Annotated in this window: 53 protein-coding genes and 1 tRNA gene; 34 read left to right on the top strand and 20 right to left on the bottom strand. The window is 36.3% G+C overall.

Annotated elements, in window-relative coordinates:
- The first annotated feature begins 69 nt into the window (after positions 1-69).
- The 4 genes from HND50_20710 to queC all read left to right on the top strand — a co-directional run bounded on the left by HND50_20710 (position 70) and on the right by queC (position 2,206).
- A complete protein-coding gene (locus HND50_20710; protein NOG47672.1) occupies positions 70-441 on the top strand; it encodes a 6-carboxytetrahydropterin synthase in 372 nt (123 codons plus the stop codon).
- Positions 437-1,093: a radical SAM protein gene (locus tag HND50_20705; GenBank protein NOG47671.1), complete on the top strand. Its 657-nt coding sequence runs from the start codon at positions 437-439 to the stop codon at positions 1,091-1,093. The genes HND50_20710 and HND50_20705 overlap by 5 nt, the downstream gene beginning before the upstream one ends.
- A gap of 68 nt (positions 1,094-1,161) precedes the next feature.
- Entirely contained in the window at positions 1,162-1,527 is a 366-nt protein-coding gene (gene queF / locus HND50_20700; GenBank protein ID NOG47670.1) for an NADPH-dependent 7-cyano-7-deazaguanine reductase QueF, read from the top strand.
- Positions 1,520-2,206 carry a 7-cyano-7-deazaguanine synthase QueC gene (gene queC / locus HND50_20695; GenBank protein NOG47669.1) on the top strand — a complete coding sequence of 229 codons (687 nt, stop codon included), beginning with the start codon at positions 1,520-1,522 and terminating at the stop codon, positions 2,204-2,206. The genes queF and queC overlap by 8 nt, the downstream gene beginning before the upstream one ends.
- Positions 2,207-2,273: 67 nt before the next feature.
- Here queC and HND50_20690 read toward each other — a convergent pair whose 3' ends face one another.
- Together HND50_20690 and HND50_20685 are read right to left on the bottom strand one after the other, a co-directional pair.
- Positions 2,274-2,990, bottom strand: coding sequence for a hypothetical protein (locus HND50_20690; GenBank protein NOG47668.1), 717 nt, complete (start codon positions 2,988-2,990; stop codon positions 2,274-2,276).
- 195 nt (positions 2,991-3,185) lie between these two features.
- On the bottom strand, positions 3,186-4,217 hold the full coding sequence (locus HND50_20685; protein ID NOG47667.1) for a DNA repair exonuclease: 1,032 nt from the start codon (positions 4,215-4,217) through the stop codon (positions 3,186-3,188).
- A 135-nt stretch (positions 4,218-4,352) separates the two neighbouring features.
- Between HND50_20685 and msrB the strand changes: the two genes are divergently transcribed.
- The 10 genes from msrB (at position 4,353) to phoU (ending at position 15,724) form a co-directional block, all read left to right on the top strand.
- The gene (gene msrB, locus HND50_20680) at positions 4,353-4,748 is read left to right on the top strand and encodes a peptide-methionine (R)-S-oxide reductase MsrB (GenBank protein ID NOG47666.1); all 396 of its coding nucleotides are present in this window, start codon (positions 4,353-4,355) and stop codon (positions 4,746-4,748) included.
- Positions 4,749-4,925: 177 nt separating this feature from the next.
- Positions 4,926-5,357, top strand: coding sequence for a response regulator (locus tag HND50_20675; GenBank protein ID NOG47665.1), 432 nt, complete (start codon positions 4,926-4,928; stop codon positions 5,355-5,357).
- A gap of 88 nt (positions 5,358-5,445) precedes the next feature.
- Complete coding sequence (locus HND50_20670) at positions 5,446-6,129, top strand: response regulator transcription factor (GenBank protein NOG47664.1); 684 nt, start codon at positions 5,446-5,448, stop codon at positions 6,127-6,129.
- 21 nt (positions 6,130-6,150) lie between these two features.
- Entirely contained in the window at positions 6,151-7,923 is a 1,773-nt protein-coding gene (locus HND50_20665) for a HAMP domain-containing protein (protein ID NOG47663.1), read from the top strand.
- A gap of 186 nt (positions 7,924-8,109) precedes the next feature.
- Positions 8,110-9,126 carry a hypothetical protein gene (locus HND50_20660; GenBank protein ID NOG47662.1) on the top strand — a complete coding sequence of 339 codons (1,017 nt, stop codon included), beginning with the start codon at positions 8,110-8,112 and terminating at the stop codon, positions 9,124-9,126.
- 77 nt (positions 9,127-9,203) lie between these two features.
- Positions 9,204-10,172 carry a phosphate ABC transporter substrate-binding protein gene (locus HND50_20655; GenBank protein ID NOG47661.1) on the top strand — a complete coding sequence of 323 codons (969 nt, stop codon included), beginning with the start codon at positions 9,204-9,206 and terminating at the stop codon, positions 10,170-10,172.
- A 120-nt stretch (positions 10,173-10,292) separates the two neighbouring features.
- On the top strand, positions 10,293-12,506 hold the full coding sequence (locus tag HND50_20650; protein ID NOG47660.1) for an ABC transporter permease subunit: 2,214 nt from the start codon (positions 10,293-10,295) through the stop codon (positions 12,504-12,506).
- A gap of 47 nt (positions 12,507-12,553) precedes the next feature.
- Positions 12,554-14,128, top strand: a complete 1,575-nt coding sequence (gene pstA / locus HND50_20645; GenBank protein ID NOG47659.1) for a phosphate ABC transporter permease PstA — start codon at positions 12,554-12,556, stop codon at positions 14,126-14,128.
- A 154-nt stretch (positions 14,129-14,282) separates the two neighbouring features.
- Entirely contained in the window at positions 14,283-15,062 is a 780-nt protein-coding gene (gene pstB, locus HND50_20640; GenBank protein NOG47658.1) for a phosphate ABC transporter ATP-binding protein, read from the top strand.
- Positions 15,062-15,724, top strand: coding sequence for a phosphate signaling complex protein PhoU (gene phoU / locus HND50_20635; GenBank protein ID NOG47657.1), 663 nt, complete (start codon positions 15,062-15,064; stop codon positions 15,722-15,724). The genes pstB and phoU overlap by 1 nt, the downstream gene beginning before the upstream one ends.
- A gap of 61 nt (positions 15,725-15,785) precedes the next feature.
- Here phoU and HND50_20630 read toward each other — a convergent pair whose 3' ends face one another.
- Positions 15,786-16,415, bottom strand: a complete 630-nt coding sequence (locus tag HND50_20630) for an SDR family oxidoreductase (protein ID NOG47656.1) — start codon at positions 16,413-16,415, stop codon at positions 15,786-15,788.
- Positions 16,416-16,435: 20 nt separating this feature from the next.
- A complete protein-coding gene (locus HND50_20625; GenBank protein ID NOG47655.1) occupies positions 16,436-17,152 on the bottom strand; it encodes a hypothetical protein in 717 nt (238 codons plus the stop codon).
- 81 nt (positions 17,153-17,233) lie between these two features.
- On the opposite strand from HND50_20625, the gene HND50_20620 reads away from it, so the two are divergent.
- The 3 genes from HND50_20620 to HND50_20610 all read left to right on the top strand — a co-directional run bounded on the left by HND50_20620 (position 17,234) and on the right by HND50_20610 (position 19,872).
- Positions 17,234-17,824 (top strand): TetR/AcrR family transcriptional regulator, encoded by a 591-nt coding sequence (locus tag HND50_20620; GenBank protein ID NOG47654.1) that lies wholly within the window; start codon positions 17,234-17,236, stop codon positions 17,822-17,824.
- Positions 17,825-18,012: 188 nt separating this feature from the next.
- Positions 18,013-18,858: a DUF3108 domain-containing protein gene (locus tag HND50_20615; protein ID NOG47653.1), complete on the top strand. Its 846-nt coding sequence runs from the start codon at positions 18,013-18,015 to the stop codon at positions 18,856-18,858.
- A 66-nt stretch (positions 18,859-18,924) separates the two neighbouring features.
- A complete protein-coding gene (locus HND50_20610; GenBank protein ID NOG47652.1) occupies positions 18,925-19,872 on the top strand; it encodes an alpha/beta fold hydrolase in 948 nt (315 codons plus the stop codon).
- Between the two features lie 13 nt (positions 19,873-19,885).
- On the opposite strand, the gene HND50_20605 is transcribed toward HND50_20610, so the two are convergent.
- Genes HND50_20605 through crtI form a run of 4 tightly spaced genes read right to left on the bottom strand, consistent with a single transcriptional unit; the run spans position 19,886 to position 23,553 of the window.
- On the bottom strand, positions 19,886-20,605 hold the full coding sequence (locus HND50_20605) for a lycopene cyclase domain-containing protein (protein NOG47651.1): 720 nt from the start codon (positions 20,603-20,605) through the stop codon (positions 19,886-19,888).
- Between the two features lies 1 nt (position 20,606).
- A complete protein-coding gene (locus HND50_20600) occupies positions 20,607-21,068 on the bottom strand; it encodes a beta-carotene hydroxylase (GenBank protein NOG47650.1) in 462 nt (153 codons plus the stop codon).
- Between the two features lie 11 nt (positions 21,069-21,079).
- Positions 21,080-22,030: a phytoene/squalene synthase family protein gene (locus HND50_20595; GenBank protein NOG47649.1), complete on the bottom strand. Its 951-nt coding sequence runs from the start codon at positions 22,028-22,030 to the stop codon at positions 21,080-21,082.
- Between the two features lie 11 nt (positions 22,031-22,041).
- A complete protein-coding gene (crtI, locus tag HND50_20590; protein NOG47648.1) occupies positions 22,042-23,553 on the bottom strand; it encodes a phytoene desaturase in 1,512 nt (503 codons plus the stop codon).
- Positions 23,554-23,797: 244 nt separating this feature from the next.
- Here crtI and HND50_20585 point away from each other — a divergent pair, with 244 nt between their 5' ends.
- Together HND50_20585 and HND50_20580 are read left to right on the top strand one after the other, a co-directional pair.
- Positions 23,798-24,655, top strand: a complete 858-nt coding sequence (locus HND50_20585) for a helix-turn-helix domain-containing protein (protein ID NOG47647.1) — start codon at positions 23,798-23,800, stop codon at positions 24,653-24,655.
- A 13-nt stretch (positions 24,656-24,668) separates the two neighbouring features.
- Positions 24,669-25,178: a hypothetical protein gene (locus tag HND50_20580; GenBank protein ID NOG47646.1), complete on the top strand. Its 510-nt coding sequence runs from the start codon at positions 24,669-24,671 to the stop codon at positions 25,176-25,178.
- Positions 25,179-25,183: 5 nt separating this feature from the next.
- Here the strand turns inward: HND50_20580 and HND50_20575 are convergent, their stop codons facing one another.
- The 4 genes from HND50_20575 to HND50_20560 are packed head-to-tail and all read right to left on the bottom strand — an operon-like array spanning position 25,184 to position 29,205.
- Positions 25,184-26,407 (bottom strand): hypothetical protein, encoded by a 1,224-nt coding sequence (locus HND50_20575; protein NOG47645.1) that lies wholly within the window; start codon positions 26,405-26,407, stop codon positions 25,184-25,186.
- Positions 26,408-26,414: 7 nt separating this feature from the next.
- Positions 26,415-27,839: a hypothetical protein gene (locus tag HND50_20570; protein NOG47644.1), complete on the bottom strand. Its 1,425-nt coding sequence runs from the start codon at positions 27,837-27,839 to the stop codon at positions 26,415-26,417.
- Between the two features lie 17 nt (positions 27,840-27,856).
- Positions 27,857-28,189 (bottom strand): hypothetical protein, encoded by a 333-nt coding sequence (locus tag HND50_20565; GenBank protein NOG47643.1) that lies wholly within the window; start codon positions 28,187-28,189, stop codon positions 27,857-27,859.
- Positions 28,186-29,205: a response regulator gene (locus tag HND50_20560; protein ID NOG47642.1), complete on the bottom strand. Its 1,020-nt coding sequence runs from the start codon at positions 29,203-29,205 to the stop codon at positions 28,186-28,188. Before HND50_20560 ends, HND50_20565 begins: the two co-directional genes overlap by 4 nt.
- Positions 29,206-29,359: 154 nt before the next feature.
- Here HND50_20560 and HND50_20555 point away from each other — a divergent pair, with 154 nt between their 5' ends.
- The gene (locus HND50_20555; protein ID NOG47641.1) at positions 29,360-30,307 is read left to right on the top strand and encodes a pyridoxal-phosphate dependent enzyme; all 948 of its coding nucleotides are present in this window, start codon (positions 29,360-29,362) and stop codon (positions 30,305-30,307) included.
- Between the two features lie 14 nt (positions 30,308-30,321).
- Here the strand turns inward: HND50_20555 and HND50_20550 are convergent, their stop codons facing one another.
- Complete coding sequence (locus tag HND50_20550) at positions 30,322-30,813, bottom strand: DUF2062 domain-containing protein (GenBank protein ID NOG47640.1); 492 nt, start codon at positions 30,811-30,813, stop codon at positions 30,322-30,324.
- A gap of 111 nt (positions 30,814-30,924) precedes the next feature.
- The gene (locus HND50_20545; GenBank protein ID NOG47639.1) at positions 30,925-32,313 is read right to left on the bottom strand and encodes an MBL fold metallo-hydrolase; all 1,389 of its coding nucleotides are present in this window, start codon (positions 32,311-32,313) and stop codon (positions 30,925-30,927) included.
- 130 nt (positions 32,314-32,443) lie between these two features.
- Between HND50_20545 and HND50_20540 the strand changes: the two genes are divergently transcribed.
- The 9 genes from HND50_20540 to HND50_20500 all read left to right on the top strand — a co-directional run bounded on the left by HND50_20540 (position 32,444) and on the right by HND50_20500 (position 44,126).
- On the top strand, positions 32,444-34,927 hold the full coding sequence (locus HND50_20540; GenBank protein ID NOG47638.1) for a GAF domain-containing protein: 2,484 nt from the start codon (positions 32,444-32,446) through the stop codon (positions 34,925-34,927).
- Positions 34,928-34,936: 9 nt separating this feature from the next.
- A complete protein-coding gene (locus HND50_20535) occupies positions 34,937-35,617 on the top strand; it encodes a response regulator transcription factor (protein NOG47637.1) in 681 nt (226 codons plus the stop codon).
- 116 nt (positions 35,618-35,733) lie between these two features.
- The gene (locus HND50_20530) at positions 35,734-36,330 is read left to right on the top strand and encodes a phosphatase PAP2 family protein (protein NOG47636.1); all 597 of its coding nucleotides are present in this window, start codon (positions 35,734-35,736) and stop codon (positions 36,328-36,330) included.
- A gap of 135 nt (positions 36,331-36,465) precedes the next feature.
- Entirely contained in the window at positions 36,466-37,011 is a 546-nt protein-coding gene (locus HND50_20525) for a DUF1697 domain-containing protein (protein ID NOG47635.1), read from the top strand.
- 146 nt (positions 37,012-37,157) lie between these two features.
- A complete protein-coding gene (locus tag HND50_20520) occupies positions 37,158-38,687 on the top strand; it encodes a phospholipase D family protein (GenBank protein NOG47634.1) in 1,530 nt (509 codons plus the stop codon).
- 131 nt (positions 38,688-38,818) lie between these two features.
- Positions 38,819-39,238: a hypothetical protein gene (locus HND50_20515; protein ID NOG47633.1), complete on the top strand. Its 420-nt coding sequence runs from the start codon at positions 38,819-38,821 to the stop codon at positions 39,236-39,238.
- 321 nt (positions 39,239-39,559) lie between these two features.
- The gene (locus HND50_20510) at positions 39,560-40,153 is read left to right on the top strand and encodes a hypothetical protein (protein ID NOG47632.1); all 594 of its coding nucleotides are present in this window, start codon (positions 39,560-39,562) and stop codon (positions 40,151-40,153) included.
- A 249-nt stretch (positions 40,154-40,402) separates the two neighbouring features.
- Positions 40,403-42,571 carry an AAA family ATPase gene (locus HND50_20505; protein ID NOG47631.1) on the top strand — a complete coding sequence of 723 codons (2,169 nt, stop codon included), beginning with the start codon at positions 40,403-40,405 and terminating at the stop codon, positions 42,569-42,571.
- Positions 42,572-42,656: 85 nt separating this feature from the next.
- Positions 42,657-44,126 (top strand): sodium/proline symporter, encoded by a 1,470-nt coding sequence (locus tag HND50_20500; GenBank protein NOG47630.1) that lies wholly within the window; start codon positions 42,657-42,659, stop codon positions 44,124-44,126.
- Between the two features lie 124 nt (positions 44,127-44,250).
- Here HND50_20500 and HND50_20495 read toward each other — a convergent pair whose 3' ends face one another.
- The 6 genes from HND50_20495 to HND50_20470 form a co-directional block, all read right to left on the bottom strand.
- Complete coding sequence (locus HND50_20495) at positions 44,251-44,841, bottom strand: hypothetical protein (GenBank protein NOG47629.1); 591 nt, start codon at positions 44,839-44,841, stop codon at positions 44,251-44,253.
- A gap of 20 nt (positions 44,842-44,861) precedes the next feature.
- Positions 44,862-46,217 (bottom strand): hypothetical protein, encoded by a 1,356-nt coding sequence (locus tag HND50_20490; protein NOG47628.1) that lies wholly within the window; start codon positions 46,215-46,217, stop codon positions 44,862-44,864.
- Positions 46,210-47,889 carry a HAMP domain-containing protein gene (locus HND50_20485; GenBank protein ID NOG47627.1) on the bottom strand — a complete coding sequence of 560 codons (1,680 nt, stop codon included), beginning with the start codon at positions 47,887-47,889 and terminating at the stop codon, positions 46,210-46,212. The genes HND50_20490 and HND50_20485 overlap by 8 nt, the downstream gene beginning before the upstream one ends.
- A gap of 93 nt (positions 47,890-47,982) precedes the next feature.
- Complete coding sequence (locus HND50_20480; protein NOG47626.1) at positions 47,983-48,675, bottom strand: hypothetical protein; 693 nt, start codon at positions 48,673-48,675, stop codon at positions 47,983-47,985.
- A 197-nt stretch (positions 48,676-48,872) separates the two neighbouring features.
- The gene (locus HND50_20475; GenBank protein NOG47625.1) at positions 48,873-49,289 is read right to left on the bottom strand and encodes a DUF2752 domain-containing protein; all 417 of its coding nucleotides are present in this window, start codon (positions 49,287-49,289) and stop codon (positions 48,873-48,875) included.
- The gene (locus HND50_20470; GenBank protein ID NOG47624.1) at positions 49,289-50,218 is read right to left on the bottom strand and encodes a hypothetical protein; all 930 of its coding nucleotides are present in this window, start codon (positions 50,216-50,218) and stop codon (positions 49,289-49,291) included. Before HND50_20470 ends, HND50_20475 begins: the two co-directional genes overlap by 1 nt.
- A 147-nt stretch (positions 50,219-50,365) precedes the next feature.
- On the opposite strand from HND50_20470, the gene HND50_20465 reads away from it, so the two are divergent.
- The 5 genes from HND50_20465 (at position 50,366) to HND50_20445 (ending at position 57,546) form a co-directional block, all read left to right on the top strand.
- On the top strand, positions 50,366-52,741 hold the full coding sequence (locus HND50_20465; protein NOG47623.1) for a carboxypeptidase-like regulatory domain-containing protein: 2,376 nt from the start codon (positions 50,366-50,368) through the stop codon (positions 52,739-52,741).
- Positions 52,742-52,817: 76 nt separating this feature from the next.
- Positions 52,818-53,948 carry a hypothetical protein gene (locus tag HND50_20460; protein NOG47622.1) on the top strand — a complete coding sequence of 377 codons (1,131 nt, stop codon included), beginning with the start codon at positions 52,818-52,820 and terminating at the stop codon, positions 53,946-53,948.
- 220 nt (positions 53,949-54,168) lie between these two features.
- Positions 54,169-56,151: a 30S ribosomal protein S1 gene (rpsA, locus tag HND50_20455; protein NOG47621.1), complete on the top strand. Its 1,983-nt coding sequence runs from the start codon at positions 54,169-54,171 to the stop codon at positions 56,149-56,151.
- A gap of 203 nt (positions 56,152-56,354) precedes the next feature.
- A complete protein-coding gene (locus tag HND50_20450; GenBank protein ID NOG47620.1) occupies positions 56,355-57,365 on the top strand; it encodes a rod shape-determining protein in 1,011 nt (336 codons plus the stop codon).
- 109 nt (positions 57,366-57,474) lie between these two features.
- Positions 57,475-57,546 (top strand) — tRNA-Asn (locus HND50_20445).
- Positions 57,547-57,671: the final 125 nt, after the last annotated feature.

Genomic DNA, 57,671 nt, shown 5'->3' with positions numbered 1-57,671 from the left:
TTTTCGCTATATTTCCCGCCTTAAAAATAAATCAACTTTACTATGAATTTTATTTTGGATTAAAAACAGATGTTTAGATTATCAAGCAAGAAAATGATTTCAGCAGCCCACATTTTGCGCGATTATGAAGGACCCTGTTCCAGGCTGCATGGCCATAACTGGAACGTTAAAATAGATGTGCTTTCCGATACTTTGGATAGTGTTGGCCTGGCAATAGATTTTAAAGATCTGGATGATATTTTATGGAAGGTGGCCGGTCCTTTTGATCATAATAATTTTAATGACTTCGCTCCATTTGATAAAATAAATCCAACGGCAGAAAATATTTCCCGTTATTTTTTTGAAGAAATAAAAAAGCTTCTTCCCGAAAATGTAACTTTGGAAAAAATTACTATCTGGGAAACGGAAGATTACCTGGTGGAATATTTTGAAAACAATTAGCAACAAAGAAGGAAAGCTTCGAATAAATGAAATTTTTTACAGCATCCAGGGTGAATCAACTTATGCCGGGCTTCCTTGTGTCTTTGTAAGGCTGACATATTGTAATTTACGCTGTACTTATTGTGATACAGAATATGCATTTCATGAAGGCGATTGGCGCGATTTTGATGACATAATCAAAGAAGTAAAAAAGTATAATTGTAAGCTGGTTGAGGTCACCGGTGGCGAACCTTTGCTTCAGGAAAATGTGTATGCTTTTATGAAACGCTTATGTGATGACGGTTTTGATGTTATGTTGGAAACCGGGGGACATATGGATATTAGTCGTGTGGATAAGCGTGTCAGGCGTATTGTTGATATCAAGTGTCCCGATAGCGGAGAGTCAGAAAAAAATTATTGGCAAAATATCGATTTTATAAGTGAAAATGATCAGATTAAATTTGTCGTTGGTTCTGAAAAAGACTATCAGTTTGCGTGTGAGATAATCTTGAAAAATGGTTTAAAGGAAAAATGCCCTTTGTTGGTTTCCCCTGTTTTTGGAAAGATAGATTTAGAGGAATTGGCCGGATGGATTTTGCGTGATGATCTTGGCGTGCGAATGCAGTTACAAATGCATAAATATATTTGGCAACCTGACAAAAGGGGAGTTTAAATTATCCACATATTTGCATGGATATAAAAATATAGAATGAAAAATAAAAATCATAACATCAAGGAGTTATTTTGGAAATAGAAGTTTTTGATAATAAATACCCGGACCGTGACTATTACATTACCCATGTTAATGAAGAATTTACCTCGGTTTGTCCAAAAACGGGTTTGCCAGATTTTGGTGTAATCACCATCGAATATGTGCCTAATAAACTTTGTCTCGAGCTAAAATCATTAAAATATTATTTTTTGGCTTTTCGTGATAAAGGCATTTTTTATGAGGCTATAATTAATCAAATTTTGGATGAATTGGTTGGGGCTTGTAAACCACGATATATGTCGGTTACCGGGGAATTTAGTACCCGTGGTGGTATGAATTCTACTATCGTGGTTGAATATGACGAAGATGGATTGATTGAAAACGAAAATGAATAGAAAAGAACTTGCAGTTGTTCTCGTATCAGGCGGGATGGATAGTTGCGTTTCTGCAGCGATAGCATCTTTGAAATATGAGCTGGCTTTTTTGCACCTTAACTATGGACAAAAGACTGAATCACGCGAGCTAAAGGCTTTTAACGATATTGCTGATTTTTACAAAGTGCAAAAACGGCTGGTTGTAGATGCTCGGTTTTTCAATGAGATAGGTGGAAGCAGCTTGACAGATGATTCTATTCCTGTGAGTGACGCCGATCTTGAGAATGAAGAAATTCCCAGCAGTTATGTGCCTTTTAGAAATGCAAATATTTTGGCTATTGCCACAAGTTATGCAGAGGTGATTGGCGCTTCGAAAATATTTATCGGGGCTGTGGAAGAAGATTCATCCGGTTATCCCGACTGCCGGGCAGATTTTTATGAAGCTTTTAATAAAGTTATTTCAATCGGAACAAAACCGGATACAAAAATAACAATTGAAACTCCTCTTATTAAGCTGCAAAAAAGTGAGATAATAAAAAAAGGGATCGAACTAAATGCACCTTTAAAGCTTTCCTGGTCTTGTTATAAAAGTTTGGATTTGGCTTGCGGGATTTGTGACAGTTGTGCACTTCGTTTACGTGGTTTTCAAACAGCAGGTTATGATGATCCTATCGAGTATGAAATTAGACCGAATTATTGAAGATTGTATAATCGATAAACAAAATACGATTTTGATCTTTCATTAATTCAATCTTAAAATATTACAATCATAAAAGTTTTGGTGGCTCATCACCCATAAAAAGGTATTCTAAGTTTTCCAGGCTCTTTTGTATGGAAAAAGGAAGTTCTTTAGCAAAAACATCCAAAACCACAAGCGCATTTAAATTAGCATCTTTATCAACTACGGCGCGCATTCTTGTTGCCATGCCCTGGTTTAGTAATTGGATATCAGAATAGTTTCCCATAAGATTTTTCAGGTTCCAATCCGCTTCTTCTCCGTTTTTATATTTAAAATATTGGCCAAGAAGATACGTTGCCACAGAACGGAAAACTGTTTCTTCTACGGATGCAAACGGCAGGTGAAAACGAACCATTGGTTTTAGGCTGGACATTATCGGACAATCGCTGGTCACCATAAAAATCCCCAACATAGCGCTTAGAGCCTGTTGCAAAGATGTATTTTTTGAATAGGTGCGTTCTTTGGTTTCAATCATCACATGAACATTGTCGTAAGAATGTAGGCTGGAAAAGCGTGGCACCACGTTAGATAAGTTTAGTGCTAGCGGGCAATCCGGATAATCTTCTTTGTTTAATGGACAATTTTTACACTGGTTTTCTTCAAGTTTTGTCCACGGAGCCGGCTCCAATTCTTCTTTTGGGATAAACTTGAGTGTTTTCTGGTCAAGGGTTATTTCAAATGTTTCCTTTTGACCATCGGTAAACATAAACAGGTATTTATAAAAGATCGTATCAGATTCGGACATTGGGCCTCGCTTTTCAAAAATTGCTGCCGTTTAAAAGAGAATCCAAAGGAAATGTATATTCACGGCTGAAGTTTGCCAGCCTTTGGAAAGGATATTTTTAATTCGGCAAGAAATAAAAAACGTTAAGTCGATATTTTTCATTATAAGGCTTTTATAGATTTATATCCAGTAGAAAGGCTGCACTTCAAAAGTGAATTACTTTGAACTTGTGGCAGGGTAAAATTCACGTCCAAACTGAAAATTAAAAGTAGCGGGCAAAAGACTTCGGATAAAAGTGCTGGTAAAAAGAGTTTTAAACTCCCTGCCAGGTATAACTTTACTTCTAAAACGGATAATTGAATTCTGAGGAAGATAGTTAATATTTGCCCGAATTGCAGCTTCTAAATTTTGCGGATTGTTTTCCGGGGAAAGAAAAATATCACTCATTGGGCGTGATGGCAATCTCAAAAAATGATATTTATCAATAAACCAGTTTTGCAGTTTGTTTTGAGAAAAATGAATTTCATAAAATCCTTTTGTTTCATTTTTCTCAGCAAATGATGTGCGCTCGATGGAGCCCGGATAAATAACCGGAATATCGTTTTTATATAAAATTTGCCGGCGATGAATGTGTCCTGATAAAACGGCTGTGGCGTTTTTTGGTAAATCCTTTTTTGAAATTACATCTCTGCCAATTTTGAAAGTATAATCCGAAGGACCGACTTGGGCGCCTTCAATAGCCTGGTGCATGCATAAAAGTTTTAATCCTGAATTATGATTTTCCCAGGCACAATTTTTTAAAACTTCGCCAAAACATTCACCTATTTTCCGAACAAAAGGAAAACCGCTCAGCTGAATTTTCGTGTCGCGGATTTCAAGCTTATAGGTTTTGGGTTTATCAAAAATATTGATAAGCGGGTGGTTTAATAATTTTGACTGCGGTAAAACAGAGCGTTCGTGGTTTCCCGGGATTATATAAATTGGAATTGCGTTGGAACATGCAAAATCATAAAGAGGCTGGTAGGCAAGATCTACAACTTTAGATGGCACTTTACTGCGGAAGAAAAAATCTCCTCCGTGGATAATCAGATCAGGTTTGCTTAATGAAGCATATTTTAGGATTCTGGAATAATTATCAAAAAAATCATATCCGCGTCGCCGTCTTTTTATTTTCGGGCGAACAGGGTAGTCGAAACCCAAATGAGTGTCTGCAAAAAAGAGAATTTTTAATGTTTTTAAAGATTGCATAATATTGGTGTTTAATTGTACACCTGTATTATATTAAAGAATTAGCAAATAATCAATTGATCTAAGAGGTTAAACTCATTATGATCAAGTAAATTATTCGACCTTACTCACTTGTCATATTTATGGAGAATACCAATGGCAAAAATAAAAAAAACAGAAGAAGAATGGCGCGAAAGTCTTACAGAAGAGCAATATCGTATTTTGCGCGAGAAAGGAACAGAACGCCCATTCAGTGGTGATTATGTTGATAACAAAATCCAGGGTATGTATGTCTGCGCAGGTTGTGGCAACGAGTTGTTTCAATCCGAAACCAAGTTTGACTCAGGAAGTGGTTGGCCAAGTTTTTATAAACCTTTTTCAGAACAATCAACTGAAGAAAGTGCTGATTCAAGTCATGGGATGCAGCGCGTTGAGGTTATGTGTAATAAATGCGGTGGGCATTTGGGGCATGTTTTTCCTGATGGCCCACAACCTTCTGGATTAAGGTATTGTATTAACTCTGAAAGTCTTAATTTTAAAAAGAAAAAGTAAACCGGTTATTGAAATAATATTTTTTATGAAAATTATTTAAAAAAAATTCAAACAATAATTGAAAACAGATGATTCAGTACTTATCTTGAACGCCTGTTAGGGATTGAACGAATATATAATCTCCTCCCTTAAATTAAATATTACTTCATAAATAGTTGTTTAACTGACACTTAAGATATGCAAAACTCATTATCTGATTGTAATGCCAGCAACAATTCTTTAAAAGCGAAAATTCTACTCATTGAGGATGAAGAGCTGATCCGTGAGCTTTATGCTGATGCTTTGCGTCATTCCGGTTTTGAACTAATCCTTGTCGAAGATGGTGAAAAAGGATTGGAAAAATGGCAGCAGGATAAATTTAGTATGCTGATTACAGATATTGGCTTACCGGGAATGAGTGGCTGGGAAGTTATCGAATCTATTCGTAAAAAAAACAACAATGTCCCGATAATAATTATCTCCGGATGGGGAAACCAGGTTGAGTTTATTAGGGGCAAAGAACTAAATGTTAGTCATATTCTTTCAAAACCAATCGACCTGCTAAGCCTCACTTCAACTATTAATGAATGTCTGCATCAAACCTCACAAAATATATCTGCATCAAATTAATTCGAATCGCTTTTTGATAATTACTTTTACGTTGTAGCTTATCAAATTTTTTTCTTAGATTGCAAACAGATTACAAATAAAGAATTAAATGAATAAAAACTTCCATCTGTTTATTGTTGAAGATGACAGCGATATTACAGAAATCTTGCGCGACAATCTGAATCGTGAAGGGTATAAAACAACTGCACATATAGATGGTGCAGAAGCCTTGGATGCGATAATCAAATTGCTTCCAGATCTTATTATTCTTGATTTAAATCTTCCCGGAATGAGTGGCTTTGAGGTCTGTAAATATATTCGTAGTAATGATTCAACCTCAGAAATACCAATAATAATGCTAACAGCCCGGGGCGAAGAAATAGATAAAATAATTGGTTTTGAAGCCGGGGCAGATGATTATGTAACAAAACCGTTTAGCCCAAGAGAATTATTGGCACGTGTAAAAGTTCTTTTAAAACGAACTAAGAAAACTGAGTTTAATGTCTTCAAACAAAATGATCTTAAAATAAACTTTGCCACACACCAGGTTTTTAGAAAATCAAAGCAGGTAGATTTAACTCCAATCCAATTCAAATTATTAAAACTACTTATAAAGTCTGAAGGTAAAGCGTTATCGCGGCAAATGCTTTTAGATACTATTTGGGGTGATGATTATTATGGTGATCCGCGAACAGTTGATGTGCATATTACAAGGCTGCGTGAAAAAATCGATAAAAAAAATAATCTGATCCTGACGGTAAAAGGCGTTGGTTATCGTTGGAATATTGAATAACTTTTTTAGCCACACTCTGAAATGAAAATACCTTTTAAAAATAAACTTAGCTCACGCTTACTCGCCATTCTGATAATCTCTATTTTATTTAGTTCTTCCATTGTTGGATATTTTTTGTATCAGCATTTTTACTCTTTTTTATATGGTCGCTTTAACTCAGATTTACAAAACTATATCAAACTGGCAGAGCAGTCCATTGATTTGAATAAGGTACTTCAAAATGACCAGGTCTATCTTAAAAAGTCAGCAAATAAATGGGCCAAACTGTTCAAATGCCGGGTTACAATAATCGATGCGAGTGGGGTAGTTGTAGCTGATTCAGAAGTTCCGACAAATCAATTATCAAATTTAGATAATCACTTACTTCGAGTTGAAATTCAACAATCTCTTGAAATTGAATTTGGGTCTAATATTAGAGAGAGCTCTACATTAGGGCAGAACTTGTTATATATGGCAAAAGCCCTTTCTACCAAAAATGTTCAAATTGGTTTTTTACGTTTAGCGATAAATACAGATGATGTTGATAGTTTGTTAAGTATCACCCGTAATTATTTTTTTATTGCAGGACTGCTTGTACTGCTTATTTCCTCATTTATTGTAATAATTTTTTCGTCGAATATAAATCGCAAGCTTTATAAGATTATCGGAAAAGCAGACAAGATTTCCCATGGCGATTTTGATACCCGCACTGAGTTTAGTCAAAGAGATGAATTAAGTGTTTTAGGCCAAACCTTGAATGATATGGCGGCAAAACTGTCTGATAATTTGTCCAAGCTGGAGAGAGATAAAAATAATTTAAATACCGTTTTATCTTCTGTACAGGATGGCATTGTCGCCATTAACCCAAACAAAGAAGTAATCTTTTTTAATAAACAAGCTGTATCGCTTTTGGATTGTTCTGAAAGTGACATAATGGGCAAATCTTTTTTTCAGGTGATCCGAAACCAGCACCTGAATTCTTTATTGACCAATTTTTTTACTAAACCAATTTTCCTAAAAGATGATGTGTTTTTCGAAAACCGCACTTTGGATATTATTATTACCTCTTTAAAAATTGAAGACGGACTTGGTGCAGTAATTGTACTAAGGGACATTACACACTATAAAATGTTGGAAAAAATTCGTAAGGAATTTGTGGCCAATGTTTCACACGAGTTTAAAACACCGCTTGCTGTAATCAGGGGTTATGGTGAAACTCTTTTGGATTGGGGTTTGGAAGATAAAAAAGTCAGTAAAAAATATGTTAAAAAAATTGTCAAACAATCCAATCAATTAGAAAACCTGGTTTCCGATCTGCTTGAACTTGCCCGAATAGAAAAACTCCAAAAGCTCGAGTTTTCTGAATTCAAGCCAATTCCGATAATAAAAGAAATCCTAAACGAAATAATGGAAATCGCTGACTCAAAAAACATTGATTTAAAAACTTCTTTTAAAAAGCAAGATTTTGAAATTATTGGTGACGGCGAAATGTTCCGTTCCATAATAATAAACCTTGTAGATAACGCCATAAAATATACACAGAATGGCGGTGTGATAAAGATTGAATCGCATCTGCAGAAAAAGAAGGCTGTCTTTACAATAACAGATTCAGGAATTGGTATTCCGTTAAAAGATCAGTCTCGCATATTTGAACGATTTTACCGTGTTGACAGAGGCCGCTCCAGGGCAATTGGCGGAACGGGTTTGGGGCTTTCCATTGTTAAACATCTTGCTGAACTTCAAAAAGCTGAAGTTAAACTTTCCAGCGAACCAGATAAAGGCAGTTCATTTTCTATTTGGTTTGACTTAGCTTAGTAATTATTTAAAAACTCCTCTTTTAGATCCAAACTACTTACTGTAATCCTACCTGCAATTTAAAACAATTAACCTGAAACCTGTCTGTAACATAATTGTAACATGGCAATTTTATAATCCATTCCAACAATAGAAATTAAACAATTAACTATAATTTTATTAAACGATTATAATTTGGAGGATTCAATGATTCAGAAGAATACAGTTAGATTTATTAGTCTCATTGTACTTTTTTTTGCAGCTGGTTTAAATGCAGGTGATCTGGAAGGTTTTAAAATTAGTGGAAAAAGCTATTTCGATTACACGCATGATATTTCTAAGGATGGCCCAAGAGCAAATGGCCAGGATAATGGGTTTATGTTCCGCAGGGCATATTTAACAATCAATAAAACGATCAACGATGATTTTTCTGTTCGTTTTCGTACAGATGCTGACCGCAAAGCGGATGACAAGCTTAGGCCATTTGTAAAGCACCTTTATTTAAAATGGAAAGATCTGCTTCCATCATCAGCTTTATATGTTGGTATTTCCGGTACACCAACCTGGGGCGTTGCAGAAAAAGTATGGGGTTACAGAGGGCTGAGCAAAACAGTTATGGATAATTTTAAGGGTGTAACCGGAACATCAGCCAGTGCAAGTTCTGCCGATGTGGGCTTGGCATTAAAAGGTTCGGTGATGGATAAAAAGGTTGCTTACCATGCCATGTTGGCCAATGGGGCACATTATTCTCACCCGGAAAATGACAAATATAAAAAAGCCTATCTGTCTGTTTCAACAAATGTAGATGGCTTTGTTTTAGAAGGATATGTGGATCATGAAGCCAAAAATTCTGAACACAGCAATTTGACATACAAAGGTTTTGCAGGTTACCAAAATGATGATTTAGCTGTGGGTGCGGAATACTATATGATGACACAAGGCGGTGCAATGGACAGCCTTGGTAATGATTTAAATTTAAGCGCGCTCTCAGTATTTGGCCGCTACAATGTTACTAATAATGCAACTGTAGTTTTAAGATACGATATGTACGATCCCAATACAGATGCAAATGACACTGAAACAGGGTTGGTTATAGCCGCTTTGGATTATCGTCCTGCAAAAGGTATATCGGTAATCCCTAATATTTTTTATTACACAAACAGCGGTGTAAATGACAATCCGGATATTGTAGGCAACCTGACTTTCGTTTGGTCTTTTAAATAAGAAAAGTTCAAGATTGTAACAGGTCTGTAACATAGAGTTTTTAATTTAATAATGATTTAACAAAGGAGTTTTTTAGAATGAAGAAAATAATTTTAAGTGCTTTGATTTTTGTAATGGCATTAACACAAATCAGCATTGCCCAAAATGTAAAAGTCGATTCAAAAATTGAAAAGTATAAAAAGGTATCCGGAATTTCAGGGAACGCAAACAGTATTGGTTCTGATACAATGAATAATCTGATGGCCCTTTGGCTGGAAGGTTTTCGGAAATATTATCCGCTGGTAAATGTACAAATCGAAGGTAAGGGTTCTTCCACCGCACCACCGGCACTAATTGAGGCAACGGCCCAGTTTGGTCCAATGTCACGCGAAATGAAATCCAAAGAAAAAGATGCTTTTGATAAAAAATATGGATTTAAGCCAACTCAAATCAGGACATCATTAGATGCACTGGCAATTTTTGTAAACAAAGACAACCCTATAGAATGCCTAAGCTTAGAGCAGGCAGATGCGGTCTTTTCTAAAACACGTAAGCGTGGATTTGCCAAGGATGTTAAAACCTGGGCCGATCTTGGTTTAACCGGAGAATGGGCAAAGCAGCCTATCCGTAGTTTTGGACGTAATTCTGCAAGCGGAACATATGGTTTCTTTAAAAAGAAAGTGCTTAAAAAAGGTGATTATAAAGATTCTGTAAAAGAACAACCTGGTTCAGCTTCGGTTGTGCAGGGAATTACTGAAGATAAGTTTGCCATCGGTTATAGTGGAATTGGTTACAAAACCTCGGGTGTTAAAACTGTTGCTCTGGCTAAAAAAGAGGGCGCAGATTGTTTTGATGGTGGTTATGCAAATGTGGTAAGCAAGAAATACCCGTTGGCGCGTTTCTTAAATCTCTACATCGTTAAAGATCCTGTAAAACCAATGGATCCACTTGTAAAAGAGTTTATTAAATATATCCTGAGTTATGAGGGACAGGAAATTGTTGTAAAAGATGGCTATCTGCCATTGACTTATGAAGTTGTTCAAGAAGAATTAGCAAAATTGAAATAACGCTACTATTGCAAACATTGGGATTCTTCGTTCACCATAATCAGAATGGCTGAGGAATGAAGCATCCCATTTAAGAATAGTTTTGATATAAAATACATTTTAGAAAAGAGAAACATAAACTTGAGTTTAAAAAAATCCGCCTTTAGGAAAAAAGTAGAAAACGCTGACCGTAATGCAAGATGGATTATTACATTTGGCGGATATGCCATTATTGTTAACATAATAGCAATTTTACTTTTCCTAATTTATCAAAGCCTTCCGTTAAGTTTTGGTGCCACAATTGAAAAATGGCTTTCAATTCCATCTGTAGAAAATAACCAGAATATTTTACTTACAGGAATTGATCCATATCTTGAAGTTTTTTATGAAATCGATGAAAACGGGATTGTTCGATTTTACAACATTGAAAGCAAGCAGAATATTAAAACATCCAGCTTACCGTTATTTGAAAATGAAAAGCTTTTGTCATCTGCAAAAGGAAGTGGCCTCAAAGAATTGTTTTCTGTTGGAAGTGACTCCGGACGAATAATTACTGCCAATATTGAAATGAGGGCAGTCTATACGGACAGTGGTCGTTCGATCATTCCATCGCTTGAAATTCAAGAAGAGCTACAAGTATCAGCAGTTCACGATACGGTTCCAAACCATATTGAAAAAACTGGCTTCACTGAAAATGAAGATGGCAGCAGGTTATGGGTCTGGGTTGATCATACAAATGCACTTCATTTGCGTGTTTATGATGCAGATATGGAAGAAGAATATTTCTATAACCTAAGCGACGATATAAATAAAGAAGAAGTAACTGCTTTGTCTTTGAGCCAGAATGCAGAAAACCTTGTAATCTCCACTTCAAGCAAAAATGTGTTTTGGTTCGATTTATCGGATCTTGAGGAACCGATCGTTAAAGACAGGTTTCTAACAGATGCAATTGTGACGGATGTAAAGTATCTGCTTGGCGACCAGGCTATTGTTCTTGCAGGAGAAAATGGATCTGTTTCAACCTGGTTTCCAATCCGTACACCGGCAAACCTATTTAAATTTAGAAAAGTTCATGATTTTGAATCTCACGCGGCAAGTGTTACACAAATATGGGTTTCTGCGCGTAACAGGAATTTTCTTACAGTAGACAAAAAAGGCAATGCCAAGCTTCACTATTCCACAACAGGGCAAACAGAGGTTGAGTTTAAGGCGGCTGAATTTCCAATAAAAACCGGAACATTTTCACCGAAATCAAATGCTATTTTTGTTTTGGATTCTCAAAATCAGTTTGGATTATTTAAGCTGGAAAACCAACATCCTGAAACCAATTTGGAAACACTGTTCAGCCCGGTTTGGTATGAAGGATATTCCGATGCTCAGTTTGTCTGGCAGTCTACGGGTGGCAGCGATGAGTTTGAGCCTAAGCTCAGTTTAATCCCCTTAATTTTTGGAACGCTAAAAGGCACCTTGTTTGCCATGATCTTTTCAATACCGCTGGCTTTGTTGGCTGCGATTTATGTTTCGCGTTTTGCTCCAAGAAACCTGGCCCGGCAAATTAAACCGGTTGTAGAAATAATGGCGGCACTACCCAGCGTTGTGATCGGTTTTCTGGCAGGATTATACTTTTCTCCATTTTTTGAAAAATATTTAATGGTTATCATTTTATTTGTCATTTTGTTGCCGCTTTTTTTCCTGGTCACGATGTTTTTTATTCAGCGTATCCCAGACGGGATAAGATCTAAAATGCCCGCTGGAGTCGAAATTTTATTTACGATCCCCATTGGAATCATCACTTATCTCTTTGCCATGACATTTAGCCAGGGATTTGAAAATCTCTTATTTGATGGCAATTTTCAGCAATGGGTTTACCAGGTATTAAATGTTACCTATGAAACACGCAACAGCATCGTTGTAGGATTTGCACTTGGTTTCGCCGTAATACCAATCATTTTTACTGTTTCTGAAGATGCCTTGTCCAACGTTCCTGAATCGCTCACATCGGCATCATTGGCTTTGGGTGCATCGCCCTGGCAAACTGTACGCAGGGTTGTTTTACCGGCAGCATCCGGAGGGATATTTGCTGCGATTATGCTTGGTTTGGGCCGCGCAGTTGGTGAAACAATGATTGTATTGATGGCAACAGGCAACACGCCAATTTTAGATTTAAATCCGTTTAACGGATTCCGGGCGATGAGTGCATGCATTGCTGTCGAAATTCCTGAAGCTCCGGTTGGCGGGACTCTGTATCGTGTTTTGTTTTTTACAGGATTATTACTTTTTATTTTTACTTTTGTGCTTAATACGCTTTCATCCTTAATCGGAGATAAATTGCGTAAGAAATATGCGAGGTTTTAGTGGCGTCTAATAAACAAAAAGGTAACAATTATATTTTTTCTGCCGGGATGGCCCTGGTTATAACACTTGCAATGACAGCCTGGGTTATCTTTGTAATTCTTTTTAAAGGATTAAATTTTTTCTGGCCCGGTGATATCGTTTCGGTCGACTTGCAGGATGGAAAATCCTATATGGGTGAGTTGTGGGATGAAAATGAAACGGGTAATCCTGAAACAGATCAGTTGCAGTTGAAAATTGGTAACCGTGATATTTATGGACTGGATTTTATCTGGCTCAACAAAAAGGATGTGACCAATACAACATATAAAAATGATGCGGTTACTTTTGAGCGTGAAGAATATGGAAATTTTTATGGCGTAATACAGGATGTTCATATAAATGAGCGTTATTTTGATAATACCACAATAGACTTTTTTGATGAGGTGGAAGATGCGCATAAATTGGCTCTTGAAACCAGCCATAGAATTGAGGAAATACGCAATGATGTAGCCAGTTTAATGATTCCGAGTTCTGAGCTGCAAAGGGAAATAGCCTTAATTGAAATATCATCGGAAGCAAAGACAGAGGAATCGCGTACAACGATAAAAAAACTGTATGATGAAATCTCTTTTCTTGAACAGGAAATTGAACCACAAATATTGGCTTTTAACAAAGAGCTTGAAGAATTGGTTCTAAAAGATCGGGCCAATTATTTAACTGTGCAGGAGGCATCCGGCCAGACTCAAAAAATAGCGTTTTCATCTATTGTTCGTTTATATCAGCCAAATGAAATGGGCGTGTTTGGAAAATCAGTCCATTATATTGCAAAAGTGTGGGAGTTTGTCGCGGATTATCCACGTGAGTCCAATACAGAAGGTGGTGTTTTCCCTGCAATTTTCGGAACGGTTTTGATGGTACTTTTAATGTCAATCGCCGTGGTACCAATTGGTGTTATGGCGGCGATCTATTTAAACGAATACGCCAATCAGGGAACCATTGTCCGCTTTATCCGCCTTTCGGTAAACAATCTGGCCGGCGTTCCAAGTATTGTGTTTGGGGTTTTTGGGCTTGGTTTTTTTGTATATGTTGTCGGTGGTTCAATCGATCAACTTTTATTTAGCGATACTTTGCCGGAACCAACTTTTGGTACGGGTGGAATTTTGTGGGCTTCTTTAACACTGGCTCTATTAACTTTGCCGGTGGTTGTGGTTGCCACCGAAGAAGGAATTTTGGCAGTTCCGCGGGCCAACAAAGAAGGCGCATTGGCTTTGGGCGCCACAAAATGGCAAATGATCCGCAATATCGTTTTACCAAATGCAATGCCCGGTATTTTAACAGGATTAATTTTGGCTATTAGCAGGGGCGCCGGTGAAGTCGCGCCGTTGATGATAACCGGTGTTGTAAAACTTGCGCCATCTTTAGCACTTGATTGGAGTTTCCCGTTTTTGCATTTGGACCGGAAGTTTATGCACCTTGGTTTTCATATTTATGATGTTGGCTTTCAATCTCCAAATGTTGAAGCAGCCAAGCCAATGGTTTATAGCACGGCTTTACTATTAATTATTATTGTTGTTCTGTTAAATATGTTTGCCATTTATGTGCGCAACAATTTGAGGAAGAAATTTAAAACTGCGACTTTTTAGGTCGGTTTGAATATTAAAAAGGAACCGTCATCCTGAATTTATTTCAGGATCCATCTATTAAATTAGGGATTCCGAAACGAGTCCGGAATGACGATCGCTACCTTTCAGATGTGAGGAAAATAAAGTGGAAGTTTATTCAACGGAAAAAGAAATAATGGAAGATGAAGTAAAAAAAGAAAAAGTGGTTATTGAAACCAAAAACCTGGATTTTTTTTATAATCCGGAAGCACAGGCATTGAAAAATGTCAATATTACCATTCCGGATAAAAAAGTAACCGCCTTTATCGGGCCGTCCGGTTGTGGGAAATCAACACTTTTAAGATGTTTTAACCGGATGAATGACCTAATCCAGGATTCTTATATAAATGGTGAAATTAAGATTCACGGTGAGGATATTTATAAACAGGATATGCAAATGGAAGATCTGCGTAAATCTGTTGGCATGGTTTTCCAAAAATCAAATCCTTTCCCGATGAGCATTTGGGAAAATGTAGCTTTTGGGCCACAAGTAAATGGAATCACAGATAAAAATGATTTAAATGAAATAGTTGAATCAGCTCTGGTACAAGGTGATTTGTGGCGTGAGGTAAAAGACCGGCTTCATAATTCTGCTTTGGATTTATCTGGTGGGCAGCAGCAACGTTTATGCATTGCTCGTACATTGGCAAACAAACCGGATATAATTTTAATGGATGAACCGGCCTCAGCACTGGATCCAATCTCAACAGGAAAAATTGAAGAAACAATTGAAGAATTGAAAAAAGATTACACAATCGTGATCGTGACCCATAATATGCAACAGGCTGCGCGTATATCCGATTATACAGCCTTTATGATGTTGGGAGAACTTGTTGAACGAGATGAGACTAAAAAAATATTTACCAACCCAACTGAAAAATTAACAGAAGATTATATCACCGGAAGGTTTGGATAATGAAAGAAAAGTTTATACACCTACTTGATAATATAAAAAAAGACCTGATTTTTCTGGCCAACGAAGTAGAGCATAATATTCGCCAATCGATAAAAGCCTTTAAAAAACAGGATATAAAATTGGCTGAACAGGTTATCGCAAAAGATAATGAAGTGGATGACCTTGAAGTTAAAATTGAAGAGAATATTTTGGCATTACTGGCATTGCAACAGCCTGTGGCAATAGACCTGCGCTTTATTGTTGGTGGCTTAAAAATGAATAATGATTTGGAACGAATAGGCGACCATGCTGCAAACATCGCTCAAACGGTTTTGGAACTAAAAGATGAACCGGTTCCTGCAGAATTGGTAAAGAAACTTAATGACATGAAAAAAATATCGTGTTCTATGCTGCATGATGTAGTCAGCTCCTTTATCCATCAGGATGCAGATGATGCCCGTGATGTGCTTGAGAAAGACGAGGATGTTGATAATTTATATGACGAAATTCTGAAAGATGCGAAGGAGCTTATAAAAAAGGATGTCAGCAAAATCAATGAAGCGTTTGGCGTTGTTCGTGCAGCCCGTTCCTTGGAGCGAGTGGGTGATTTATCAACAAATATTGCGGAAGATGTGGTTTTTATGAAAGACGCCAAAATTATCCGCCATGGTGGTGGAGGCTAAACAGTAGATGGAAGCACCTTAAACTTCTCAAATAATTAAAGATGCTTCGCTCAAAATGATTTTAGTATGAAAGGCTAGGAGATTTTAACATATAGCGAGCATCGTTTAACTGTTTCAACATAAAGTTTGCAGCATCCGCTCTGGAAATTTTTGCTGTTACTTTTGTCCCAGCTGTAAACCCATGAAAATAAATGCCGGTTTCCACATCATCAGTTAAGGAGCCCGGACGCACAATTGTCCAGTCTAGTTTACTTTCCCTTACATATTTTTCCTGAACTTCATGATCAGCAAGTACGCGCCTTAATAATAATGGAAAAACTAAATATTTATAACTGAAGGGCAGCATATTATAACTATCACCTGCGCCAAATGTGGATTGACAAATGAGCCGCTTTACTTTGGTTTTTCTCATTGCCTCAATAATATTTTTTGTACCGTTTGCCCTTAAGTTACTCTTGTCAAAAATTTTTGATAAACCAATTGAGCACAAAACGGCATCATGCCCGGATATGGCTTTTTCCAACGTTTGAGTATCCAAAACATCACCTTGTATCACTTTCAACTTAGAACCTTTTTGCTTCAGTTTTTGCGGATTCCGGACAAAAGCTGTTACCTCATGTCCCTGTTTAAGTGCCTGAGTAACCAGGAATTGGCCAGTACCACCGGAGGCACCAAATACTATTAATTTCATATTCTTTCCTTTTTTTATGTTTAAACTTTGTTTACATCACTTTTGTTTTTCATTTTTTTTGAAAATCTAAAATGTACGTTGTTTGCCCATCCATCAATGATATTCCAATTCCTGTAATCGCCCTCCTGAACGCCGGTAACCAAAGAAATAGTTTTAAACATAAGTTTCTTAAAAAGAGACATTTTATCATAATCGAGTACACCTGCGAATTGTCCAATACTTAGTGGATTTACCAAAGGATCAATGGCCATGAGTTTCTCGGCATATTTACTGGCCGTTTTCTCTGTTTTTTTGCTTTTTTCTGAGAGAGTAAGGCATGTAAAGAAATAGGCTACAGGAATTTCTCTAAGTTTTTTCTGGTTTAATTGAACAAACTTTTCTGCTTCAGGCATCCATTTGTCATATTGAATAGCGCTTCCAAGAATGACAGCGTCATATTTTTGTATACTATGTATATTTTTGATCCATTTAGTTTCAACAAAATGGCCCCTTGCACAGAAAACTTTTGAGATAGCTATTGCAACTTCAGCAGTTGACTCGAATTCAGAAGCATATGCAATTAGTATTTTATAATTGTCATCGATGTTTTTGCTACAATCCGATTCAGGAAATTGAATTTTATCTGCTTCAATAGGCTGGGACAAGAGGCGTTCGCTTCCTGTTGAAGTAGAGCTAATTGCAGCTATGCTTAATATGCTTCCGTTAATGAGAAACTCTCTTCTTGTTTGATTTTTCATAGATTACTTCCATTATAATACTACCATTACTTGACACCGTGTCAATTGACTTGCCGGAGAATATAGAGTATACTTGACATCATGTCAACTAAAAAAGATTTAACCCGGAAAAAAATTCTCGAAACCACCTGGCATTTGATGGAGCAACGTGTTGGTCAGGATGTGCATATGCGTGATATCGCAGCTGATGTAGGTATCTCTCGCCAGGCATTGTACCTCCATTTTTCAAATCGCACAGAACTGATGATAGCGACAGTGGCATATGTGGATGATGTAAAAGGATTAAATGAACGCTTAAATCAGTTAAAAACTGCTGATAATGGAGGTGAATTAATAGACGCTTGCGTTAACGTCTGGGGAAATTATATTCCCGAAATATATGGTTTGGCCAAAGCACTATTGAAAACGCGTGACACAGATGAGGCCGCGGCAACAGCCTGGGATGGTAGTATGCGTTGCTTATTTGATGTATGCCAGGAAATTGTTGAAACATTGCAAAGTGAAGGAATTCTTGCCGGGCGTTGGTCTCAAAAAGATGCAACTGAAGTGTTTATGACAATGCTATCCGTTTATAATTGGGAGCATTTAGTTGTAGAATACGGCTGGTCGCAAGAACAATATATTGATAATTTGAAAACTATTTTAAAACAAACTTTTGTGGAAAATTATTAATGATAAAATAATTTCATAATTCCATCTGTGAGACAATAATATCGAAATAAAGCCTCTAATAAAACTACGTATCGTGACGAGATTATCTCTAATCCTAAAAAACTAAAATATGATATTTTTAACAGAAACAATTTAGAATATAAACGTATATTGTTTCTTTGAAATTATTTGAAGGAAATCTGACCAAAATGTTCATCCGCAAATTTACCACAAAATTATTCCAATTAATTATCACGATTTTATTATTAATTTTTACACAGAGTATCCAGGCTCAGGATCATAAGGAGTTTAAATGGCAAAAAGGGCAGGAGCTTACGTATGGTGTAGATTATTCATTTTTCCATCTTGGGAAAATAACTCTTTCAAATTTGGGAAAAGAAGAAGTTAACGGGAAGAATGCAAATCATATAAAAGTTGTAATTCAATCTAATCCCTTACTTTTTTGGATTGACCATGAAAGTGTTTACAATACCTACATTACTGATGATTTTAAAGTTGCCCGTTTTGTCTCTGATGAAAAAATAGATGGTGAAAAATACAATGCAATTTACGATTTTGATTATGATAATATGAAAATCAATGTGAGCCTTGTTGATTTAGAAGATCCCAAGAAGGTTCAGAAAAAAACACTTACCTTAACTCCAAAAAAAATTGATGGAATTAGCCTTATTTATTTTGCACGAATAAACTCTGCCATACCGGGCAAGGATACAGTTTCAACATTTATTGAAGATAAATCCGGCGATGTTGTTTTTAACTTTACAGAAGAAAGAACAATTACTGAGATTGATTCAATTCCACAGGGGCTTTCAACTTTGTATTTTAATGGTGAGCTTTTTGTTGAAGGCATTGCAGGAGTTACCGGACCATTTGAAGCCTGGTTTAGTGATGACGCCTTTCGTGTTCCAATTTTGTCATATATGGAAGTATTTATCGGGAGTGTAAAAATAGAACTTGAAGGTTGGAAAAAATGGTCGCCATATAATGAGGTAAGTGAAAAAAACGATTCACTTAAATCTATAAAGCAAAATTAGCGACTAAAAACCGTAATTAAAAATAATTGAATTATTGAGTAATTCAATTCTACATAAAAACTATTTATGCAAGATTATTGCCCTCCGCTGTTTTTGTCAAACGGCCATCTTCAAACTATTTATCCATCCTTGTTCAGAAAATTGAATCCGGCTTTTTATAATCGTGAAAGAATAAATACACCGGATAATGATTTTCTCGATCTTGACTGGTCAAGAGTGTCATCCAAAAAGATAGCCATTATTTCCCACGGAATGGAAGGCAGTTCTCACCGTCATTATGTAATCGGCATGGCCAAAGCATTAAACATGGCAGGCTGGGATGTTTTAGCCTGGAACTTTCGATCCTGTAGTGGAGAAATAAACAGGAAGTTACGGTTCTATCATAGCGGGACAACGGATGATTTGCAGACTGTGATTGACCATGTTAATAATACAGGCAATTATCAAGAATTGGCGCTTGTTGGATTTAGTATGGGAGGAAATCAGATACTTGTCTACCTTGGTGAACAAGCTGAAAAAGCCAACCAAATAATAAGCAAAGCTTGTGTTTTTTCTGTTCCATGCCACTTAAAATCGAGTGCTGAAGAATTGGCCCGTTTTAGTAATAAAATCTACATGAAACGTTTTTTGAAATTTCTACACCAGAAAATCAAAATCAAAATGGATATGTTCCCCGGGCAAATAGATGATAAGGATTTTCAACTGGTAAAAACCTTTAAGGATTTTGATGACCGCTATACTTCAAAAATCCATGGCTTTAAAAATGCAGAAGACTACTGGAAAAAGTGCAGCAGCAAATATTTTATTCCCGAAATAAAAATCCCCACCCTTATTGTTAATTCATTAAATGATCCATTTCTCGCAGAAGAGTGTTACCCACATACCGAAGTGGATGAAAATAAATTCGTTTGCCTTGAAACACCAAAATATGGCGGGCATGTCGGGTTTGTAAGTTTCAATAAAAGTGGGTTATACTATTCAGAACAACGAGCCATTGAGTTTCTAAATGCTTAACTGATGGTTGAATTTAAACCAATGCTGAGGATTTATAAATTCTGTTTTCTTTCCTCACTTCTTTTATCTGCTCAAACAAAGTCACGTTCATCAAATACAACAACATCCCGTATACAAAATCTTCTATAGGTATAGTAAAAATTCGTATGCCTAAATTTTCGGAATCATTATACCAAACGACAGGCTCTGCCGTCATCATGCCCGTTAATGCTCCATTTACAAAAATAAATGGAATAAGAAAAATAATAGCATACGAAATAAAAAATGTTTTGAGGTAATGGCTGCGAAGAATAAAAATATGCATTAGTAAGAATATGGCTGTAAGCATAAATGTAATGCTGGTGTAAATCTTATCAAGATTGAAAAGGGCGATAATTAGCAGTAATAAAGCAATTAGAAATGTGATTGAAAATATTGGTTTATTTATTTCTTTTTGAGGAATAACTTTTGTAAGGCTATAATATGTAAAAACAATCGCATAAGGAATTGCAACAAAAAATATAATCTCTTCTATTGGTAAATTGAATAAATATATACCTGCCAGGTGACTGCTATTAAATCCCCAAACCTGGAGTTGAGTAAAATAAATATCCCATATAATGAAAAACAAACCCGTAATAAGCATTGCCGGGATAAAAGCGTACCATTCTTTGTGAAACTGAATTCGTTTATCAAATGAAGCCGGTAATGGAATAATAATTGTTAAGAGTAATATCCAAAAATATGTTGACATGTTAAGACCTCTTTTTTAAATGTGCTTCTTTTAAATACTTTGGAGGCACCCACAAAAAACCAAAACACTCCCCATGTTCTTTTTGTAAATGTTTATGATGAATTTTATGCGCTTTACGCATGGCCAGTAAATAAGTATTTTGTGTCCTGGTTAAAATTTTAAGGCGTTGGTGAATGAAAATATCATGGACAAAAACATAGGCCATTCCATATAAAGATATTCCTGCCCCAACCCAAAAGAGCGGATCATAACTTCCATTGTGGTAACCAAAAAACAAAAAGGAAATACCAGGAGCTGCAAATATCAGGAAATATAGATCGTTTAATTCAAAAGTCTGATCTGGCTCTTTGAAATGGTGATCTCTATGAAGGCTCCAGCCAAAAGTGTGCATTACATATTTATGTGCAAACCAGGCCAAAAATTCCATAAAAGAAAAACTGGCAATTAAAATAATTGTGTTTATGGCAAAGTCCATTATCGAATCCCCCTATCTGATAACAAAGTGGTAGCTGATATTTTATAATTAAGTCCCATTCGCGTGATTGGGTATATCATTTTTGTTTTAATTATTTCCTGAAAAAGAATCCCAAATTTCTTTACTTGAGAAACATAAACACGACCCAGAAATGGATTATAATTTTGTGCTTCAATTTTTAACAGGATACCATTGTAGATTTTACTGGAAGAAAATATTGCAAACTGCGCATCACGTGAAAGTAAGGATATTCCTTTGTTGCCATCTTCATAATATTGAGATGCACGCTTTATCTGGAATTTCATCAGGTCATGCATTTTTTTTGGCATATTTTCATTGATTATATCATGTTCTGATAATCCGAATTTATTGAGTTCTTCAATTGGTAAATAAATCCGTCCAATGTTTTTATCCTCTTGTATATCACGAAGAATATTTGTTAACTGCATTGCCGTCCCCAGTTTTTCTGCGTAATAAAATGCTTTTTCAGATTTATAGCCCAGCACATGCGTCATCATTAAACCAACAACGCCAGCAACCCTGTAACAAAAAAGATAGAGTTCTTCAAAGGTCTGATATCGTTTTTTATCGATATCCATTACAACACCTTTCAGCAGGTCCATTGGATATTCTTTTGGAATACCATAGCGTTTTGCAACGAAAATAAATGATTTTAATATAGGGTGTTCTGATTCACCGCTGTTATAAGCAGAGTTTATTTCAGTTTCCAGCGCCCTTACTTCATTAAGTAGTTCCTGATGTGTTCGATTACGCGGATTATCAATTAAATTATCAGCGTATCGGCAGAATCCATATAAGGCATATGTGGCCCATCTTTTTTCCGTTGGCAACATCTTTGCAGAAATATAAAAGCTTTTTGAGTAGTAGGCTGTTTGCAAACGTGCATGTTCAAACGATGCCATAAGATCTGGTAATTTCCAAAATTTCATTACTTATTCTCCTAAGCTGATTTTGTTTTTATTTTTGTTTCTTTCAAATAATTTATGATGGCTTTTTCGGTAGCCTCGGCAGTTAATAAAACTCCAGGAACTCCTGCTCCCGGATGTGTACTTGCCCCAACTAAAAACATATTCTCAATATCTTCTGATTGGTTATGCGGTCTGAAATATGCTGATTGCAACAATGTGGGTTCTACTCCCCAGGCACTTCCTTTGTAGGCATTTTGTGTTTTCGCAAAATCCTTAGGTGTAAATATTTCCATTACTTCGATTGAATCTTGTAAACCTTCCAGTTTAAAATCATGCTCAAGAAAATTTAAAATTTGCTTGGAATAATTCTCTTTTACCTCGTCCCATTCAATTCCTGCGTCCATATTGGAAACAGGGATCAGGACATACATGCTTTCGCAACCTTCTGGCGCCATGGTTGGGTCTGTTATTGATGGCATATGTAAATACATAGATTGGTCATCGGGCAAGACGTTATTTACAAAGATGTCATCAATTAGGCCTTTATAACGCTCAGATAAAACCAAGGTGTGGTGTTTAAGCTTGCTGTATTTCTTCTTAACACCTAAATAAAGAATAAAGGCGCTCATCGAGTAATCTAATTTTTCTAATTTTTGAGGAGACCATTTTTTACGGTGTTTGGATTCGATCAAATCATCATATGTATGTTTGAAGTCGGCATTTGAAACAACCATATCTGCTGGGAAGACACGCTTTGAACTACGCACTCCTACAGCCCGTCCGTTTTCTACCTGGATAGAATCTGCTGCGCTATTTGTTTCTATCGTACCACCAAGCTCTTCAAAAACTTTTACAAAGGCTTCTACTACGCTGTACATTCCACCTTTTGCATACCAAACACCGCCTTCTTTTTCCATATATGGAATCATTAAATATAGAGCAGGTGCTTTAAATGGGTTGCCTCCAATAAATAGAGGATGAAAAGAAAACAAAAATTGATGCCTAAAATCTTTAAAAAACTTTTTGACAACCCCATATGCTGAACTTAGAGCATTAAGTTTTATGGCCTGTGGTAGAAAAGAGAGCATGGTTGATATCTTAGAAAAAGGCTCGCTTCCCAATTCATCCGTAATTACGGCTTTATGTAACTGTTTGGATAAGTCCATAAAAGAATCATAATTTTCTGCGTCTTTGGGATTGAATTTACGCATTTGCTCTTTCATGAATTCACTGTCTGAAGAATAATCGATATAACTATTGTCATGAAAAAAAATGCGATAGTATGGATCTAATAGAGTTAAATCCAAATAGTCTTCCATCTTTTTCCCAGCAGATTTAAAAACATCCTCAATTATTTTGGGTTCGGTAATCAAAGATGGCCCCATATCAAATGTATATCCCGCCTTTTTTAACTGATAGGCTTTTCCACCTACTTTTTCTCTTTTTTCTAAAATTGTAACATGATGACCTCTGGCCTGGAGCCTTATTGCAGAAGCGAGACCTCCAAATCCGGCACCTATAACGACAATTTTTTTTGTTTTCATCTTTTTTCTCCTAAATGAGCGAAATGAGCGATTTATGTTTTCGGGATTAATATAACTCTAAAAAATGGAATGTCAAATAATATTTTAAAAACATTATTAAAAGTGGTGTATAATGATTCAAGAGTTAAAGTGAAAAGACTTGTGTAAAAGTTTGAGAAGAAATTAAAACGCTCATATAGCTCATATAAAATTGCAAATATATAAAATGGGATGTATATTAGGAACAGTTGAACGAGGAATTAATATGATAACTTACAGTACAGAAGAGGCCGCTAAAATTTTAGGGGTAAATGTTTCGACAATAAAAAGATGGTCCGCCTCAGGCAAACTAAATTGCATTAAAACTGCCGGTGGACACCGGAAATTTGAAATGCAGCACTTAACTGAATTTGTTGAAAAACACCGCCAGGCGAATGCTACAATCAGTACGATCCCAATTGAGAATGAAGAAGATTTGCAATTAAGCGAATGGATACTAAAAAAGAAATATGATGTACTTTATAAATTTACTTTAAAACAGGCCTTAAACAATAACCGACAGCGTGTTCTGCAAATTCTAAAAGGCCTATATCTTGCAAAAATCGGGTTACATGAAATCTATGATGGAATTGTTACACCGGTCCTTCATGAGATCGGTGATTTGTGGGAAGCCAAACAGATATCAATTATTGAAGAGCACTTCGCTTCCCAAACAATGAAAGATTCAATAATCCGGTTACAGAGCCTAATTGCCCGTCCGGAAATAAGGAAGGGTGTTGCCATGTGCATGAACCTTCAAAATGAAATGCACGATATTCCATTAAAATTGGTAGATCATATTTTGGAATACCGTGGGTACAAAGTTTTATACAGTGGCCAAATTACACCACAGATTTATCTTCAAAACATTATCGAAGATTTTGGTCCCAAACGAATCTATATATCCGGTACTTATGTAAAAGAAATAGATCAAACCCAAAAAGAGTTAGATCTAATCTGTGATATTGCGGAAAAGAACAGCGTTGATGTTTTTGTGGGTGGGCAGGCTTTTAACTTGTTGAATTATGAAAAACCTGCTGTAATCGATCGATTATATACTTTCCAGGATGTTTACGAAAAGTGAGCAAATATAGCATATGAAATTATTAATATTACTTTTAGCGCCCCTGTTTGTGGTTTTACCCATTTATGGTTATCAAAGTGAAAATCTAATTGATTTTAAAATCAAAGACCAATTTGATAAGGTTCATGAAAAAAGCGATTTTTCTGATAAAATAGTTGTTATTGTGGGGAGCGACAGAGAGGGCAGTAAATATAATGATCTTTGGGTTAAAGCAATTTTAGATTCATTAGAAAAGAATAACACTGGCAAACATGTTTCTTTTATAGGTGTAGCAGATTTAAGCGCGGTTCCATTTTTTATGCGTGGAATTGTTCAGGGTTTTTTTCCAAGTGATACAACTAAAAGAATTTTAATGGATTGGGATGGAGAGTTTGCCGAAACGTATAAGTTTAAAGAAGAACATTGTAATATTGCTATTTTTGGAAAAAACGAGAAGTTTGTATCAAAGTACCCTGTTCAAAAGTTTGAGAATAAAATATTCGAGCAGATTCTGAATGATTTAAGAAAACTGTTTTCTAAGTAGTTTTACTATTTTTCGATAAATTTAAATTCACAGTATTCATCGCCTTTTGCAATGCACTTAGTTTCTTCGGATTTAAATGTATTTTCACTTTTAAATACTTTTTGATAATATTCCTGAGTTAATTCAGGCCCGCTAATAATATCCCCTTTGTAGATAAGGTTCATAATCGCCGCCGCAGCACCTTCCGCAGTGTAGCATTTTGATGATTTCGCAATTCCAAAATGTTCACGATAAGCAATTGCCTCAGTACTGTTATATACCCTTAGAACAAGTTTTTTTTCATCGACTAATTCATTAATGTGCCAATGTCCCCATCCTAATGCGTTAATTACCGAAACCATTCCGTAAACCCAATCATGCTGCGAAGTGAGAGTTGGTAAAATAAGAGTATTCCAGACTTCTGATGTCATTATTCCACCAAAAGTATTAAAACCACAAATATGTCCGGATTCAATTAATAGTGGTTTGGCCAATCCATCAATTCCGCCGGTTTTGTCCAAAGCTTGTTCAAATCGATAAGAGATTTTTCCATAATATTCTGATGGTAGATAAGTTAGTAAAACACCAAACGCCTCAATAAGTCCGCTTTCATTTGCCTGGGGTAAAGCCCGTAAAACCGCACTTGTAATATCCTGGCAAGGTATTTTTTTGTCATAGTTTGGAAAATCTGGGTTGGAAGTATCGATGGATTGGATTTTTTGTAAATTTAGATTCTCGATATATTTTGCTTCTGTAGTTTTCTCAATTTTGTAGTATAGCTTTTTGGGCTCGACTACTGCTTCAACGCTATAACTTTCGTTAAAAACATAAGTCATTATGCCGGCAATAAATCCCTCTGTTAAAACATGGGCATGCGCTTCAGATTTTGAAAAGCGAATTTGCCAGCCAAGATGATAGTGAGAAGCTGAGGTATTTACAATTCCACCAGATTCATCTACAAGCGAAAGGTTTAAAACCCCAAGTCCCATTTTTTTATATATACTCTCTGCGACTCGTAATTTTTCAGATTTATCAGAAATATTTTCTTGTATGCACACTTCTTTCACCATGCTTGAAGCAACTTCAGCGGCGGCATTGAATTGGATTTCATAACCATCTAAATATTCTGGCAATAAAATTGTATTCTGTAACTCAATATTATAGTGATTGCAATGAAGAACAACAGACTGGTTTGCAAGATTGTGTAAACCGCTTTTGGGATCATGGGTAAGGTTTAAATTTATACTCATAAATTCCTTATTTTAATATAGATTCAGGCAATTGATGGCCTAAAATCTGTTCACTTCCCTGTACAATGTACTTAATAAAATCAGGATCACTTGTTTCTTCCAACTGGAAAAAATCATCGTAACTGTTGACTTTATTTCGTTTCAAAATATCCGGTGGAATTTTGAGCATTATTCTCAAAACAGTTAGCTCATTGAATTTATCACTGCCACTTTCATCTTCAATTATCTGCAACAGATTGCGGATATTTAGATAGTTGAGGTTAGTTGTTTCTGTACCGTTCTGGTTCTCAACATCCTCACTTTCTTCACTGATAAAATCTTCTGTTTCTTCCTTCGTTTCAGTTGTTTCTTTAATTTCCAAATTTAAATTTTCGGTAGGCAGGTTAAGATCAGTTAATATATGCAAAACAAGAAATTGAAGATCTTTTTTTACACCGGGAGATTGGTCTTTTAAAGTGTTATTAAGAAAATACTGCATAGCATCTTCCACTGCGATTTTTACTTCATAAATCTCTTCATCTTTCACGCTGAAGATTTCAGGGAATGATTCATCGGTAAAAAGAGAATTGAAAATAGTGTCATAATTGGACTTATCGAGTTTGAGTTTTATTTGCTGGATAATCGCATTTAGAGCTTTTATATATTGAGAAACTAATATTTTATTTTGATGAGATAAATCCAATCCAACTGCTAATGATTTTAGCTTTGACATATATTTCTTTACAAAACTGTCTTTAATTATTTTACCATGCTGCGGTGCAATTACGGCCGGGTTTTTGTCTACGCGTGTAATATTTGCAAGTGCACTTTCTATGGCAATGCTTGCGGGCATGTAAATTTGTTGGAATATTTTTATACCTGACCAGGCATCTTCATCGGCATAAAAACCAGGTGTATCGGAAAGACCGCCAAACAAATCACCTGTAAATAAAACCCGTTCAGTAACGTCGTATAGAGCACATGCACCCCGGAAATGACAATATGGAGTTGGGACAAAAACCAGTTTGTGACCGGTTATCATTTTTATAGTCCTGCTTTTAAAGCGGTCTACAGGGATATATCTTTTAGGATTGAAGCCGTAGAATTTAATCAAACGCCAGGTATCTTCCATGGTAATTACCTGCATGTTTGGAAAATACCGTTGAAAATAAATAGCGTTATAACCCACATCCGGATCCTGGTGGTTAATAAAAGAAAAGTGGATTTTATAATCATCACCCAAAACTTTTTTAACATTTGTTTCGATAATATCAAAATCTGATGGAGGGCCGGGATCGATTAGCATATTAATTTTTTGATTATCTTTTTCAAAAACCCTCAAAAAGACATTCATTTCAAGGTCATCACCTGTTTTTTTGCCAACCCAATAAATATTTTTTGCAATTTCAAATGGTTCGCTTGCAATAGTGTTAGAAACATTTTGCTTCTTCATAATATCCTTGCTAATTATTAATCAATTTCATCAAAAAAATGTGCAACTGTTTTAATTAATTTTTGAGAATCAAAACTTCTTTTATGTGAAAGAATAAGAATGTTGGAATTTATGGTGAGTATGGAAATTGAAAACTCACTAAATTCCCAGACCCCATTTTTAAACTGGTTATTCCCTGCAATTTTTAGTTTGTTGACAAAGTTTAAAAAATGAAGAAAAAGCTCCATGGCTTGTTTTCCTTCTTCAACAATTAAAGAGTCAGAAAAATGTGTGTCTCCATTTTCATCAAGAATTATAACGTATTGTAAGCCATCAATACCTGTAATAGCTTCAGTAATTTGTTTCATCATTTTTGTGAAGCTTTCCAAATATTCAATAGTCTTTGATAGTCTTTTTCACTTTTAAATAAAAACGCCAGGTCATTGTTTTCATAGTTAATTAGAAGGAGAATATTCAAATTGTCGAGATTGATTTTTGTAAATAAAACATTTTTACCCGCTTCTTTATGTACGGTAGAATTTAAAGTGTTTAACGATTCTAAAATAAATATATAACTGAAATCAGTACTATTGCGAACAGCATTCCAAACACCTTTGTGCACAAATATTTCTACAAGGTCAGGGAATTTTTCAAAAAATTTATCAAATTTCCTATTCTTGGTATTTAGCAGGAAAGTATTTGTTGATGATTGGATTTGTTTAAAATATTCTCTTACTGCTTTTAAATTGAATTTTGAACGGGAAACAATAAATGTATATTTATTCCAGGATAATAAAAGTTCATAATCAGCATAAAGTTTTTCATCATTCGAAGAGTAATCGATAATCCCATTTGTAAACTTAAAGACTGTTTCTAAAGTCCAATTGCTAAAATAAACAAATCCATTTAGCCTTTCCATTTCACAATACTTCAAAACATCCGGCGGTAATAAGGTTCCTTTATTTCCTGTTAATAATATATTTCCCACGAGTTGACTTATTGCAATGTTAAGCAGAATGGATTGGATTTTCGAAATGAATAAGTTTGTATTAACAGGTTTATCAAAAAAATCTATAGCACCTTTTTCAAACGCTTCTTTCCTAATATTATCATTGTTCGCTGCAGACAAAAATATAAAAGGTATTTGTGACGTAAAATAGTTCTGTTTTACTTTTGATAAAAGCTCCATCCCTGTCATTTGTTCCATCATCAAATCAGAAATAATCAGGTCAATCTCGGTTTCATTCTTATCTAAAAAATCCAAAACCTCTATTGGATTTGTAAAAGAAAAAACATTATAATCTTGTTTGATTAAGATTTTTGTCAGAATTTTAATTGTAAAGGGATGATCGTCAATAATTAGGACATTGTATTTAAATGTTGACATTACCGGATTATCGTAGTGATTTTAAGTCTCTTTAATTGAAAAAAATATAACGGCGGGGACAAAATATTAGTGCGAATTTAGAAGTTTCAGTCCGAAAAACCAAACGAAAAAACAACAAAAAACTTTTTCCTTAATCTATAAAAATATTGTACTTATGAGCGTAAACCTTACAAATATCAAACAAGCGGCAAGACGGATTGCCAAAAAAATTCATAAAACACCTGTATTAACCTGTAAAGCAATAAACGAAATTGCGGGAGCCAATCTTTTTTTTAAATGTGAAAATTTTCAAAAAACCGGTTCCTTTAAAATTCGAGGTGCAACAAATGCTGTTTTTTCGCTGAGTGATGAAGAGGCAAAAAATGGTGTCATTACACACTCATCCGGAAACCATGGCGCTGCATTAGCACAAGCCGCCGCATGGCGAGGAATTAAATGCTATGTTGTAACTCCTCATCTTTCACCACAAATAAAAAAAGATGCCTTATTTTCTTATGGGGCAGAAGTTACATTTAGTGACGCTATGTTAAGTTCGCGTATCGCCGAAACAGAAAAGATTATTAAGAAAACCAATGCCAAACTTATCCACCCTTATGATAATGATGTTATCATTACAGGAGCAGCCACATCTGCTTTAGAGTTAATTGAAGAGAAGGGAGAATTTGATTTTATATTTGCGCCTGTTGGCGGAGGTGGTGGGATTAGCGGCAGTGCTTTGGCAGCAAAATATTTATTGCCAAATGTAAATGTTATTGGTGGCGAACCGGAGCTTGCTAATGATGCTTTTTTATCTTACACCACAGGTAAACTTCATCCTCAATTACCCCCAAAGACAATTGCGGATGGTTTGCGTACAGCGTTAAGCCAGAGAACATTTGAGTATATCCAGGATTTTGTTGATGAAATTGTGGTTGTATCTGATCAGGAAATAATCGAAGCCATGCAGTTGGTTTGGCAAAGAATGAAAATAATAATTGAACCTTCCAGTGCGACGCCTTTGGCAGCCGTGTTAAAAATAAAAGAAAAACTGGCAGGCAAAAAAATTGGAATTATTATTAGCGGTGGAAATGTGGATTTAAAGGAAATATTATCGTTGTTTTAAAACGGATTTTGATCTTACTCCACTGCCGTTTTATTTTTGTTGTGGTAATTTGTTAGTGTTTTAAAAGAAAGAAAATAAGCCGGAATAGATAAAATGGTTGCTATCAAAAGTGAACCGGTAAAAAAGATGAACATCCCTTCCGTCCCAAACTCAACAATTTTTTCAAACCCGGGTTCATCAAGAAAACTGTAAAACAGCTCCCAGGGAAATGATATCTGTAAAACAAATTCCCCAAATGAAATAACTGCGAAGTAAATAGGCAAAATAGTTAATGGATTTGAAATAAGTGACACAAAGCTAGCAATTATTAAGTTATAGCGGATAGCCAGTAGTAAGATAGCCATTGCCCAAACCTGAAAACCCATGGGGATTGCAATCCCTATAAAAATACCAATGGCGATTGAAAGAGCAGTTGTCCTGGGATGATTGCCGGGGTGGCGAATTTCATCAAACCCTTTTTTTATTTTTGGTCTTATCTTGTTGTTATAAAATTCTTTTATTTTCATATGTCCGATTAGCAACGGTAAAAAAACACTATTTGAAGAATATATTTTTAATTTACAGCTTTTATTCAAATTCTTCCGAAAAATATGAAACAAAGAAAAAAATTAAACAGACTAAGATTCTAATTCGGATTCTGCCCAAGCGTTAAAGCCACCTGTTAAATTAGTGATTTTGAGAAAACCCTCTTTCTGAAGAATACTACATGCTGTGCTGGATCGGTCACCGCCGGCGCAATGAAGGATAATATGATTGTCTTTTTGCAATTCTCCTGCACGTTCCTTTAATTCTCCCAGATGGATATGCTTTGCATGTTTGATATGACCGCTGTTGTATTCATTTATCCCGCGTACATCAACAATTGTGCAATTATTTTGGGCGATCACTTCTTTTAGTTCGTGAGACTCGATATGGTTTAAGGCTTGCATCGAATGTTGTTCAATCCACCCATCAATATTTGAGAAGAAACCTATGAGATTATCTAAACCAACTCGTATCAGTTTGCGCGAAACCTCATCTATTTGTCCATGTTCTGCAATAACAACAAATGGGGCATTGTAATTTAGCAACCATCCTGCCCAATTTGAAAAATCATTATTATTCTGGATATTTATTGTACCAGAGATATGCCCATAGGCAAAGAGAGCTTTGTTCCTTGTATCAATAACCGGCATGCCTTCTTTAATGGCCTTTTCCAATTCAGCTATTGAGAGTTCTTTTGCTTTTCTTATTGTTGGAATAATTTGACGATTTATTTTATTGAGCTTTTTCATCATTGCAAAATATTTGGGTGGTTCTGGTTGTCCTTCCAAAAGCTCATCTACAAAAGGTCCTTCTTTGGTGTGTTTAAGCGCCCAATTATAGATTTTTTCATAACCAATTGTTGTTCCGGGGATGGCTCCCAGGGCTTTACCACAAGCAGAACCCGCGCCATGTCCCGGCCAAACCTGAAGATAATCCGGTAATTCTTTAAACATTTTTAAAGATTGAAACATCTGTTTGGCACCAATAATCCGGCTGCCTTCAACTCCTGCAGCTACTTCCAATAAATCTGGCCGGCCAATATCTCCAACAAATACAAAATCACCGGTAAAGATCATACTGGGTTTATCAGATGCGGGTAAATCTGTTAATAGAAAAGATATATGTTCCGGCGTATGGCCGGGCGTATGTAAAACTTCAAACTGAATATTTCCAATCTTGAAAACGTCCTTGTGTTTAAGACCAGTATGATCAAACTGGTATTGCCAGTCGGGTCCGCCTTCATCCGAAAGCAGCATTTTGGCGCCTGTTAACGAAGCCAGTTCACGAGAACCGCTTAAAAAATCGGCATGAATATGTGTTTCGGTAACGTGCGTAATTTTATAGTTTTTACGGTCAGCTAATTTCAGATAGGTATCAACGTCGCGTTTTGGATCGATGACAATAGCCTCTTTTGTTGCCTGACAACCAACAAAGTAGCTGGCTTGCGCTAAACCCTCTTCATAGATACGTTCAAAAAACATTGCGATCCTCGTTTTTTAGTTTGTTTTTTACTAATTTGAAACATATTTGTTGGGTAACATATTTCAATATTTTCTTGATAGTATGATTGCCTAAATCAAAAAAAGATACAATGCAGCTAATATTCATATCATGAATAAATTAAGTAAACGACTAAAAATCATTCTGATTATAGATTTCATTCTGTTGCTGATTTGTTTGCTGGGCATGAAGCAAAATATCCAGAAGGCAGGGCTTGAGCCGCAAAAGCATATTGCTTTTAAAGTGGAAGGAAAATCTGTATATGTAAGTAAAATTAGAGCCCCGGAATTAAAAAACATTTTTTGGCAAGGTGATAAACTCCTTTTAATAGACGGCCGGAAAGTATCCAGAAAGGAAGATATAGAGTTTATACTTGATTCGCATTCTATTGGAGATTCTGTCCAGTTTTCACTGCTTCGCGAAGAGAGACATGTTAACCTGCAGGTAAAGCTACCATCCTATTACAATCTTTATGATAATCTAACACAGATTTTTGTAGGTCTTGTTTTTCTTATTTTGGGTCTGTTTGTAATTAACAAAAGACCTGAATTGCTAATGGCAAATATCTGGCATTGGGCTTCGGTTTGGACAGCTGTAATAATTACACTTACCTGGGGAAATTATTCTGCCGGAGTGTTTAACCTGGGACAATTAAATCGTCTCTTCTTTTTTATAGCATACGCTTTTGTCCCTACCTTATTTGTCCATTTAAGTTTTGTCTTCCCAAGGTATAAATGGCAGCATTTAAAAAAGTTAACATATCCACTTTATGGCTTTTCCGCACTACTCGCTATTTTCATGTCCATTACTTTTTTAAGCGCCAGTCAATCTATTTCTGTTGATTGGTTTCATTATCATATGAATGTTTTTGATTTAAACCGTTTATATTTTGCCATTGCCATGGTTTTTGGAGTCATAAATATTTTTCAATCTTCAATAAACGCGCAGGAAGAATCTGAAAGAAGACAAATTCGCTGGGTGGTTTTCGGATTAGCGATTGGACCGCCTTCATTTGTTTTTTTCTGGCAAATGCCCCAACTGATGGGCTTTGATTCGTTTATTCCGGAAGCCATATTGCTTCAAATAATGCTTATTATACCAATCACATTCAGTATTGCCATTGTAAAATACCACGCTTTTAATATTGATCATATTTTTCGCAGAAGTACAGTTTACGTTTTTATGGCCTTCTTTTTGTTGGTTGTATATGCAGCACTGGTTGGTCTTTCAGTTTTGTTTGTTGGTTTTATTACAGTTGAATCATCGCTTGTTACAACTGTTATTGCTGCGATTTTAACACCAATATTTTTCGAACCTATCCGCCGTGGTTTACAGAAACTGGTGGATAAAAAGTTTTTCAGGGTGCAGTATAATTATCGTGTGGCACAACGGCATTTTACACAAGAGTTAAATGAAAGCTATGATAAAAATACAATCGTCCAAATAGCTATTCGCAAGATTGATGACTTATTACAATTAAAGTACTCTGCCATTTATATTAAAAATGAAATTAGCTCAGAAATTGAGCTTGCAGCCAGTAAGAACTTTGATCAATTTGATAAAGGGCTAATAAAGGATATTTATAAACAGGCGCAAAATTCTAATCAAACCATATTCACACATCAAAATATTATTGAGTCAGGTTTGGAATTTGAAGATCTAAACATTCCAAATGATAATAAGAAATATACCTGTCTTGCTACACCGCTAAAAGATCCAAAAAATGATGTTATTGGAATACTGATTTTAGGAAGAAAAAAATCCGGGCAGAAATATACACATGAAGATATCGATCTTTTAAGAACTGTTGGGATTCAATTGGGCCTCGCGATACAGCGGACTGTATTCCAAAAACAATTATTATTAAAAAATCTTGAGGCTGAACATCTGAACGAACTCAATCAATTGAAATCATATTTTGTATCCAGCGTTTCCCACGATCTGCAATCGCCACTGACTTCAATCAGAATGTTTGCAGAACTTTTAAATGAGAAAAAAAATATCCCCGAGTCCAAAAGAAGTGAATATCTGGAAATTATTGAAGGTGAAAGTTCACGTCTATCACGTTTGATAAGTAACGTTCTGGATTTCTCAAAAATTGAGCGTGGGATAAAAGAATATCATTTTAAAAAATTAAATATTAATACCGTTTTAAAAAATGTTGTAAAAATAATGGATTACCAGTTAAGTCAGCAAAACTTTGAGGTAAATGAAAACTATTCAAAAAATGAAATTATCCTGAATGCCGATGAGGATGCTTTGATTTCCATTTGTATAAATTTAATTTCCAATGTTATAAAATATTCTGCAGATAAAAAGAGTATTTTTATTTCTACAGAAGTTGAAAATGAGGATGTTGTTGTTAAATTTACTGATGAAGGTGTTGGCATTTCCAGTGAAGATCAACAACATATTTTCGAAACATTTTATCGTTCTAAAGATGAAAATATTCAAAGCTCCGGTGGTGCAGGATTGGGGTTAACGCTGGTTAAACATGTTGTTGAAGCACATAACGGAAAAGTGGAAGTTGAAAGTAAACCAGGGCAGGGAAGTACATTTATTTTATACTTTCCGATTGGTGAAATAAAAAATTGATGGAGGCATATGCAAAAGCTATTAATCATTGAAGACGATCTTGCAATTTTAAAAGCGCTAGAAGCGAGCTTTGAAGAAGAGCATTATAAAATTATTTCCGCCACCGATGGCATTGATGGTCTTGAAAAAGCTTTAGATCCTGAAGTGGATATTATCATTTTAGATTTGATGTTGCCCGGAAAAAATGGTAAAGATATTTGCAGAGAAGTCCGCCAAAGAGAAATTACAACACCTATTTTAGTGCTTACCAGCAAGCAGGATGAGATTGATAAGGTTCTTTTACTGGAACTCGGAGCCGATGACTATGTAACCAAGCCACCATCCATCCGGGAGTTGCATGCCAGGGTAAAGGCCTTGTTACGCCGATCTTCCGGGCTAATACAAAAACTTAATTCATTTACTTTTGGAAATATGACCCTGGACTTTAAACGCCTGGAAGCCTTTAAAAACAGCGAGCCAGTAAAGTTATCTTCAAAGGAATTTGAGGTTATACGTTTTTTAATAGAACATGAAGGCGAAGTTGTTTCTCGCGACCAGCTTTTAAACGAAGTGTGGGGATATGATGTTTTTCCTACAACTAGAACAGTTGATAATTTAATTTTAAACCTGCGCAAAAAAATTGAAGATGATCCATCTGAGCCAAGCCATTTATTAACAATGCATGGTTCAGGCTATAAATTTTTAAAATAAAGTCCCGCCTTGCCAATTACATTTTTTTACATCTAACTTACATCTCTCTGACATAATCTGTGCCGGAAAACCTATCTTTTTTACAGGATATTTACAGTTATGAATGGAGGAACTACATGGATTATCTGGTTTATTTTTCAATTACAATTATTCTCATTGTCGGTATTTATCAATTCTATTTCTGGACACAAAATAATATGTTTAGAAAAGCAAAAGAATTTAAAACAACGCAAATTGATGATTGGTTTAAATTAAAGCCAGGATGGGTTTATGTGTATTCCGGGTTATATTATCCGGTTATAGTTTTCCTGATTTATGTTGTGGAAGATATGCGTCAGTTTAATTATATGGCAATTAGTTTTTTTATGTTGATGTTAATGCAAATGGTCTTTTTTATTTTAGTCCCGGTTGTTACGCCGGAGCATTGGCGCAATCTGCCTGAAAGTAAAAGTTTGAGTGTACGTTTCCTTGGCCTTGTCCAACGATTTGATCAACGCTCTAATTGTTTTCCCAGCATGCATGTTAGTGTTGCAACTTTAACGGCCTTACACTTAACTTTAAATGCACCTTATTTAGCGCCCTGGGCCTGGCTGTTTCCTATTTTAATAGCACTGAGTGCTTTGTATACAAAACAACATTATTTTTACGATCTTGCTCCGGGTGCTGTTTTAGGCTGGATTGCTTTTAAAGGATTTCAATGGATGTGGTTTTAGGTTATAAGGTGTTTTTGCCAATGAACTTCAAATAATCTAATTGTGTATTTTATTTAATACTTATTTAGATTGGATTCATACACCTTCCTCTGTGAAGGTGTTTGCTTTTCAACAATCACTATCTTGGAATATCAATTGCAAACCTTCATTTCATTGCTGCGTGGAATTAATGTAAGTGGACAGAAGTTAATAAAAATGGCCGACTTGAGAGAGTTATATTTTGGTCTTGGTTTTACCGATGTCCAAACTTATATCCAGAGCGGTAATGTTATTTTTAAAACACAACAAACGGACAGAAAAAAAATAATCACCAAAATTGAAAATGCAATAAATGAAAAATATGGATTTCATGTCCCGGTTCAAATCCGCTCACAGGATGAAATAAAAACAGTTATTGATAATTTGCCAATTAAAGGTGAGCGGGAATTTAACCGTTTACTGGTTACGTTTTTATCAGAAATACCGGAAACAATTCCGATGGATGAAATAAAAAAATTCATGGCTCCGGATGATGACATTGTAATAAAAGACCGGGAAATCTATTTTTATTTTCCTGAAGGATTAGGCAAATCCAAACTTGATAACAAAACTCTTGAACGAAAATTAAATGTTAAAACCACGGCCAGAAACTGGAAAACAGTTAACAAACTTTATGAAATGTGTGTAAACCAAAGCTCTTAATTCAATTTTAAAAACCTTAAATACCAAATTCCAAAATCAAAATTCTTACAACAAATCATTTTGTTCAATTAAGCAATGCCTTTTGGGATATATTTGATTTTTGTTGTTTGTATTTTGGAGTTTTCAGACCTGCATAGGTGTAAAATATGAAAAAGATTTTACTAATTATCAGTCTCATCCTTTTTATCGGATGTTCCTCTAACAAACGTGTTTTTAAGGAGCATGATCAGGAATTCTGTTCATCAATTCATCGTGATTCGACCATAACTCTGGATGAACAACTGGCACCAGTTGTAGAGTTAATGAAAAATAAGACCGGGGTGTACAGTTTGGAAGAAGGCGATATGGCGATGGTTGCCCGTGCCTGGTTAAGCGAGTATGCCGAGGAAACCATCGATATCCAATATTTTATTTTTTCGATGGACAATGTTGGTTTAATTGCTGTTGATTATATTTTACGGGCTGCTGATCGGGGTGTAAAAGTTAGACTTCTTCTGGATGATTTACTGGTGGATGCAACGGCAGAAGATATTGTTGAAATTGATTCTCATGAAAACATATCTGTTAAAATTTATAACCCAAGTGCCAACATTGGCAAAAATATTATATCCAAAGTTGTAAATGTTGCCACAAATTTTCGTGGCGTAAACCAGCGCATGCACAACAAAACCTTTACCGTGGATGGCAAGATTGTAATTACCGGCGGACGCAATATTGCCGATGAATATTTCGATTATGATCATGAATATAATTTCCGGGACCGTGATATCCTTTTGATCGGTGGAGTTGCAAATCAAGTACAGAAATCTTTTGATGAATATTGGAATGATCCTTTAAGCACACCCATTTTAGACTTGGTAGAAGTAAGTGAAATGGAGTTGAATGCGGAGCGTACTTTTGAATGGCTGCACCAGTATGCCTGCAACCCAGAAAATTTCTGGCCACAGGTACGCGAAAAAATTACAAATATTCCTCATGGGTTCAAAGCAATTCAGGAATCCGGTGATTTGCAATGGTTGGATAGCGTTTATTATGTTTCTGATGCTCCCGGCAAAAATGATGAACGAATCGGGCTTAAAGGCGGTGGAATATCCACAGACGCACTTGTTGATTTAATTGAGAATGCGAAATCATCGGTGACAATCCAATCGCCATACCTGGTTACTACAAAGCTGGGACAAGGTCTGTTTCGCAAGGCAGTTAAGCGTGGCGTAAAGGTGCGCATTTTAACCAACAGCCTTTCTTCCACAGATAACCTTGAGGCATTTAACGGCTACCAGCGCAATCGCCAGGATTTGTTAAAATCGGGTGTCAGGATTTATGAATTTAAACCGGACGCAGCAGTGCGTTATGAAGTGATGACCAGCGCCCTGCAAAAGAAACTTGATTTTCAACCGATCTTTGGGCTGCACTCAAAATCCATGGTGGTGGATGGCAGAATTTCGGTTATCGGGACTTTTAATCTGGATCCCCGCAGCGCCAATCTAAACACCGAATGTGTTGTAATAGTGCATTCAAAAGAATTTGGCGAAAAGCTGGAAAATGTAATGAATGTTGAATTTATGCCTGAGAATTCCTGGGAAACCACATTGGCCTTTAATCCGGATTCTGAAGCCGGCTGGTGGAAACAATTCAAAGCTTGGACCAGACGCATCATCCCCAAAAGTATCCTTTAGTAAACGCATATAAACTACGCTTTCTAAAGTTGGTTTTTCATAGATGAAACTATTATATTCAATATAAATTCAGTACGATCGATCTTCTATAATTGGTTCATGTTGGTAAATTTATAACCAAGGAGGAATGTATGCGATTTTTGTTAATCTCAATATTTTTTTTATCAACGCAACTCTACTCTCAAGATACAAATTCGGATATTATTGTATATGAAGCCATGGAGTTATCAGGCCCGCGAATTGGTTTCAGTTACCTGTCTGAATCTTTTAGAAATACAATCAACAGGAAAGTAGGTGTAAGTCTTGAACCATTTATGGCCCAGTTTGGTTGGCAATTTGAAAAACGCTTTTTTACAATAAGTACCGGCGCCACAGCTGTTTCTGAGTGGGTTGCACTAATTGGTGGGTTTGAGCAGGAAAAGTTTTTACCCAGCCTCTCATGGTTGATTGGAATGAGATCGGCTGATGGATTTGAGTTTGGTGCCGGGCCAAATGTGTCCCTTTCAGGAACGTCTGTTGTAATTGCTGCGGGGGTAACAGTACAAAGTTGAGAAATAAATTTTCCAATAAATTTAGCTGTCGCAACATCAAAAAGCGGACCCCGGTTTTCTCTTTTATTTGGGTTCAATATCAGGAAAAAAAACACTAATTAGAACTACACATTCTTCGTTTTAATAATCAATAACCAAGTTTGGCTGATGTCTATCAGCAAGCATTTTCTGTGCGAATGCAGGTTTCAGATAAAATGATTCCTGTCTTTGTTTTAAACTCAAAATTACTGACACCTTTCGGACAAACCTTTTACATCCTCCTGACATAGCCTTGTTCCATTTCCGTATGTTGATAGTGAATTATTAATCAATGGAGGAAATATGTTTACTAAATCATTTATCAGCAAACTTATTTTTGTTGGCCTGTTTGGATTGTTTATAACAAACCCACTTTTTGCGCAAAGCTGGAAACAGAATAAACCGGTAGAATTTGCCGAGCGTAATATGGGCGGACCTCGTTTGGGTGTAACCGTAATTCCCGGAAATGGCAGGCTGGTTCAAAAATTGAAAGATGAAGGGATTGGCTCCACCATCAGTCAGTTTGGCTGGCATTTTGAATGGCAGGTTGTTCCAAAGGGTGGCGGGCCGTCTTTTATAGTTGAATTTATTCCTCTTGTCGGTGGTGTGGAATACGGCAAGGTTATCCCAAGCGCGACACTGGCAATGGGAATCAGGATGCCAAACGGCATTGAATTTGGGATAGGGCCAAATGTGCTCATTGGATTAACCGAAAAAAAAGCAGAAGGAATTGGCGATCCTGTTAAGAAAAAGACCGATCTTCAATCAGCATTAACCATTGCTGTGGGAAAATCAATTAATTACAGCGGCGTGAGTATTCCCATAAATCTTGTTTACACAACCAACCCCGATGGAAACAGAATTTCTGTTGTGTTTGGTTATGCCATTGCGAAATAGCCTCCATAAGTGCCCTGCATTTTCCCCTCAATTTTTTTTGTGTAGGGCACTGTAATTCTTTTGCATATACATTCAAGAAACTTCCTGCCTGATCCTCACATATATCCACAGAAAATAATATTAATTGCATATATTTTATATTTTGTAAAAGTAGTTGTTTATTAATATGTTATGGGTATTGTTGTTTACCTAAAATGGTTTGTTACTTTGGTACTACCATGTTATTCATAAAAAGAAAAGGAAGTGTCAGTGAAAATAGTTGAGGTTAATTTTAAAGAAGATATAACTAAAACAGTTGGTTTGCGCCAAATCTCTATGAAAAAAGTTGGGAATACAATACTATTAGCTGGGAAAAATGGTTCTGGAAAAACGAGACTTCTAAACATCATACGCCAACAGACAGCTAATTTAGCACTGCTTAAGCAACAAAAAGAACAATCCAAAAATCAAATAAAAAATTTTAAACAGCAAATCTTACAACAGCCACAACAAAAACAAACTCTTGAGAACAAGATTAGTAATCGACAAAATCAGATAAAACAATTTGAACAGCAAATTTCTCATCAAAAGCACATAATACAGAGCAATGAACAGAATATTAAGCAATCGTATGAAAAAATAGACCAATTAGAACAGAAAATTTCGGAAAACCCTCAAAAAAAACAATTTCTTGAGAATCAGATTAATTACCACCAAGATCAAATAAAAGAAATAAAACAGCAAATTTCACAATTACCACTTCAAATACAGAATCTTGAACAGCAGATTATACAATTGCAAGATCGAGCAATGCAATTAGAACAACAGATTGCAGAATTACCTCAACAAAAACAAAGCTTTGAACAACATATTCGGAAACAGGAAGTAATTGCCAATACACCTATCCCAATCTTAGCGGACAATGGGGATGAAAATATTATAATAGTTGATTTTGTTCCTAATAAGATAGATTTAGAAGGTTGGTCAAATCACAATAAACAAACTTGGATGCAAAGGGCTGATCAAGCGAGACAACTAGGTGTATCAAACTTGCATCAAGCAACTCTTCCTCTAATACAAAAAGTTTTAGATCGTTGGATTAATACCACACATCCTATGTTAAAGTATCCAGACAGTGCTATTCAAAATTCAACAAAAGAATATCAACGTTTACAAACTATTGTCAAATCATTTCTTGGAACTGAGATAGGGTGGAACCAAGACGGTTTTTCTACTATTTTTGATAGGCCAATTGCTACTGCTCACCTCTCGGCAGGGCAACGAGTATTATTGCAACTTTGTGTTGCGATATATGCTCAAGGAGGAACCTTTTCAGATCACATTATTTTTATGGATGAACCTGAAAACCACCTCCATCCTTCAGCTGTAATAGATTTGTTAGATACGATAAAAGAACATAATCCAAATGGTCAATTATGGATTGCAACACACTCAATTCCTCTCCTCTCTCACTTTGACGCATCATCGCTTTGGTTTGTTGAAGATGGAACAGTGAAGCACTCTGGCAAAAAACCTGAAGAGGTATTGAAAAGCCTATTAGGTAATGAAGAAAGAATTCAAAAATTAAAAGATTTTACAAGTCTTCCCGGTGAGCTAGCTAGAAATCGTTTTGCTTTCGAATGTTTATGTCCTCCCCAAGTAGTGGAAACAGATGCAAACGACCCACAATCGAAACAACTCAATGATCAGCTTAAAATTATCTGGGAAAAGAAAAAGTCCATTAACTTGTTAGATTTTGGTGCGGGTAAGGGTCGGATGATTGCAAATCTTGCTGATTACAAAAACGTATCACCAGATAAATTAAACTATCATGCTTTTGATCCATCTGATTCAGATAAAGAACATTGTTTAAAAAATATTGCATTATCATACCCCAACGAAGCGGAACGTTATCACAACTCAATTGAAAACCTTCGTTCCAACGTTGATGATAATTATTTTGATGTTGTTGTTTTAAGCAATGTTCTTCATGAGATACCACATCAGAATTGGTGTGAAACATTTTCTAACATAAAAAAAAATCTAAAAACTGATGGCTACCTTCTTTTAATTGAAGACTGCCGTATACCAACTGGTGAACTTGCACATAGTAATGGATTTATTGTTTTTAATACGTTGCATTTAAAAAAACTTTTCTGTATTCCTGCAACAGATAAAACCTTTATAAAACATGATGCACGCTTTGATTCTAGTGATCAACGTGGTCGATTAATGGCGCATTTAATTCCAGTTAGTTATTTAAAACTTATATCCTCTGAAACTATTAAGGAAGCATTATTAGAATTAAAAATATCAGCAATGACAGAAGTTCGTAAAATTCGTAATGGTGAAAGTAGCTACTCAAATGGTCTTGCACACAGCTTTTGGGTCCAACAGTTAGCTAATGCAATACTTTGTCTAACCGAATTAGGTGAATAGAAAAACTTGAACAAGTCATTGCACCTATATTTTTTTTACTATTCTCAAAGTAAATAAATCGCGTGTTAAATTATCTATTCAAATAATGAATGTATACGCTAAACTAAGCGATCCAATCGCATTTACCGTATTTTTACTAACCCTCCTTTTGCCCATCGGGATCGGTTTATTTGCTATGCACAAAACCAAAAACCAATCCGATTTTTTTATTGGCGGCCGGGTGATGAACAAAGTTGTGGTGGCGCTTTCGGCTGTCTCTTCCGGGCGCTCATCCTGGCTGGTGCTTGGTTTAAGCGGCATGGCTTATTCGCTGGGAACAGGCGCGGTCTGGGCCATCGTCGGCTATATTATTGTTGAGGCTTTTCAGTTTGTTTACCTGGGTAAAAAGCTGCGTGAAGAAACCCAGGCAAGGGACTCAATAACTCTGCTTGATTATTTCGATTCCCGTTTTGCGGACAATAAAAACACCATTAGGATAATCGGCGCCATAATTATCGGTCTGTTTATGACGGCTTACGTTGCGGCGCAGTTCAATGCCGGGGCAAAAACACTTGCCACTGCCCTCGATGTTTCGCTGGAACTATCGCTTATTATTTCAGGATTATTGATTCTTGTTTACATGGTTCTTGGTGGTTTTGTTGCCGTTGCTTATAATGATGTTGTGCGCGCCATAATAATGCTTATAGGTTTGATTGTCCTGCCCGTTGTCGGGATTTTCTCCTTGGGTGGCACAGATATTTTGCTGGAAATCCTGAATAACCTGAATCCCGCAATGATCGATCCATTTTCACTTGGCGCGGGAGCGATAATTGGTTTTATCGGCATTGGATTGGGCTCGCCCGGTCAGCCACATATTGTCGTCCGTTACATGTCCATAGACAATTCCAAAAACCTGACATATTCTGCTATTGTTGGCACAGCCTGGAATATCATCTTGGGTTTAGGCGCTCTGTCCATTGGTTTGCTGGGTAGGGCTGTATTTCCGGAGGTGGCCACGTTGCCGGACAATGACCCGGAGATGATTTACCTCGTGCTGTCGTCCAAATATTTTGGTACAATCTTTTATGGATTGCTTGTCGGAGGGATTTTTGCCGCTATTCTATCCACAGCAGATTCGCAGCTTCTGGTGGTTGCTTCTACTTTTGTGCGTGATATTTATGAAAAAGTGTTGTATAAGAATAAAATAATAGCAGAAGCTGATAAACTAAGATTGAGCCGAATTGTTGTTGTTCTTTCAGGGATTATTGCAATTAGTTTGGCGTACATCGCCCAGGATTTGGTGTTCTGGCTGGTGTTATTTGCCTGGGGTGGTTTGGGCGCTTCATTTGGCCCGGCACTCATTTTATCTCTTTACTGGCAGCGTACCACTAAAGCGGGCATAATTGCCGGCATGATCACCGGAACACTAATTACAATTATCTGGAAACTTTGGTTAAAAGCACCCACCGGGATTTATGAATTAATTCCGGCATTCTTTGGGGCTTTTCTGGTGATTATATTTGTCAGCTTAATGAGCCAGGAGAAAAAGCTTTTGGCAAATAGTCCGGTCGAATAAATTTGAGTTAAGAAATAGATCCCTCGTCTCCGCTCGGGATGAAGTGGGTATCTTCCAAAAGCGCCAAATTCGTTCTTCATGGTGAGCGAAGACGAACCATTTTCCCCTCTACAATTGTTTCTTCTTATAACCCTGTTCCAAAGTTTTGAAACAAACCTTCATCAAGAGCCGGGCTTTGGCCCAATACCATTTTATAACTTACCATGTGGCCAACTTCCATGGGGAGAACATCGGCAAAAATTTTACGCACCTTACGGGTTGTAAGCTGGTCATTCATTCGCGAAAAATAAAACTGGGCTGCTTCAAACTCCATTTGCAAAGCTAATTGAAGCACTTCGGTGTAAGTTGTAAGGCTATCAAGTCTTGAATCAGGTTGTTCATCATTTATCAGAACCGGTGGAAATCCATCATGTCCTTCAAAGTTTTGGTTAAATAGCGCCAGGTGCTCCGAATGATGTCCGGAATAAAGTGTTGCTGTTTGTTTTACCTCATCCGGAGTGGATACATCCGAAACAAAAATAGTTTCTGCTGCTTCCTGGTAGGTACGTATTGTTGCCGCTTCAAAGCGTGCGGCCTCGGTCATGATTTCAAAATCACTACTCCAGTTCCCATCACTTTCGCTGTTGTTTACAGTTTCACAGCTTGTGCTCAGCCCGGCGCCAATAATCGGTATAGAAGCAAAAGCCGATTTTTTTAGAAATTCTCGTCGTTTCATAAAAACCTCTTTTTTGAATTTTACATTGTAACGGTCAAAATTGATCTAAACGTAAAGTCTTCTTTTTTGAGATCTTTGTTTTCAAAGATTTGTTCACTGAAAGCGAATTTCAAAAGCACATTCCGAGATACTTTATATCCAAACGCCGCAGAATAACGAATCAGGTTTTCATCCCAGGGGTTTGGTGCGTTAAGTGTGCTACCTTCAGGATTTGTAAATTCCTCAAACATCAGACTTTCAAATCTTGCTGCAACATAACTGCCCGTAAAAAAGGGTGGCTCAAATTTTAGGTCAACATAAAAGCTGGCATTTGTCAAATCGTAAGTTTGCATTTTCCCTTTTGGGGTTACCTGAAAACCATTTGCATCAACAGCCGGTACATTCCACAAGCTGTAAATCGCTTCTCCTGAAATTTCAAAATAGGCGTAGGCAATAATAAAATCTGTCCCAATAAGTGTTTGCCTAAACTTTTCAAGCCTGTTGAAATTTATGTTAACGGATTCGCGGCGTAAAAAACTGCCATGACTAAAAGAGATTCCATGTTGCCAATAAATAATTGGCTGAAAACCAAAGCGGCCAACGACAGCCATGTTTTGTAAATTGGTGAAATTCTCCTGGGAAGCCGGGGCAGCGTTAGTTACCGCCACTGACAAATCAACAAGTTCCGGGACGATAACCCAATTGGTCATAATACCAGTGCCGTAGCCTCCAAAATAGATGGTAGTCAAACCGACATCATCCGTTCCATAGTTGCCTTCATTACCGGCATTACCCCATAATCCGCGCGTATCGGACATATTTATAAAATAGCCATAGGCAAGCGGGGCATTTACAAAAAGATTTTCACTGGCAAGCTGTCGGCGTGGATAAAGGCCAAAAGGACTTACAAAACGACCTAATGTAAAATTAATTGGCAAATCCTCAGGCTCCCAGGAGAGCGCGGCCAATGTAATTTTTACCGGGTTAAGTTCTCCGGTTCCCCAGGTATCCCATTGCAGGCGGCCATTGAAAAAAAAGTTTTCATCGATCCCGGCAAACATAAACAGGTTAAACTGGTTAATTCCCAGGTGTGGCCGTCGAAATTCTTCAACAATCTCGTTTGTGATAAATGATGATTTTTTCCCGCCATAGGATGCCTCGAAATCGATGCTGCCATTAATTTCAATCTGTGCAAAAGACGGAGAAGAAAAACAGAATGCGAGTAGAAATAATTTAAAAATCCATTTGGATCCTGAAACAAGTTCAGGATGACGAAAGCGTGTTAATCTGTCATTCCGAATTAATTTCGGAATCCCCATTTTATATGATTGCGCTGATCCAAAACCAAGTTCAGGATGACGGGCGAGGTTTAAAGTTTTGGTGAATAGTCTATTCACTTAATACCTCCACTATTTTTAATTTTTGAGAGATTCCTTTAAAAGCCATAAGCAGGAAATCCCCTTTTTTTACTTTTATGTTTTGTTGGTCTAGCAAATCTTTGCGGATTAGAATTTTGCCAGCTTTGGCACTGCCGCATAACCGTGCACCCAAATTAACTGTTGAACCGAGCGCCGTATAATCCATGCGATCCATGGCACCCATATTACCCAAAATAACCGGGCCGTAGTTTATCCCAATCCCAATATAAATAGGAACAGGGTCATTCTCATGTTCTTCAACAACTCTTTTCTGGATATCAATGGCACATTGCAAAGCACGTTCGGTGGAGTTGTCTCCTGTAAAAAGGGCAAACATTTCATCACCAACGTACTTATCAACCGAGCCGTCATACCGGGCAACAATTTCTGCCTGAAAGCCCAAATAGCGGTTCAGCATATTAATCACTTCTTCAGGATCTCGATTTTCGCTGTAGGCTGTAAATCCGCGAATATCCGAGAAAAGAACTGTCAAATCCTGCCTTGTGCCTCCAAGGGAAACATCGGAACCGGATGACTGTTGTACCATTTCTAAAGTGTGGCTGCCCACATATTTTGTTAAATGCAAACGCTCTCGTAATCCGGTAACCATTTCATTAAATGTTTTGGTAAGTGTGCCAATTTCATCTTTTGTGGAGGGGGCAACTGAAATATCTAAATACCCGGCTTTAACTTTGTCCATTCCACTTGCCAGTTTTTTTATGGGCCGTGAAAAGTTCTTTCCTAATAAAAAGGCAAAAATCAGAGTGACCAGCAGAAAAATTCCTGCCGTAACCAGAATATTGTTTTGTATACTTTTCAAGATTGACAACTCAATCGATGTGGGAATAGTGGCGATGTAGTATGCCCGCGCACCCTGGCCCAGAGGACTTATAAAAACAAATTGTTCAACACCTTTAAGCGAATCGACAAAAGCAGGTGTCGGAGTTGAGAGCATCATTACTGTATCAATAACAGCTTTGTTTTTGCGTGCAAGTCGCTGAATACCGGAGCGAATGGGGTTTTCAAACGAGCTGCCCACAAGCTGATCATTATAGAAAAAATTAATGTCAATTTGAGATTCACCCTTAAGCTGCTGAGCTTCAAAATCACCAAAAAGGGTTCCCAGTGTTATCGTGCCAATAATTGACTCGGCGGCGTAAATGGGATTTGAAACAACCTGAAATATATCAGATCCAATTCCCCACAAATCCGCTTTTTCAATAACAGAATCCTGAATTCCATTCATTGCTTTAAAAACTGTGGAGCTATCGGCAAGGTTATCCCCATAATTCTCAGGATCATCAAAACGGGCCAGCACATTTCCATCGCTATCGGTTACTACAAAAAGATCAACTTTGGCAAATTGGGCAAATTCATCAACGCTAAAATAAACAGTTGCCGGATCATTTAATCCAACATTTGCTTTAAACGTGGAGTTTTCGCCAATTAGCCCGCAGGTTTCAATAAGGCGATCATATACTAAAAACTGCAGCTCGCTAAAAACCCGCTGAGTGTTGTTAAAATCAGCAATTATTTTTTCTTCAATTTTTTTTGTAAGCGTGTCGGTTACAAGATAAAGTACACCGGCCAAAATAATAATTGTCATCCCGGCGAGTGTGATGAATAGTTTTGTCTGAATGTTTAGGCGCATGTTCTCTTTGAGTTACGGGTTGCAAGTTTCAGGTTACATGTTGCGTGCCGGTCGTCTCAAAACTATTAAGACTTGGAACCCGCAACTTGTTTTTTATTTCGACAAAGTAAAACTCTGTTCCTGCTTTTCGTTTGCTTTTACAGTTATTTCTGATTCGGTTGTTGGGAAATCAGGATGCATTACTTCAATGCGGTATTTTCCTGGTGGCAGCTCTTTTAACAGATAAACACCTGTTTTACCAGCCTGAGTGAAATAAGGTGTATCAAGGCTAACAATGGTTGCATTCATTTGAGAGTGTATGTCGCAGAATAGATTAATTTTCCCTGTTTTATATATTTTGCGCGAATATACTGAGTTGGTTGGACGACGGCCAATATTAAATTTTGCACCGGGTGTATAACTAAACACATTATGAAAGAATCGATCCAGGTTAATAAACTGCACTCGCGTACCCGGTGTAACGGCCAAAACATGTGGACGGAATTCTGCATTTTTCTGTAAGATTCTTGCTTTTTTTAATGGCTCTGTTTTTGGTTTAAATGAAAGAGGGTAGGCCGCTATAATTACATCCTGAAAACTTGTACGTGGAGCAGTAGCTGTTTTTTGTCTTTTTTTACGGGATGAGAGCCTGTTGCGATATAATCTGCCACGGAAGGTCCGTGACTTCTTTTTTACAACCGGCATAAAAATCCTGCCATACACCGTTGCTTTACTATCCTGAGCAAACGCCAAATCTGTAAGAGCAAAACTTATTAACAATGTAAAAATTACGAAGACTTTTTTCATAATTACCTTTTTAGCTTAGAAATAATTAATTGGGTATAAAAATACTTTTATTGAATATGGCAATAATGATACTGAGGATGGCTAGATTTCAGCCATGTTAAAAAAGACTTTTTTCCTTGGATGATAAATCTAGCTCATTGTGCTGTAACAGGTAAATTTATAAGTATATTCCCGTATAAGTTTGTTAAAACTTTTGTTTATAAAAAAAATTCTTTGATTGACCAAATTCCAATCCAAATAGATACAAATATTAAAATCGGTACAAAAAGATATTTGTAGTTTTTAATAATATTAAGATTCTTATTAAAGAAAATTTCCAGTGAAAATTTTATAATAGCTAATATTAAAATAAAAAAAATAATTGGGCCAAAATAATGAAAGCTGAACGCACCTGAAATATCAGCATTTGTCATCGAATAGAAAGATCGGGTCATGCCGCATGTTGGGCAATTATGGCCTGTTATCTCCAGGAAATAGCAGCTGCTAATTTCCTGGTTTATTGGATCAATTAAAAATAAACTTATAAATATTGCACTAAAAAATAACAGACCATAGGCTTTATTTACTTTTTCCGTTTTTTGAAGCGCCCTAATTTTAAATTCCCAAAAAGGCATTAACTACTTTCCGTTAATTGTTCTTCATCAGGAAAAATTTTATACTTTTCTCCAAACTGTTCTAAAAAGTCGATGGATAATCCTCTCAAGGTCACTGAGACAGGAAGCAGAACAATCGAGCTGATATATGGCAATATAATCAGCAGAAATCCCACACAGCAGGTTAACAGGCCGCCAATTATTACCATAACTACTATTATTGAAATAAGTAAAAATAAGAAAAGACCATAAATGATAAAGTAGAAAAAATTCTGTGTAAACAATGGCATAAACCGGGTCCAAGCTATCCAAACCTGGCAGTCATTTTTATACATAATCGGTACAATAAAGTCATCAAGAAAAAGTGAAATATAGCCTGTTGCAATTAGTAAAATAACAAAGAAAACGCCTATCTTTATGGCTTCAATTATTAATTCACGATCAGAAGCGTACAATTCATACATTTCACGAACATGATAGTATGAGTATGAAAGGTATCCTGAAAAAAGTACAACCAGAATAATGCCATATCCCAACCGCCATGTAAAGAGAGAATTTCCTAATTTCTTAAAGTCTGCCCATGGTTTCTTTACCAGATAACGATTGTGAACAACATTGTCAAGAAACATAAATTTGCCGCGGGAGCTAAGCCAGGTTAAAAAAATCACAACTACAACAATAAGAGCAATTATAAAAATAGTCAATGCGAACCATTCTGCATTTTCTACGTACCATCGATCGAACATTTCTGGTAGGCTGAAAAACTCCTCGGCATCGAATACATCACGTTCATCTTCAAAGGAGCTGCTTTTATCAGCCCAATCAAGTAATCCGGCAAGAAACGCTGTAAATCCTAATGCAAACCACTTGTTGATATAAAAGGGTTTGAAAAGTATTTTAATCATACGGTTCCAAGCCTTGGACAATGGTGCTATGTATGAGATTTGCATTTGGTGGCCTCCAAATAATCAAGTTTTTTTGTGAGATTTTTTATAAGCTAATTATTATTATTATGTGTTCCAATATTAAACGAGTTAAAATCAATATAGTTGTTATATTTCTAATAAAATCCCCGGAAAATAAAATGGAATCCTTATATGCTCTATAAATGTCTGATTTTTTTGATGATTTCTTCAGCAGTTTTTGCTCAAACTAAAAGTGTGGTTGGGTTTGTGATTGATGAAAAAAGCGGTGAGCCTCTAAGCGCAGCTAACCTGCAAATTGTAGGTACTTATCACGGAACAATTACAAACATTTACGGAGAATTTTTTCTTACAGTTGAAGAGTTTCCGGTAGAAATTGAGATCAGTTATATCGGCTATGCTATTAAGCGTATTACTGTTGAAAAGGATGCGCAGAAACCGATTAATATTTTACTGAAACCAGTAATTTTAGAAACGGAGGCTATAGTAGTAACCGCAGAAAACCCGGCAATGCATATTATGCGCAGGGTTATTGAAAATAAACAAAAGTGGCGGGCAAAGTTAAAAACATTTAAAGCCAATGCTTATGCCAGGGTGGTTTTGGGAAATGATTCGTCAATTGTTTCAGTTGCCGAAAGTATTTCAGATTTATATTGGAATAAGGAAAAGGGGGCAAGAGAGGTTGTTCTTTCACAGCGTGAAACTGAAAATCTTAAAGGCCAGACAAACTTTGCATTTAGTGTGAACATAGAAAATTTTTATGATGATGAAATTAATATCATGAACTATAGAATTGTTGGGCCGACACACCCCGATGCATTTGATTTTTATGAATTCAAATTAAAAGGGATTGAGGCATTTGGACAAGACACGGTTTTTGTGATTGATCTTGCGCCGATAGCAGTTTTAAATCCAACATTTATTGGTACTGTTTCGGTTTTGGATAAAGAATTTGCCATGCTTGCTGTTGATGTAGTTCCTAATCCCGAAACCATTTTTTTCCCGATGCCAATGGAGGAGTTGAACGTTGCCTATAAACAACAATTCCGCAATTTTGGAAAGGAATATTGGCTACCTGTAGATTTGCGCGCTGTTGGTGATATAAAGATAAGTTTTCCAGGATTGGATTTCCCACGGATAAACTACAGTAATTCTATCAGAATAACAGATTACCAGGTAAATGTAGATTTGCCGGATTCATTATATGAGGATGAAAAAATTATCCGGGTTGATTCGGTTGCGGTTGCTCTCGATTCATCTTTTACCAGACGCAAGGAAATTATTCCTTTAACCAGCGAAGAACAAGTTGCCTATGTTGAAATCGACAGTACTGATAGTTTTGAAAAAGCATTTAGGCCTACAGGATTTTTAGCAGATTATGTTTTAGATGATGAAGATGAAAATGATAATAAAAAAACTATTGGGCTTGGCGGCGAAATTATTAAAGGATTTTCACCGGATTTAGGTTATAACAGAGTTGAGGAAGGGCATCTTGGGTTTAGCTATGAAAGGACCTTTGCAAAAAAAATAGAACTCAGGTTTGGGCTTGCGTACAAAACCGGGATAGAAAGGTGGGGATATAACTACGGCCTGGAATATGATTTCGGCAAGAAAAACCCGGTAACAGTAAGTGCAGATTATTTTATTGGTTCTGGCACAAATTACGAATCTGAAAACTATCATCCGATAATTACATCTATTGGAACGCTTTTTGGTGCAAAGGATTATTACGATTATTATTGGAAAAGGGCAGCCAATTTTAAAATAAGCCATCGAATTTGGGATATGCGAACGCGCTTTACAGGACTATTGAATATCGAGCAGCATGAGTCTATGCCAAAAAATATTTCACATTATAATGTTTTTGACCGGGATGTTACCAAAAGGCAAAATCCTTTTGCGGATAGAGGGAAACTAAACTCGCTTGGCCTAAAAATTCACTGGGGAAACAGGTATGTACCATTTGGCGTTGCCGGCCAAAAACGTGTTGAGCTATCCATTGAGCATAGTGATCCGGATATTTTGGATAGCGACTTTTCATTTACTCAATATAAACTGGGTGTTAATTGGAATTTCCGTACGTTTCTACAACGTCGTTTTTTACCAAATACGCTCGATCTATATTTTTCAGCCGGTTATAGCGATGGAGAACTACCTTTACAAAAATTAGGTGTGCTCGATGCTTCTTTGTTTGCTGGGTTTACACCTTTTGGTTCCTTTAAAGCAAATCGGGGATTACCTTACATCGGTGAAAAATATATGGCCCTGTTTTGGGAACACAATTTTCGCAGTGTACCTTTTGAGCTTCTTGGAGGGCGCTGGTTTGCTAAAAATAATATCGGCATAATTGTATTTAGCAGCCATGGCCGCAGCTGGCTTTCCGATGAAAACAAGGATAAACTAAACTATATAAATAATAACCTGGATGACATACACCATGAAATTGGGGTTTCATTAAACGGGTTGTTTAAATTTTTCAGGATTGATGTAACCTGGCGCCTGGATCGGCCCGGAACATATTTGGGTGTGAGTACTTTGAGATGGTTTTAAAATGTCATTCAGAGCGAAGCGAGAATCTTTTTGGAACCACGGACTTGCAAAGAAAAGAATAATCAGGAGATTTTTTTTGAATACTTTATTTATCAAATCAGTTCTTATCAGTGGAAATCTGTGGCAAATACATTTGTTGATTTTATTCACACTGTTTTTTGGGTGTTCAGAAAAAATAGCAATTGAGCGTGATATACAAAGTGAAGCCAATATTATTGCCTGGACAAAAAACGAAAAGCCACTCACTTCATCAGACATTCAACAGGATAATATTTTAAATGTGCTTCATGTGGAGCACAATGTTTATGGATTGATTAAACAACTAAATAAAAAAAACAGGTCAAATATCGAAATTGAATGGTTTGATGCAGATAAAAAACTTATTGCCAAATCAGAAAGTGACTGGAAATATGATGAACCTTTTCCAGACTATTTCATTGCATCGACTGGTGAACGTATTGTTGAAATCTATGTAGACAGACGTGTGAAAATATTTGATTCCAGGCAAAATGAAATTAACCGTTACAACATTCAAAAGAACAAGCAATCTGCCGAGGCCAATCACCATTCTACTTCTTCAGATTTAGGATTAATTTTTAGCAGTTTTCAAAGTTCAGTGGGAACCCGATTAATCTTAAGAACGATTGAAAATAAAATCCTATTTGAAAAATCTTTTAAAGATTGGAGGGCGAGGACAGTTTCAATTTCATCCAATAAGAAATATTTTGCAGCGTCTGTTTATAAGCAAGGTAGTCCAATTCAATTCAAATCGCTTATACTGGAAAATACAGGAGAAATAATTTATGAATCGCCTGTGCGAACACGCAGAATTATTTTTGAAAAACAAGACCGATATGTTGCTTTTTTGGATAAAAATCGCCTTGAGTTAGTGGATTTAAAAGGATTAAAAAAGCTTGGAGATTATTCTTTGAAAAATGAAAAAGATATAATTGTTGCAGCAGATTTCTCAAATAATGGCATTTTACTGATTCAAAGCGCTGAGACGGTAAGAAGTAAAAAAGACCAGTTTAATCCCTGGCAATATATAAATAACAAATTAATCAGCTTAAATATGAATGCTGAAATGATTGCGCAAATCGGCTTTAAAGATGATTGGGTAATAAGGCCTGCGCTATGGTTTGATGAAAACAAAAAACAATTTTTTTATGGCCATAATGCAGGGTATAGAAATATAATTGTTAATTAACTACTTGTTAAAGATGTTCCATTATTTCTTATGAATTACTTATTCAAGTTAAAATATTTTTCGGGCATATTTGAAGTTTGTAATGTCATATTTTATGAGTAAGCAGTAATCAAAAAGAAAATTTGTCAATCGCCTTTAAATGCTTTAAATTACTCAACTTTTTTAAATCACGCCATGTTAAAATGGCATAAATAATTAACTGAAGGAGTTAACTTAACCAATGTCTGAAGAAAAGAAAGAACTAACGGAAGAGAAGGAAGTTGTTCAGGAAGTTGTAGAAACACCTGAAGCTGCCAAACCTAAACCCCAGACAGCAAAATCTGATGCATATGAAGAAGTTGTTGTAAAACTGGAAGATTACACAGAAGAAGATGAATATCCATCCGAAGAAATGGATTTTCTACTAAATATGTATGACCGTACCATGAGCACAATCACAGAAGGAGAGATTGTTAATGGACGGGTATTAGATATTACAAACAAAGATGTAATTGTTGATATCGGCTTTAAATCGGAAGGAATTGTTTCCAAATCCGAGTTTACAAATATTGATGAACTAAAAGCCGGTGATGAAATTGAAGTATATCTCGAACGTCTTGAAGGCCATGACGGCCAATTAATGCTTTCACGTAAACGCGCTGACTTTTTACGTGTTTGGGAGCAGGTTGTTAATAAACATGAAACCGGTGAAGTTATTGAAGGCGTAATCCAACGACGTATCAAAGGTGGTATGGTTGTTAATATTATGGGAATTGATGCCTTTTTACCAGGCTCCCAAATTGATGTTAAACCTATTCGTGATTTTGATGGTTATCTTGGACAAACAAAAGAATTTAAAATTGTAAAAGTAAATCACCTCCGTAAAAATATTGTAGTATCCTCTCGTATTTTAATTGAAAAACAAATGGCCGGAAAACGTGACGAAATTCTTGTTACTTTGGAAAAAGGTCAGAAGAGAATGGGTGTTGTTAAGAATATTACTGATTTTGGTGTATTTATTGATCTTGGCGGTGTTGATGGGTTGCTGCACATTACCGATTTAAGTTGGGGCCGTGTAAACCATCCATCTGAACTTGTTAAACTTGATCAGGAACTTGAAGTTGTAATTCTTGACTTTAATGAAAAGAAAGATAGAATCTCACTTGGATTGAAGCAGTTGCAAGCACATCCTTGGGAACAAGTTGATAAGAAATATCCATCCGGCACACGTATTACGGGTAAAGTTGTAAGCATAACTGATTATGGTGCATTTATCGAATTGGAAAAAGGCATCGAAGGTCTTATTCATATTTCTGAAATGTCCTGGTCACAACATGTTAAACATCCGAGCCAGTTATTATCCGTCGGTCAGGAAGTTGAAGCTGTCGTTCTAAATGTTGAATCAACAGATAAGAAAATATCCTTGGGTCTTAAGCAGCTTGAACCAGATCCATGGGAAAAAGTTGAAGGTACTTACCCTGTAGGAACAGTTCATAAAGGTGTTGTTCGCAACCTTACTCAATTTGGGGCTTTTGTTGAATTGGAAGAAGGCATCGATGGTTTGGTTCATATTTCTGATTTGTCATGGACAAAGAAGGTACGTCACCCAAGTGAAATAGTGAAAAAAGGTGATGAAATTGATGTTGTTGTTCTTGGTATAAACCGTGAAGAACGTAGAATAGCTTTAGGACACAAGCAGATTGAATCCAATCCTTGGGATGCGTTTGAAGAGAAGTATGGTGAGAGTACAGATACAAAAGGCAAGGTTACTCGTCTAATCGATAAAGGAGCAATTATTACTCTTCCAATGGGTGTAGATGGATTTATTCCAAATCAGCATCTTGGAATTCCTAAAGGGAAAAAAGCTTCAGATATGTACAAAGTAGATGATGAAGTTCCTGCACGTGTTATTGAGTTCGATAAAGAAAACAAGAAGATTGTTTTATCTGTAACAGATTATTTTAAACAGAAGGAACAAGCCGAGTGGGAAGACTATTTAAGTTCGCACGGTGTTCCTAAAACAACTTTGGAAGAAGTTGTAAGGTCTAAATCTGATACAGCAGCAGATGAAGAAACTAAAGAAGAAGTTGCTGAAGAACCTGTGAAGAAAAAAACAACCAAAGCAAAAAAAGACGAAAAAACTGAAGAGGTTGTTGAGTCATCTGAAGAAACTTCAGAAAAAGAAGAAACAAAATCAGAAGAAAAAGCTGACGAAAAAGAGTAGTTTTTTTATCTCATTTCAAAGCCCGTCCCTTAATGGCGGGCTTTTTTTATTTCAAAATTTATTTTCCTCCTACCACGTAAAAAATGATTGATTTAAATCTAATAAAAGTTTAATGTTTAAAGCTTGGTTTTTGTTTTCATAAACTCTTATTATTAAAAAACTTGTCGATCAGTTTAGCAGAAAAAATATTGCCTATTTACAAAATGCTCAAATTATTCCGGAAAATATTTACTAACATCGGTGTTGACCTTGGAACTGCTAATACAATTGTATATGTGGCAGAAAAAGGGTTTGTTGTAAATGAACCATCCGTAATAGCCTACAAGTCCAAAGGGAGCGTTATTGCTATTGGAAGAGATGCAAAATATATGTTTGGAAAAACACATAAAGGCATAACTGTAATTCGTCCTTTAGCAGATGGTGTTATTGCTGATTTTGTTGCTGGTGAGGAGTTGATTAAGTCCTTTATTCGACTTGCAGAGATACCCCGATTTTTTATAAATGATATCGTAATAGGTGTACCAACAGGTGTTACATCTGTGGAAAAAAGGGCAGTTATCGAAAGTGCTGAGTCTGCCGGGGCCAGGCGTGTTTACTTGGTTTCAGAACCGATGGCAGCAGCAATAGGTGTTGGTATAAATGTTTTGGGTTCTAACGCTTGCATGATTGTTGATATTGGAGGTGGGACGACTGACATTGCTGTAATTAATTATGGTGGCATCGTTGTGGATAATACCATTCGGATAGCCGGCGATGAAATGAATGAAGCTATAATTCGCTACATAAAAAATACATACAATCTCAGGATTGGAGAATCAACCGCTGAGAGGTTAAAAATCGAATATGGAGTTGTTGGTGATCAGCCTGAAATTAAATTTCAAATTAAAGGTTTGGATGCCCAGTCTGGTCTCCCACGCCAAATTGATGTTGACAGCACTCTTTTTAAAGATGCTTTGAAAGATGTTTTGAATACCATGATTAATTCAATTTTAACAACATTGGATAAATTACCACCAGAGTTAGCCTCAGATGTAATTGATAGAGGAATTATCTTAACAGGTGGTGGAGCGCTTCTCAAAGGGTTGGACACCTATTTGCGTGACATTGTAAATCTACCTGTCAGTCGTCCTGGAAATGCCCTTTACTGTGTAGCTGAGGGTACTCGTAAAATCCTGGAAAACTTTGAGATGTTCAAACCCGTTTTATTTACTTAAAAAACAAATTTTTTAAAAAAAAGAGGCTATATTCTCTTGACTGAAGATAATGAACCTCGTATATTCAAAGCTCACCAATTGATGGAATGATTCCATTGAAATAACATAATCCGGCGTAGCTCAACGGCAGAGCGGGTGACTGTTAATCACTAGGTTGTAGGTTCGAATCCTACCGCCGGAGCGAGACACTACAAAATGACGAACCAATTTTGTAGTCAGAAATTTTGCCCTTAGGGAGTATATCCCAAAGGGCAATTTTTATTTTACCCTTATCGGCCTTCTTCTCAATGTTTACTTCAATATTTT

Source organism: Calditrichota bacterium (genome assembly GCA_013112635.1).
GTDB lineage: Bacteria > Calditrichota > Calditrichia > Calditrichales > J004 > JABFGF01.
Note: the sequence above shows the minus strand (reverse complement) of the source record. Positions and strands in the feature narration are given on the sequence as shown.

Coding starts and splice junctions, on each gene's coding strand:
- HND50_20630 (NOG47656.1), bottom strand. CDS start 16,415: ATGAAATTAATAGTATTTGGTGCCTCCGGTGGTACTGGCCAATTCCTG.
- crtI (NOG47648.1), bottom strand. CDS start 23,553: ATGAAAACAAAAAAAATTGTCGTTATAGGTGCCGGATTTGGAGGTCTC.
- HND50_20480 (NOG47626.1), bottom strand. CDS start 48,675: ATGAAAAAAGTCTTCGTAATTTTTACATTGTTAATAAGTTTTGCTCTT.
- HND50_20565 (NOG47643.1), bottom strand. CDS start 28,189: ATGATGAAACAAATTACTGAAGCTATTACAGGTATTGATGGCTTACAA.
- HND50_20475 (NOG47625.1), bottom strand. CDS start 49,289: ATGCCTTTTTGGGAATTTAAAATTAGGGCGCTTCAAAAAACGGAAAAA.
- HND50_20575 (NOG47645.1), bottom strand. CDS start 26,407: ATGAGTATAAATTTAAACCTTACCCATGATCCCAAAAGCGGTTTACAC.
- HND50_20665 (NOG47663.1), top strand. CDS start 6,151: ATGAAAATACCTTTTAAAAATAAACTTAGCTCACGCTTACTCGCCATT.
- HND50_20515 (NOG47633.1), top strand. CDS start 38,819: ATGCGATTTTTGTTAATCTCAATATTTTTTTTATCAACGCAACTCTAC.
- HND50_20520 (NOG47634.1), top strand. CDS start 37,158: ATGAAAAAGATTTTACTAATTATCAGTCTCATCCTTTTTATCGGATGT.
- HND50_20655 (NOG47661.1), top strand. CDS start 9,204: ATGAAGAAAATAATTTTAAGTGCTTTGATTTTTGTAATGGCATTAACA.
- HND50_20500 (NOG47630.1), top strand. CDS start 42,657: ATGAATGTATACGCTAAACTAAGCGATCCAATCGCATTTACCGTATTT.
- phoU (NOG47657.1), top strand. CDS start 15,062: ATGAAAGAAAAGTTTATACACCTACTTGATAATATAAAAAAAGACCTG.
- HND50_20555 (NOG47641.1), top strand. CDS start 29,360: ATGAGCGTAAACCTTACAAATATCAAACAAGCGGCAAGACGGATTGCC.
- HND50_20560 (NOG47642.1), bottom strand. CDS start 29,205: ATGTCAACATTTAAATACAATGTCCTAATTATTGACGATCATCCCTTT.
- HND50_20570 (NOG47644.1), bottom strand. CDS start 27,839: ATGAAGAAGCAAAATGTTTCTAACACTATTGCAAGCGAACCATTTGAA.
- HND50_20465 (NOG47623.1), top strand. CDS start 50,366: ATGCTCTATAAATGTCTGATTTTTTTGATGATTTCTTCAGCAGTTTTT.
- HND50_20610 (NOG47652.1), top strand. CDS start 18,925: ATGCAAGATTATTGCCCTCCGCTGTTTTTGTCAAACGGCCATCTTCAA.
- queC (NOG47669.1), top strand. CDS start 1,520: ATGAATAGAAAAGAACTTGCAGTTGTTCTCGTATCAGGCGGGATGGAT.
- HND50_20615 (NOG47653.1), top strand. CDS start 18,013: ATGTTCATCCGCAAATTTACCACAAAATTATTCCAATTAATTATCACG.
- HND50_20470 (NOG47624.1), bottom strand. CDS start 50,218: ATGCAAATCTCATACATAGCACCATTGTCCAAGGCTTGGAACCGTATG.
- HND50_20690 (NOG47668.1), bottom strand. CDS start 2,990: ATGTCCGAATCTGATACGATCTTTTATAAATACCTGTTTATGTTTACC.
- HND50_20585 (NOG47647.1), top strand. CDS start 23,798: ATGATAACTTACAGTACAGAAGAGGCCGCTAAAATTTTAGGGGTAAAT.
- HND50_20545 (NOG47639.1), bottom strand. CDS start 32,313: ATGTTTTTTGAACGTATCTATGAAGAGGGTTTAGCGCAAGCCAGCTAC.
- HND50_20660 (NOG47662.1), top strand. CDS start 8,110: ATGATTCAGAAGAATACAGTTAGATTTATTAGTCTCATTGTACTTTTT.
- HND50_20510 (NOG47632.1), top strand. CDS start 39,560: ATGTTTACTAAATCATTTATCAGCAAACTTATTTTTGTTGGCCTGTTT.
- pstA (NOG47659.1), top strand. CDS start 12,554: ATGGCCCTGGTTATAACACTTGCAATGACAGCCTGGGTTATCTTTGTA.
- HND50_20685 (NOG47667.1), bottom strand. CDS start 4,217: ATGCAATCTTTAAAAACATTAAAAATTCTCTTTTTTGCAGACACTCAT.
- HND50_20675 (NOG47665.1), top strand. CDS start 4,926: ATGCAAAACTCATTATCTGATTGTAATGCCAGCAACAATTCTTTAAAA.
- HND50_20495 (NOG47629.1), bottom strand. CDS start 44,841: ATGAAACGACGAGAATTTCTAAAAAAATCGGCTTTTGCTTCTATACCG.
- HND50_20670 (NOG47664.1), top strand. CDS start 5,446: ATGAATAAAAACTTCCATCTGTTTATTGTTGAAGATGACAGCGATATT.
- HND50_20625 (NOG47655.1), bottom strand. CDS start 17,152: ATGAAAAATCAAACAAGAAGAGAGTTTCTCATTAACGGAAGCATATTA.
- HND50_20540 (NOG47638.1), top strand. CDS start 32,444: ATGAATAAATTAAGTAAACGACTAAAAATCATTCTGATTATAGATTTC.
- rpsA (NOG47621.1), top strand. CDS start 54,169: ATGTCTGAAGAAAAGAAAGAACTAACGGAAGAGAAGGAAGTTGTTCAG.
- HND50_20595 (NOG47649.1), bottom strand. CDS start 22,030: ATGAAATTTTGGAAATTACCAGATCTTATGGCATCGTTTGAACATGCA.
- HND50_20580 (NOG47646.1), top strand. CDS start 24,669: ATGAAATTATTAATATTACTTTTAGCGCCCCTGTTTGTGGTTTTACCC.
- HND50_20605 (NOG47651.1), bottom strand. CDS start 20,605: ATGTCAACATATTTTTGGATATTACTCTTAACAATTATTATTCCATTA.
- msrB (NOG47666.1), top strand. CDS start 4,353: ATGGCAAAAATAAAAAAAACAGAAGAAGAATGGCGCGAAAGTCTTACA.
- HND50_20550 (NOG47640.1), bottom strand. CDS start 30,813: ATGAAAATAAAAGAATTTTATAACAACAAGATAAGACCAAAAATAAAA.
- pstB (NOG47658.1), top strand. CDS start 14,283: ATGGAAGATGAAGTAAAAAAAGAAAAAGTGGTTATTGAAACCAAAAAC.
- HND50_20450 (NOG47620.1), top strand. CDS start 56,355: ATGCTCAAATTATTCCGGAAAATATTTACTAACATCGGTGTTGACCTT.
- HND50_20710 (NOG47672.1), top strand. CDS start 70: ATGTTTAGATTATCAAGCAAGAAAATGATTTCAGCAGCCCACATTTTG.
- HND50_20535 (NOG47637.1), top strand. CDS start 34,937: ATGCAAAAGCTATTAATCATTGAAGACGATCTTGCAATTTTAAAAGCG.
- HND50_20530 (NOG47636.1), top strand. CDS start 35,734: ATGGATTATCTGGTTTATTTTTCAATTACAATTATTCTCATTGTCGGT.
- HND50_20620 (NOG47654.1), top strand. CDS start 17,234: ATGTCAACTAAAAAAGATTTAACCCGGAAAAAAATTCTCGAAACCACC.
- HND50_20485 (NOG47627.1), bottom strand. CDS start 47,889: ATGCGCCTAAACATTCAGACAAAACTATTCATCACACTCGCCGGGATG.